Here is a 56,157-nt window from a genome sequence, read left to right as displayed (position 1 = left end):
GTAAAAAAATAAGAAGAAGGTTATGTCAGTACATAAAGAGATTCGAAAAGTGACTACCCATGTTCTTTCAGAAATGAAGTTGAAGGGTGAAAAAATATCGATGTTGACCAGCTATGATTACAGCATGGCTAAATTGGTTGATGAAGCTGGAATTGATGTTATATTAGTCGGTGATTCGGCTTCCAATGTAATGATGGGAAATGAGACAACCTTGCCAATTACTCTTGACCAAATGATTTATATGGGTACTTCTGTTGTTAAAGCTGCCAAACGTGCATTGGTGGTTGTTGACATGCCTTTTGGTACTTATCAGGGAAATAGCAAGGAAGCATTAAATTCTGCTATTCGAATTATGAAAGAAACAGCTGCAGATGCTGTCAAGCTTGAAGGTGGGAAAGAAGTGCTGGAATCAGTTGAGCGAATCCTGTCAGCAGGGATACCAATTATGGGACATTTGGGATTGATGCCACAATCCATTCATAAATATGGTACTTACACGGTGCGTGCAAAACAAGAGGAGGAAGCAGCAAAATTAATTGAAGATGCAAAGTTGCTTGAAGAAGCCGGATGCTTTGGAATCGTTCTGGAAAAAATTCCTGCTTCACTTGGAGAGCAAGTAGCCGAAGCCGTAAAGATCCCGATTATTGGCATTGGAGCTGGTAGCGGAGTTGACGGGCAGGTGCTGGTTATTCACGATATGTTGGGGATCACACAGGAATTTTCACCTCGTTTCCTACGTCGATACCACAATCTGGCTGCAGAAATTAAGGGTGCTGTTGGGACTTACATTGATGATGTCAAGTCATTGAGTTTTCCAAATGAACGGGAACAATATTAATAAGCCTTATATATAACAAGTATGGTTTGACATTTCCGGCAAATTTGTTATTTCAAAATACCGGAGTGTTCAATTCTTAAAATTTTACAAAGAAAAGGGAAATGCAAATAATTTACGAAGACAATCATATAATTGCAGTTAATAAGGCTTGTGGCGAAATCGTGCAAGGGGATAAAACTGGCGACATTACATTAATTGACAAGGTGAAAGCCTACGTCAAGAATAAGTATAATAAACCTGGTGATGTATATCTGGGATCTCCTCATCGCCTGGATCGTCCAACAAGTGGGGTGATTATATTTGCCCGTACAAGTAAAGCACTTACAAGGTTAAATGAAATGTTTCAGGACAAGGATGCTATCAAGAAAACATACTGGGCTGTTGTTGATGTGTTGCCTGAAGATGAAGAAGGTACCCTGGAGCATTATTTGTGGAAGGATGAGGGTAAGAATAAAAGTTTTGCCTCTCCGAAACCCAAAAAAGGTGCTCGTTTTTGCAGTTTGACATATAGACATCGTGCTAGTTTGAATCGTTTTCATTTGCTGGAAGTCGAGTTGCACACAGGCCGTCATCATCAAATAAGGGTTCAGCTTTCCAAGATGGGCTGTCACATCAAAGGTGATTTAAAGTATGGTGCTGCCAGAAGTAATGAAAATGGAGGAATTCACTTGCATGCCAGAAAATTGGAATTCATTCATCCGGTAAAAAAGGAACCAATTAAAATTGTGGCTGCTCCACCAAAGGGCGATCCAATTTGGGATGATCTTATCAAGATAAAGGAACTGAAAGAGTCCTAATCAAATTTTCATTAAATACTTTTTAAATCTAGGGAGCTAAAACTTAAGGGTAGCAGGTCGTTTGTGCTATTTAATACGTGAATTTTGCGCGATCCGTCCAAGATTATTTTGATAGGATGCTGGTAGCGATTTTCAGTTTCCACCAATACTTGTCTGCAGGCACCACAAGGCGAAATTGCTTTTGTTGTTGGTTTGCTTCCATTGATCGCTGATATCGCAATCGTTTTCACTTTGCTATCGGGGAATTGAGAATTTGCGTAAAACAAGGCGACCCGCTCTGCGCATAATCCAGATGGGGAAGCTGCGTTCTCCTGATTATTACCGGAAATGATTTTTCCGTTTTCAAGTAATATGGAAGCACCTACTTTAAACTTTGAATAAGGAGCATAAGCGTCATTGGCAATTTCTCTGGCAGCTTTTACCAAAACTTGATCTTCCGGAGTTAATTCTGAAAGGTTTTCGAATTCTAATATAATAATCTTGATTTCCTTCGTTTTCATGATATGAAGTTTCTGCCTTTTCAAAAGTACGGTTTTTAGTTAAAAATATTTTTGATCGTAAGAATGTTTATTTTGTGTTAGCATAATTTCGCTCAATACTTAATGGATGAAAGAGGCTTTTTTTATTTTTGCTAAAATTTTGATTTTATGTTGAAGAAATTGTGGGCCATTCTGGCTATTTTTATACTTTCCTATAATAGTTTTGCGCAACGGATTATTTCCCGTGAAGATTATATTCAGACATACAGTGGACTGGCTGTTAGTGAGATGCTGAGAAGTGGTGTTCCGGCGAGTATCACCCTGGCTCAGGGATGTTTGGAATCGAATAATGGGAATAGTATGCTGAGTGTAAAATCAAACAATCATTTTGGCATTAAATGCAAAAGTACCTGGAATGGGAAACGGGTTTATCATGATGATGATCGCAAAAATGAGTGTTTTCGTCATTATAATACGGTGGAGGATTCATATATCGATCATTCCAATTTTTTGATGGCCAATCCACGTTATGGTAGTTTGTTTGAACTCGACTTATTGGATTATAAGGGATGGGCTCGTGGCCTTAAAAAAGCTGGATACGCCACAGCTTCCCACTATGCGGATCAATTGATCAAGATTATTGAGGAGCACAAGCTGTATTTGTTTGATCAAGGTATTGATAAGGCGCAGCTAGCGGCTGTTAACAGGATGAGACTGCAGGGAGAAAATGATGGAACTGCTTTAATAAATCCTTATCTGACACGGAAAGTTGTATTAAGAAATGGATTAAAGTCGATTGTTGTAAAGCCGGGTGATACTTTTGAGAAATTAGCTCAGGAGTTTGATCTCAAAACCTGGGAAGTGTACACGTACAATGATTATTCAAAAAACTATCGACCAAAGGAAAATGAGATTTTATATCTCGAACCCAAAATGAGAAAAGCGGATAAAAAGCATTTAACTCATCGATTCGAATCTGATGATACAATGCATTTTATAGCTCAGCGATATGGTATCAAGTTGAGTCCATTGTATAAGCGCAACCGAATGAAGCCAGGAGAAAAACCTCAGGTTGGAACAATCATATATTTGCGCAAGAAAAAGCCACGTAACTAGGCTTTGACCTGGACTAGTAGGAGAACGATTTCCAATCGTGTAACTTTAGATCTTTTATGCTGGTTTTTGCTTGAAATACTCGATGTTTCCGGGTTGTGCTTTTTCCCGAACCTTTTCAACTAGTGCAATTCTTTCAGATTCATTTAGCTTTACAAATCTTTTTGCCATTTCAATCTTTTCTGTCATAAACTCAGCATTTTCAGCACCCGTGATTATTGTGCTTACAGGCAATGACCAAACATAGAATAACGCTTCTTCAATGCTAATGTAGTTTGGAATTATAGGATCATCGGTATTCCAATTTGATCTTTCTTTTTTAGCGAAGAAACGGCCATCAGCTAATGTTTTCATCGCTAGCAGCCCAATGTTTCTATTTAATAATTCAGGCATAACGTTTTGCTGAAAACTAAAATAGGACTGATCCAGCACGTTTACCGGCATTTGAACCGTTTCGATTGGGTCATTCTCTTTGGTTAACTCAAGCATTCTTTTATGCGCAAATGGGTTTTGGTGACCGGTAAACCCAATGTGTTTCACTTTGCCACTCTCTTTTGCTTTGATAAGAACGTCCAATACTTTTTCGTTCATGCGGCTATCCACATCCTCAGGTGTAAATAATGAATGCATTTGCCAAAGATCCAAGTAATCCGTTTTCATTCTGCGTAAAGAGTCGTCCAAATGCTTCTCGGCATCTTTCGCAGTTTTTGCCTGCGTTTTTGTCATCAAAAAGATTAGATCTCTATAGTTTGACGTTAGATACTTGCCATATCTTTCTTCACTGATGGCCGGGCCATATTGCTCTGCAGTATCAAAAAAGCGGACACCTCCGGCAAGTGCTGTTTCAATTACTTGCTGGGCGTCTTTCTCGGTTGTCCATCCAATATGGTAACCTCCGACACCTAACATGGTGACATATTTTCCGGTTTTTCCCAGTTTGCGAAGAGGTAATATTTCCCCTAATCGGTCACGATTTGGATTTTGGGCATTTAGTACGGTAGGAACTGATAAGGCGGCAGTCATAGCTGCCATGGTTTTGATAAAATCTCGTCTGTGTGTCATTGCAGTTGGCTTTTTGTCAATTGTTTATACAATTGTTGCCACACATTTGTTCACAGGTAATGCTTTCCTGTTTCAGGTTATTCAATTCCTATTTATCCCAATGTTTTTAGTGATTGATATATTTTAAGGCTGCTTCAAGATCCTCAGGTGTATCGATACCAATGCTTTCAAATTCAGTTGTCGCCGTTTTTATCTTGTATCCATTTTCTAACCAGCGCAATTGCTCCAACGATTCAGCCAATTCAAGCTTTGATGTGGAAAGTTTTGTAATTTCCTGCAAAACTTCTGATCGATATGCATACATGCCTAAGTGTGAGTAGAAAGTGTGGTGTTTTCTCCATTCTGCATTCTCTTTTCCACGAATAAATGGGATAGTTGACCGGCTAAAAAGCAAGGCATATTCGTTATCATCAATCACTACTTTGGGGCGATTCGGATTGAATAAAACTTCATCTGATTCCACCTTCTTGATCAAGGTTGCAATTTCCGTGTTTTTATCCTCAAAACAGAGTTTCAGACTTTCGATTTGTTCTGATCTCACAAATGGCTCATCTCCTTGAATGTTGACGATCACATCAAAATCTATATTTTGCGAAAGTTCTTTTGCAGCTTCTGCGCAGCGATCCGTCCCACTTTGGTGATTCTTGCCTGTCATGATGACATTTCCTCCAAAGCTTTTTACATGATCATAGATACGGGTATCATCCGTCGCTACCCAAACATCTGAAATTACACTCAAAGTATTTTCGTAAACATGCTGTATGATTGTTTTATTTGCTAGCTGTGCAAGAGGTTTGCCAGGGAACCTGGTGGATGCATATCTGGCTGGTATTATGCCGATGAACTTCATATTCGAGAGTAATTGTTTTGAATGAGAAACCTTGTTAGAATTTTTTAAAATAGTACTTACTATTTATAAATTCCTTATTCTTTTTTACAAAAGAACAAATAATTCATAAAAATTGATTTATTAATTCACAAACAGTTTATACTGATAATTTATTTTTAGCTACTTTAGTGGCTGATTTAGAGAAAAAGAGATGGTTGAATATAAAACGTGCATTTTGTTCAAATATTCTTTGAGAATATTTGAAAATGAGATGCATTAGTGCTAATTTGTATTTGCTTTTGTATTTTAACGATAGATTGATCTTTTTTTGATTGAAGGTGTTTTACTTATTCTATTAAGAATTTAAGATGCTTTGACATAAGAACTGGTTTTATTAAAATGGTTGAGAATAATCAAAAGTTTTTCAGCAATTTTAAAATAATTAATATTCCATGAAAAAGATAATTGTTGCAGAAGATAACAAATTGATCCTTGAAACCATTAATCATAAACTCCAAAAGGATGGATATGATGTAATTAAGGTTTTAAATGGTAAAGATTGTTTGGAATATTTGCAAGATAATGACGTCGATTTGTTGATTACGGATTTGTATATGCCATTTGTTAATGGGCATGAGGTAATCAACACGGTAAGAAATGAATGGAACAAGAATACTCCAATCCTTGTTTTGTCTGCTGATGGTGCTGAGGATACTGTATTGAAGGCGTTTGAACTAGGTGCTGATGATTATGTTGTTAAGCCGTTTAGTTTGAGTGAATTGACAATACGTATCAGAAAATTGTTATCTACATGAAAAAGGGACAAGTATTAAAAAACTTTATACTATTAAGCCTTATTTTTTTTCTGTCCTCTCATCTGTTTGCGCAGGAATATTTAAATGCAGATTCGTTGTTTCTTGCTGCGCATGAGAAAGCAGTTGATGGACAATATCAGGAAGCCATAGAAATGGCTGATCAGGTCCTAGATAAATTCCCAGATTATACCGATGTTATTCTATTTAAAGCTAGAACACTTGCTTGGGACAAACAATATGATTTAGCGATAAAAGAAATATCAGATTTATTGGAGAAAGAACCTGAAAATTTGAATGCCAATATTTCACTGTGTGAGTTTTATCTTTGGGCAAGTGAATATAAACCTGCTGTTGAAGCTGCTAATAAGGCTCTCAATCTTTTCCCATACAACGAAGATCTTTTGGTCAAAAAAGCTCAGGCAGAACTGGAACTTGAGAATTACGAGGAGACTTCAAAAATTACCAATCTTATTAATGAAAGGTATCCCGGAAACCAGCAGGCTTCGGAAATTGAAGAAATGACCAAAATGCGTATGTGGAGGGATGAGTTACGCTTTGAACATTATTTTGATGGTTTTAATAAACCCTATGAACGTCGATGGCATATGAGTTCAGTTGGATATGGCCGAAAAACAAAAATAGGAACCTATTACGGGAAAGTGTATTTTGGTGACTTGGTCAATTCCGGGGAATCTCTTTATGGTTCAGATGTTTCAAAACAATTTTCATTAGAGTTTTATCCCAGGATAAACAGGAATAACTACATGTTTCTAAACTATAGTTATTCACCGGATAATTTATTTCCTAAGAATCGTGTCGGATTGGAATATTATCATGTATTTAAAAACAAGTTTGAAGCTTCAATTGGATACCGATACATGAGATTCGAAGATGACATTTCACCCGCAGTCAATATTAATATTTTCACCGGATCTTTAGCTAAATACATGGGGAATTGGTGGGTGTCTGCAAGACCTTATATAATTGATAACGGAGTTGATATTTCATATAAATATTCACTGGAAGTGCGAAAATATTTTAATCCGGAGGTTAGTTATTTAAAACTGTCCGGTGGGACAGGAACATCTCCAGAGAATCCCGCTTTTTATACTGGAGGTGCCCAGCGAGCCACTTTGGATTCCTGGAATTTATCTCTTGAGTGGAAGCAGCGTGTTGCAAAATCGTTGTCTTTTGAGCTGGAAACTGGATACGAGAATACTGAATACGAAAAAAATAAACGAAGAGATCAACTTATTTTGAGGGCGTCTCTGTCATTTTTATTTTAATGATAATAAGGCCTATATATGCGATTTTTTTCTTGGTAAGTACCTTTGCCGGTAACATTGTAACTTTGGCGAACGGTAGTGGTCCGGACGTCTTTGAAGTAAACTTGTCAGGAGAAAGTTTTGGAGATGAACTTTTTATTGATGACGGTTCTCTGCATATATTTGTTCCTGAACTGCAAAATAATGATGAGTTAAGTGGTCCGAGAAAATATTTAGAACGGAAAGCTCAAAGGTTACCACATAAAAATTTCTGGTTGCAAGCACAAGATTCTACCAAAGACAAGCTTGAAGAAATTGGGCAAAAAATCTTTGGTCCCAAGGCTGAGCCAATTTTTAATTATGTATTGGAAGTTATTTTTGATGTTCCGCTCCTTATTGTTCTTTCCATCCTGATTTTTGCTTTTGTTTTCAATGTGATTATTGTTGTAATTATCGTCTTTGTTTCAAATTTGGTTAAGAATACCAGGGAGAAATATAAAGCTGTTTTACGAGAGCGTTACGAGCAGATAGTTACGAATTATATTTTTGAAGAGATTGATGCTCTGGAGGCTATTGAGAAAATGGAGAAGGTGAAAACATCACTTGGCAGAAAAACATTGATTGAAATCTTGTTCAACTTTCAGAATAATCTGAGTGGCGAGTATAGTGAGCGAATATTGATGTTATATCAGCGTCTTGGATTGCAATATGAATCGATTAGGAAGATTTCTTCGATGTTTTTTCATAAACGAGTTTTGGGAATTCGGGAGCTAGCAAATATGTACCCTTCCGGTGCCAAAAATATTATTGTGCGGTATATTAAAGACAAAAATGATATTGTAAGGGGCGAAGCTCAAATTGCATATGTGTATCTTGATGAGGAAGCTTCGTTTGATTTCTTGGATAAATTGAAGCGACCATTTTCACTTTGGGCTCAACTTAATTCTTTGAATTTTGTAAAGCTACACGAGAAAGAAGTTCCATCGTTTGATCAGTGGATTCATTCCCCCAATAATGACATTCAGGATTTTTCAATTCGAATGATTAATTATTTTCAGCAATCAGAGAATGCTCCACATTTAATAACCTTGTTGGATCATGAGAATGAAAGAACAAGATTATATGCTTATCAGGCTATCAATAGTTTGAGTTATCTGGAGGCAAAAGAAATTGTAAAAGGTAAATTTGAGGTTGAGAATAAACGGAATAAATTGGAAATTATCCGTTTGTTAGCAAATATTGGTGATGATAGTGATTTCGTTTTCTTTGATAATTTGTTGTTGACAGATGATATTGAGATTCGGCTAGCTGTATGTAAAACATTGCATGAATTGGGACCATCTGGTCGGAATCATTTAGAAGAGTTAAAGGAAAACAGCGAATTAGATTTAGAAAAATATATTGAGCATATAAAAGACCCTAGAAATTAATGGAAGTTGTAGGAAAAATAATATCGTTTTGGGTAGAGAATTTTATTCTATACTACGCTCTAAGTATATTTACAGTGTACTTATTTCTTGCCATTGTTTCTGCATTGGTATTGCGTAGATTTTATTTTTCCGGGGCAATTTCAAGTAGTACAGAAGTGCTTTCTTCGCCTTTTGCACCTACTATATCAATTTTAGCACCTGCTTATAATGAATCACTTAATATCGTTGAAAACGTTAAAGCTCTGCTTGCACTTTACTATACGAACTTTGAAGTTATCGTTATTAACGATGGCAGTAAGGATGATAGTTTGTTGAAGGTTGTTGAGGCTTTTGACCTGGAGAAAGTAACCTTTGTATTTAATGAGAAAATTAAATGTCAGGAAATACGGGGGATTTATAAATCAAGAAAGAAAGCGCATAATAATTTAACGATCATTGATAAGGCTAATGGAGGTAAAGCCGATGCCTTAAATGCTGGGTTGAATGTTGCAAAAGGTGAATATTTTATTTCCATTGATGTTGATTCAATCATTGATCCTTATGCTTTGCAGAAAATGGTAAAACCATTTTTGGAGCAGACCAAAGAGAAAGTGGTTGCTACTGGCGGAGTAATCAGAATTGCCAATTCCTGCGAGATTCAAGATGGACACTTGATTGACATCAGGCTTCCAGAAAAATTGTTACCATTGTTTCAGGTCCTTGAATATAACCGCGCGTTTTTACTTGGACGATTGGCGTGGAGTCGACTAAATGGATTGCTCATTATTTCGGGGGCACTTGGATTATTTGACAAGGAAATTGTAATTGCCTGTGGTGGATATCAGCGGTTTACCGTCGGTGAGGATATGGAGCTAGTGGTGAGAATGAGAAAATACATGGCTCAGCAAAAAGTAAAATATAAGGTTGAATACATTCCTGATCCCTTGTGTTGGACAGAAGCACCTGAGAATTTAAATATTCTTGGTCGGCAGCGTAATCGTTGGACACGAGGAACTATTGAAACATTATTTAGTCATTGGGATATTTTTCTACGGCCGAAATATGGCATGATGGGAATGTTGTCTCATCCATTTTGGGTGATTTTTGAATGGCTTGCACCGTTAATTGAAGTATTTGGGATTATTTACTTCATCATTATAGCGATTATGGGATTTGCAAATTGGCCCTACTTTTTTGTAATGCTGCTTTTTGTTTATTTCTTTTCTATTTCGTTTACTACTTATGCGATCTTGTTCGATCATGTTGCATTCCATAGGTATAAGAAGAAAAGAATGGTGCTTAGGCTATTAATGGCAGCATGGGTTGAGCCATTCATGTATCATCCTTTGGTATTATTTTGGTCCATTCGAGGAAATATTGATTATTTTATCCTGAAAAAAAGATCGTGGGGGAATATGTCTCGCGTTGGACTTAATAATTTGAAGAATAAATAGCTGCACAATTTTCCATTTGTACTTCGTGAAAAAGTTATAATTTGTTTGATATTTCATATCAGGCATCTAAAAACACAGTCAAGCTAGTCCGGAAGATATTAAAGAGTGTTAAAAGACACCCGAATACAGGCAGTACCGACGAGTTTATTTGTTTTAGTTCGGATTGATTTTACTTAAAATTATAACTTTGCAAAATTAAATGACGCAATAAGCATATGGATGTTCAGGAAATAAAACAACGCTTTGGTATTATTGGAAACTCTCCCGGTTTAAATCGGGCCATTGAAGTGGCTGTGCAGGTGGCACCAACTGATCTGACAGTGCTAATTACAGGTGAAAGTGGTACTGGTAAAGAATCATTTCCTCAAATTATACATCAGTTTTCGGCTCGTAAGCATGGGAAATATATTGCAGTAAACTGTGGTGCAATTCCTGAAGGAACCATTGATTCGGAGCTTTTTGGGCATGAGAAAGGAGCTTTTACCGGTGCGCTATCTGATCGTAAAGGATATTTTGAAGAGGCAGATGGTGGAACGATTTTTTTAGATGAAATTGGGGAATTACCATTGTCAACTCAAGTTCGTTTATTACGTGTGCTCGAGGCTGGTGAATTTATAAAAGTTGGCTCATCCAAGGTTTTAAAAACGAATGTGAGAGTTGTTACGGCAACGAATGTTGACTTGCCCATTGCTATTCAGGAAGGTAAGTTTCGTGAAGATTTATACTATCGATTAAATACAGTTCCAATTCGGGTTTTGCCTTTACGTGACCGTAAAGAAGATATTTATTTGCTATTCAGGAAGTTTGCAATGGATTTTGCAGAACGATATCGAATGCCTCCGGTACGCTTGGACGAAGAAGCACAGCTTGTATTGATGAATTTTTCATGGCCAGGTAATGTCCGTCAGTTAAAAAATATTACTGAACAAATTTCTGTCATCGAGCAGGAACGAGTTATTGGAGGAGATGTGATGCGTTCATATTTACCTGATTCAGGAAGTACCCATTTACCTGCACTTTACAAAGGAGTTGATCAGGAAACTTTTTCTACCGAACGGGAAATTTTATACAAAGTTTTGTTCGACATGAAGAAGGATATGACAGACCTGAAAAAGTTAGTGTTGGATTTGATGCACGAAGGAAATCAGCACCCAGACTTCCATTCAGAGAATGCTCAAATTATCCGTAAACTCTATCAGAAGGAAGAAGGTCATTATGTGCCAGAACAAGGGAATGTTCAGCCTGTTCAGTATGACCAGGTCGATCGATCGGAAGATATTCAGGATACAGAAGAATTTGTTGAAGAATCACTTTCTTTGGAAGATAAGGAAATAGAATTGATAAAAAAGGCCTTGGAGAAACACAAGGGGAAAAGAAAATATGCGGCGCAGGAACTCGGAATATCTGAGCGTACCTTGTACCGGAAAATCAAGGAGTATGACATACGCTAAATATTTAAGGTTCTTCTTATTAGTGGTACTGCTGACAACAGTAGGTAGTGGGATTTTTACCGCTTGTAAGATTAGTTATTCATTTACGGGAGCTTCAATTTCGCCGGATGTTAAAACGTTTACAGTATATTACATTCCCAATAGGGCGAGATTGGTAAATCCAAATTTGAGTCAACAACTGACAGAAGCGCTTCAAGATAAATTATTAAGACAAACATCTCTTGATCAATTAGAGGAAAGTGGAGATCTTGAATTCGAAGGACAAATTACGAACTATGATACTCGTCCAATGAATATCAAGGAAGGTGATTTGGCTGCTCAAACTCGATTGACTGTTACTGTAAAAGTTAAATACACCAACAATAAAAATCATGATGATGATTGGGAAAAATCATTCTCTGCTTATGAGGATTTTGACAGTAATCAGATTTTGAGTGATGTTGAAGACTCTTTAATGGAAGAAATTTTAGAGAAACTAACCGAAGACATATTTAACGCATCAATTGCAAACTGGTAACGGATGACCATCGAGTTTTCAAAATATCTAGCGTCACCAGACAGGTTAAATGAAGTAAGCTTGCCCGAATTGAAGAAAATGATCGAGCATTACCCATCATTCCAAACCGCTTGGATATTGCTACTGAAGAATTTGAAAAATTTGAATGATCCGGAATTTGACAATTATTTGAAGCAGGGAGCCATCCGGATTTCCGACAGGCGACAACTGTACAATCTATTATTTGAAGAAAAGGCACATGAAGATATGGATGATGTTTTGAATAAGGGATATTTGACATCTGCCACTTACCGTTTTGTTGATGAAAGTCAGAGAGAAGATGAATCATTAACAAGTTTAGTTCAATCTATTCAGGAGAAACGGGAAATAAAAACACAAGAAGATAAAATTGATAATGCTGAAAATAAGTTTGTTACGGAGACTCTTGCTAAAATATATGCAAAACAAGGACTATATAAAGAAGCAATTCTAGCCTATGAAAAATTAAGTTTGAAATATCCGGAAAAAAATACTTACTTTGCCGATCAGATTCAAGAACTCAAACAAATAACAGAAAAAAATAAAATTTAATCATGTATACGCTAATCACTGTTTTAATTTTTATCACCTGTATTCTTTTGGTGCTTATTGTATTGGTACAAAACTCAAAAGGTGGTGGTTTAGCAAGTAACTTTCAGTCGAGCAATCAAATTATGGGTGTTCGTAAAACAACTGATTTTCTAGAAAAGGCAACATGGGTACTGGCTGCTGTTTTATTGTTTTTGTCGGTTGTCGGTAATGCATTTATACCACGTAGTACAGAAGTAAATCAATCAGCTATTCAAGAGCAAATTGAAAGTGCTGTTGATCCTAGTGCTGTGCCAAACTTCCCAACAACAGTCCCAGAGACTGATGAGGACGCAGAGGAAACTCCAGCAGAATAATATTTCCAACATATAATATGAAACCACTCAGAAATGGGTGGTTTTTTTATGCCCAAATGTCATGCTTTTAAAATATATGACATCTATTGTAAGTGTAATGTATTCAGTAGAATAGCTTGTGTTGTTTGTTGTGTAAATTAATCAGGTGTGAAAAAATGTCTTTTTAACTGGCAAATAAACCGATGAATACTGTTTGGCACAAAATTCGATAAAGGAGGAGTGTCAATTTAAAAATTTGTCTAACCTAAAATAATTTAAAAGATGGCAGAATTAAATGGAAAAATCCTTGCCGGTAAAATTCTTGTTCAACCGCAGGAAGCAGAAGCAAAAACAGCAAGTGGAATTATTATTCCCGATTCAGCAAAAGAAAAACCTCAGGTAGGTACTGTTGTATTGGTTGGTGCTGCAAAAAAAGACGAACCAATGGAATTGAAAGCTGGTGATACTGTTTTCTATGGAAAGTACTCAGGTACAGAGTTGAATATTGACGGTGCTGATTACCTGTTGATGTCACAAACTGATGTTTTATACATTGTTTAATCCGAAAACAAAAACAAAATTAAAAGCGAATAAAAATGGCAAAAGAAATTAAATTCGATATCGAAGCAAGAGACTTGCTGAAAAAAGGTGTTGACCAATTGGCCGATGCTGTCAAAGTAACATTGGGACCAAAAGGCCGCAATGTGGTTATCGAGAAAAAATTTGGTGCTCCACAAATCACAAAAGATGGCGTAACAGTTGCAAAAGAAATTGAACTTTCTAATGCATATGAAAATATTGGTGCTCAAATGGTAAAAGAAGTGGCTAGCAAAACTGGTGATGATGCTGGTGATGGAACAACCACTGCTACTGTTTTGGCACAATCAATTGTAAACGTTGGTTTGAAAAACGTTACTGCTGGTGCGAATCCAATGGATTTGAAACGTGGTATCGACAAAGCGGTTGCTAAAGTTGTTGAAAGCATTAAAAATCAGGCTCACAATATTGGTGATGACTTCAATAAGATTAAGCAAGTTGCAAAAGTGTCAGCGAATGGTGACGAAGCAATTGGTAGCTTGATTGCTGAGGCCATGGAAAAAGTAAATAAAGAAGGTGTAATTACAGTTGAAGAAGCAAAAGGTACAGAAACTTACGTAGATGTAGTTGAAGGTATGCAATTCGACCGTGGATACATTTCTCCATACTTTGTAACTGATACTGAAAAAATGGCAGCGGATCTTGAGCATCCTTATATCTTGATCCATGACAAGAAGATCAGTACAATGAAAGACTTGCTTCCTGTTTTGGAACAAACAGCTCAAAGCGGACGTCCATTGATGATTATTGCTGAAGATGTTGATGGTGAAGCATTGGCTACTTTGGTTGTAAACCGTCTTCGTGGTTCATTGAAAGTTTGTGCTGTTAAAGCTCCGGGATTTGGTGATCGTCGTAAAGAAATGTTGGAAGACCTTGCAATCTTAACTGGTGGCACAGTGATTACCGAAGAAAAAGGTATGAAACTGGAAGATGCTAATCTTGAAATGTTGGGTCAAGCTGAAAAAATTACAGTTGACAAAGAAAATACAACTGTTGTTGCAGGTGCTGGTGATCAAGCTGGTATCGATTCTCGTGTTGGACAAATCAAACGTCAGATTGAAGCTACAACTTCTGACTATGACCGCGAAAAATTACAGGAACGTTTGGCTAAATTAGCTGGTGGTGTTGCTGTTCTTTATGTAGGAGCTGCTTCCGAAGTAGAAATGAAAGAGAAGAAAGACCGTGTTGATGATGCATTAAGCGCAACTCGTGCTGCTGTTGAAGAAGGTATTGTTCCTGGAGGTGGTGTTGCTTACATTCGCACGATTGCTTCTTTGGATGGATTGACAGGCGAAAATGAAGATGAAACTACAGGTATTGAAATCGTGAAACGTGCGATCGAAGAGCCACTTCGTCAGATTGTTGCTAACGCTGGTAAAGAAGGTGCTGTTGTTGTTCAGAAAGTACGTGAAGGAGAAGGTGACTTCGGTTATAATGCTCGCGTTGATGAGTATCAAAACTTCTTTGAAACAGGTGTGATTGACCCAGCTAAAGTAACTCGTGTTGCTCTTGAGAATGCTGCTTCAATTGCTGGTATGTTATTGACAACTGAATGTGTTTTAGTTGAAGAAAAAGAAGATCATCCTGCTCCAGCTATGCCTCCAATGGGCGGTGGAATGGGGGGAATGATGTAAAAATCAGAATCTCACAAAATATAGGACCTCTTCCTTTTGGAAGGGGTCTTTTTTTATGCTGCGGAATTTTATTTAAGGGATTGTTGCTTAATCAACCTTGCTTCTAAAATCGAATGGAAGGGTGTAAAAAACAGAATAAGAAAAGTCAAACCTGAAATTCTTATCCGCTTTCCCGTATCCTGGATTAAAATATACAGGAGGCATGTCGAGTTCTTTTTGAGCAGTTTTAATTTTTCCTCGCACGGTCCAGCCTAAGAAAATATTCGGTAATATTTCGCCTTTTATACCTAACAAAATTTCCACCCATTGCGCATTGAAATTTTGTCTGCGAAAATTACTGTTTATCTCTCCCCAATAATTTTCAATTTTGTATGATTTAACTTGCTGGCGCGCAAAATCAAAGCTGTATCTCATTCCTATAAAGATAATATCCTTGTCATCTTTATGATCGGCAGCTAAAAAATTATAGTCAAACCCTATTCGGGTGTATGTTCCTGAGGCATCATAATCGACATAATCATGATTAATCTTCATCTTTTCCCAGCCTGTTTCTAAAACCGGGAAGAAGTTAGGCATTAATTCCATGTCAAAGCTTAGCTCAGTACCATAAACATCACCGGGTTGCCAAATGTGTTGCAGCGGACGGGTTAAATCCAATCCAACCCGGATTCCATCCATCCGAATAAAATTATCTGCCCTTTTAGGACGTTTTTTTAGTTCCTTTTGCTGTGCAAAACTAGTTGATGTTGCTAGCAGGAATAGGGCCAATATAAAGTTTAATATTTTCATGCCAGTTTTTGGTTACAGCACTGTCAACAACTACTACCGAGTCAATGCGGTGAAAAGTATTTTCAATCTCGTTAATCCAATGTTCATTATAAAATCCCGATTCCAGTGAACCGTATTTGAAAATTGTTTCATGATGCACTGTTAGCGTATCTGCAATAGAATCTAACAGCAATACAAAACTCGAATATTCATGAGGTCTCAGTGGTAGTCTGAAATTTTGTGTTTGTTCCTGATAAATCCAAATACTGTCTTGTTCAACTCCGTAAACTGACACTTTGGGTACCCTGGTCGCATTTGGATTCGAATTTTGAACATTTACTTCCAATAATGCTTGCGGTGGAGCCTCGTAAATATCTTCACATGCAACAATGGCTATTATCAGTATGATGAATGATGCTATTCTTTTCATGAGCAATTTAAAAAGCGCTAATTTAACGATATTCCAGTGGAATAATAGTTAATGAAAAGATTTTTTAAGATTCATTAGGATTCTAGTGGCTCTGGATGGATTGTAGTAACCAAATCAAATTTAACTTTAATCAAATCTTCAATTTTGCTGCAAATAGAGTGGGCTTCATTTAATGACATTTGCGCGGGTAATTTAATGTGGCAACTAAGTTCACTGTGGTTCCCATATTGGTGTAAATGAAAATGATGCATATAAACTTCCCGGTCACAATGTCTATCTACTTCCAGTTTTATTCGTTTTATAAGCTCCGGATCAATGCGCTCTCCTAAAAGGCTGGTGATTTCCTTTGAAAGAATCTCGTAACTCGCATAGGCAATCATCAATGCAACAATAATAGCTAAGAACGCATCTATCCACCATAAATATTTACCAGCAAATATTCCAACGAGGATTATTAATGAGGAAAGGGAATCTGTACGATGGTGCCAACCATCTGCTTTTAATATGGAGGAGTTTGTTTTTTTGTATCCCCAAAAAGCAAACTGAGCAAGTCCTTCTTTCGCAACAATTGAAACAATGGTCACTACAATTGCAATAGTTCCAAAATTTCCGCCTTCTCCACTTTTAAATTTTTCAATAGCACTAAGAATGAAATCAAATGCTACGATAGAGAGAAGAACACCTATAATGATGGCTGCTATGTGCTCTGCCCGCCCATGTCCAAATGGATGTTCATCATCAGCTGGCTTATTGGAGATTTTACCACCAATTAAAACAATGGCCGAAGAAACTGAATCGGTGAGGGTGTGCCAGGCATCAGCAATCAGTGCAATTGATCCAGACACAATTCCAGCCCAATATTTCAAACCAAAAAGCAGAGTATTGAGCAGGATCGAGATCCAACCTTCCTGAATGATGTATTTGTGGTTGTTTGTTTTCATTAAATTGTTGTGAAGTAAAAATATAAAAACAGGTTTGAAAAATGGCAGTTTGTAATGATTTTTAAAATATGCTTTATCGAACAAGTTTTTCAACGTTTTGTTTGTAGCTCCTGCCTATTGGAATTTTATATTTCCCAAGCTCAAGCAATCCTGGGAGTAATGCAGTGATTTTTTGAACAGAAACTAGATAGCCCCGGTGAACACGTATAAACTGTTGCCGGGGTAATTGTTCCTCTATGTGGCTAATCCGCTCTTTAACTGTTATTTTTCCTGTTTCTGTGCGAACAATTAGATAGTCGCCAAAGCTTTCAAAATAAATGATTTCATTGAAAAGTACTTTGTGTAGCTTTTTGTCAGCTTTTAGGAAAATATGATTGGCGCTTTCAGATTTATCTTCTTTTTCGGATACTTGTGTGTTTTCTGTTACGCGCTGATAAAACTTGTTGATAGCTTTTGAAAATCGGACCAGTGAAATAGGTTTTAGTAAGTAATCAACAACATCCAGCTCAAAAGCTTCAATTGCATAATCGCGATAGGCAGTTGTGAAAATTACTTTGGGTGCTGGATTTAAGTTCTTTAAAAATTCTACACCGGTTATCTGTGGCATCTGAATGTCAAGGAAAATCAAGTCTACTTTTGTTTTTGAAAGAACTTCGATCGCTTCAATCGCATTTGCACATTCCCCTACCAACTGCATGTTTTTAAATTCTGACAGATGATTTTTGATGACGCGGATTGCAATGGGTTCGTCATCAACGATTATACAATTGTAGCTTAATTTGTCCATTGGTTGGTTGGGTTTTGATGAGTGCTTTTATCCAGGCTAATTTGCAAATCCACTTCAAATTTATTGGTTTCTGGCTTGATATCAAGTCTGTATCTATCAGGATAAATAAGTTGAAGCCGCTTTTGAACATTTTTCAACCCAATTCCTTGTGTGTAATCCTCTTCATTTTTTAAATCAGGGGTTCGTGTATTTACAATGCTCAGGTGAAAATTATTTTCATGAATTTGAATGTTAATGAGTACGAATGGATTTTTAATTGATTTGCTAACTCCGTGTTTAAAGGCATTTTCAAAAAATGCAAGTAATAGCATTGGCGCGATTTCCAATTGATTTGGATCTCCTTCAATATTGAAATGAATTTTTAGTTTTTGGGCATACCTGATTTTTTCAATTTCGATATAATTTTTAAAATGCTCCAGTTCACTACTAAGGCCCACTTTGGGGGCATTGCATTCGTAGAGGATGTAATCCATCAAATCTGAGAGTTTCAATACAAGTTCCGGTGCAAGATCTGATTTTTCGAGGGTCAGACCATATAAATTATTTAGTGTATTGAACAAGAAATGGGGATGAATCTGTGCCCTCAAAAGTTTTAATTCTGCCTCCTTCAGCTTTAACTCTGTTTCCAGTTGATTCTTTTCTAGACGCGTATTTTCCTTTTTCATTTGAAAAGCACGCTTTATTTGCTCAATGGTAATAAATCCAAGAATGATAAAGTAAAGACCAACTAAAAGGAAAACAGTATCAAAAGAAGCCGGATCCATTTTGTAGAATTGAAGATCGATCACAAAAACAAAAATGAACATGGTGATCATCAGCTCGATCCAAAATGAGATAATTAGTGTATATATTAGAAAGAGAACAAATTTCCATATTTCAGAACGGAAAAGGAATCGGGGGATGAGGTAATAGTTCAAAAAGTAGCTGGTAATGATTGCTAGAGGAAAGAGCATGGATGCAAACAGGATTGTGGTTTGATAATCACGATTGGCCCTTCCAAAAAACATGATGAAGAACAAATACGAAATAATCCAAAAAAGCAATTGCTGTCCTGTGCTGACAATCAGGTTTTTGGTCGATTTTTTGGCAGTGGATTTATTAAATACTTGCATCACTAATAATTCAATTCATCAAATTACTGAAAATATTGTTTGCTAACGAAAAAAGTCGCCAAATAACATGGATTAAACTGGATACGGCACGAGAATACCCCCTTTCGAAGCACGTGATGTAAATTGCAGTATCCTTATGCTTTGAGGTAGTTCATCGATAAAATATGCTGAAGAGTTTAGACTGTTGTAATCTTGGTTAAGAATTTTAAACTTAAATTTAAAGATCATGAGACTGTCTGAATTATTTGTAATGGGTGGTTCATTATTTATGACCATCATTACCATTTGGGGAATTTGTATGTTGGTTTTTTCTGTACAGAAAATCATACATTATTTTGTTCAGGGAAAATTTCAAAAGAGCGGATTGGGATTAATCTTACTTTTTGGTAGTCTGGCGATTGTTTCCGGGTTTTTAGGTCAGGCAATTGGTTTAGTTATGGCATTTAATGCCATTGAAGCAGCAGGAGATATTTCTCCAGCAATCGTTGCCGGGGGATTAAAAGTAAGTATGATTACGCCACTTTACGGAACAATCATTTTCATTCTTTCGTTGATTTTTTGGGGTGTTTTGAAGGAAGTTTATATCCGCAAAACTGAAAGCTAAATTGTGAAGTTCAGTGATTGAATAAAATTTAGTTACTGAACTTTTTAATTAACCTCCTTATACCATTTAACAAAATTATTTACCCCTTCTTCAAATGAATATTGGGGATTATATCCAAGAAGAGACTTTGCTTTTTCAATATTCGCAAAGGTAATATCAACATCTCCTGGTTGCATCGGGAGTTGTTTAATGTTTGCTTTAACACCACATGCTTTTTCTATGGCAGCAATCATATCACTTAATTTTACCGGTTGATTGTTTCCTAAATTAAGAGTTTCATAAACCGTTTCGTTATTCTGTAGATAGTTGATTGCTCCTTTTATTCCTGCTACCGTATCTTCATAGTAGGTGTAATCTCTGGAAGTGCTTCCGTCTCCAAACATGGGTATTTCTTCACCATTTAAGATTAGCTTGGTGAATTTGTGAATGGCTAAATCCGGACGTTGGCGTGGTCCAAATACAGTGAAAAATCTCAAATTGATTATATCCAACTGGTGTAAATGATGGTAGGTATAGTTGATTAACTCACAAGCTTTTTTGCTAAACGCATATGGAGAAATTGGATTGCTGACATCCATCTCTTCATTAAATGGAATTTCTTTTGTATTTCCATACACGGATGATGAGGATGCAAAAGCCAGTTTCTTAATCCCCTTATCCTTCATCAAATCCAGAATATTTTGAGTGGCAACAATATTTGCACGAATGTATCCTTGGGGATCTTCTATTGATGGACGAACGCCTGCTTTACCAGCCAAATGAACGATTACATCAATATGATCTTGATCCAATGCTGTATTTAGTGCTGTGATGTCGGCCAAATCAACCTCCTCAAATCTAAAATTAGGGTGATTGATAAAACCAGAAAGATTTCGTTCCTTAACTTTTCTGTCATAAAAAGGATCGAAGTTGTCTATTCCAATAACTTGATTTCCTTCAACAAGAAGTTGCTCACTTAAATGAGAACCAATAAAACCGGCACATCCGGTAACAATAATTGTTGCCATAATTTTGGGGTATTTATTTAATTTTTCCGGAAATAAATGCAATTAGTTTATTAACAACTGGAACATCAATTTTGTCAAAAATACTTTTCTTGTTAAAATGAATTAAAATATTTCTTAAATAAATGAACATTCCCAAACTATGGGCGGCCAGTAAAACCGGGTCAAGCCGGAAAATACCATAAATAAAATTCATGGCTGAGCCGCATATGCTTATAATCCAAAAGCCTAATGGGAGAATGGATTCTTTGCGATTTTCAGAATAAACCCATTGGTAGAAAAAACGGGAAATGAATACCAGTTGTGCGGCAATTCCCCAAACCATCAATACAAACGGATTATTTTCATTTTTAAAGAAATTGGCCAGGGTATACTCAGTTCCGAAGAATAAATAGCTAAGAATGAAAGCTGGCATGAGAAGAATCACAATACGAGCTAAAATATTCATGGGTTTCCATGCCCCTTTTAATTGGAGGTTTCTTACATAAATAAAATACACCAGCAGTTGACCGATTAGAATGGCTGCATCATTTCGCATGATGCCATAGGTGAGCATGAGTATAGAAGCCACCAGGCTTAATTTCCAGAATAAAGAGGGTGACAAAACTTGCCCTTCATGCTCTGATTTAAACCATTGAACAATTGTTCTTCCAAAAAAAAGAATCTGGGCTAAAAACCCGATTCCGAATATTAGTAAGTCTTTCATGAATCATTGTTTACCTGCGGTGCAAAGATAATTTATTTTAAAAAGGGCAATTAATTAAACGGATAAATGATCAAAAAATTATCTAATCAAAAATTAGCATTTCGTTAAAGTTTTCCAACGGTGAGAACAATTTATAATTGTAATCAAAATTTGAATATCTTTGCGGCAACCGGAAAACCGGACTGATTGATTAATAGTTTATTGGAGTAAGATCGATGAAGAATATTCGCAACTTTTGTATCATAGCACATATTGACCACGGAAAAAGCACCTTGGCTGACCGACTTTTAGAAGTGACTAAAACTGTAAGCGAACGCGATATGAAAGCGCAAGTCCTTGATAATATGGACTTGGAGAAGGAGCGGGGAATTACAATTAAAAGTCATGCTATTCAAATGGACTATGAACAGGATGGTGAGAAATATGTCCTTAATTTGATTGATACTCCCGGACACGTTGACTTCTCGTATGAAGTGTCAAGGTCAATAGCCGCGTGTGAAGGTGCACTTCTAATCGTGGATAGTACTCAAGGGATTCAGGCACAAACAATTTCGAACCTATATTTGGCTATTGAACATGATTTGGAAATCATTCCGATACTTAATAAGATGGACTTACCGAATGCGATGCCGGAAGTGGTTGAAGATCAAATTATCGATTTGATTGGCTGTGACCATGAAGATATTATCCGTGCTAGCGGCAAAACCGGAGAAGGGGTTGACGAAATTTTAAGAAGAATTGTTGAGGTTGTACCTTCTCCAAAAGGTGATCCGGAAGCTCCGTTACAAGCATTAATTTTTGATTCTGTCTTCAATTCTTTTAGAGGAGTAATTGCCTATTTTAAAATTGTAAATGGAAGCATTAAGCAGGGCGATAAAGTAAAATTTATCAATACTAAAAAAGAATACGATGCTGATGAAATAGGTGTGCTTCGACTTGGGATGGAAAAGCGGAAGACACTTGGCACTGGAAATGTTGGATATATTATTTCAGGGATTAAAGCAGCCAAAGAAGTTAAGGTTGGTGATACCATTACACATAAAGAGAGACCTTGTCTGAATGTCATTGAGGGTTTTGAAGAAGTGAAACCAATGGTGTTTGCCGGAGTTTATCCAATTGATGCTGAAGATTATGAAGATTTACGTGCTGCCATGGAAAAGTTGCAGCTAAACGATGCTTCATTGACTTATGAACCAGAATCATCAGCAGCTTTAGGTTTTGGTTTTCGATGTGGATTCCTTGGATTACTGCACATGGAAATTATTCAGGAACGACTGGATCGGGAATTTGATATGAATGTTATTACCACCGTTCCAAACGTTTCTTATCAGGTGCATACCACCGGTGGCGAAACTATTACCGTATATAACCCATCTGGATTACCGGCAAGTACTACGATTGACGAAATTGACGAACCATATATACGTGCCCAGATTATTACCAAGTCGGATTTTATTGGACAGGTGATGGGGCTTTGCCTTGATAAGCGGGGAACCTTGACCAAACAAACTTATTTGACTACTGATAGGGCTGAACTTACTTTTGATTTACCATTGGGTGAAATTGTGTTTGATTTCTACGATAAACTGAAATCCATCTCGAAAGGTTATGCGTCTTTTGACTATCATATTACTGGTTATAAACCTGCCAAATTAGTCCGATTAGATATTCTGCTGAACGGAGAAATGGTGGATGCGCTTTCTTCTCTTATTCACTTTGATAACGCATACAACCTCGGTCGTCGTATGTGTGAAAAGTTGAAAGAATTGATACCAAGACAGCAGTTTGATATTGCGATTCAGGCAGCGATTGGCGCGAAAATTATTGCCCGCGAAACCGTGAAAGCCGTTCGTAAAGACGTGACTGCTAAATGTTACGGTGGTGACATTACTCGTAAACGGAAACTGCTGGAAAAACAGAAAAAAGGTAAAAAGCGAATGAAACAAGTTGGTAATGTGGAAGTTCCACAAAAGGCTTTCCTGGCTGTTTTAAAGTTGGATTAGTCTCGTTTTAATACTTGAATCCTAAATTGTGTTTTATTTAGATAGGATTAGTATGTCTGTCAGGGCAAACTATATCTTCCAAAAGCCGTGCTTGATCGTAGAAAAATTTGAAACGAATCATTTTTGAGATAGTTTTAATCTCTTCTACAGTCTGTTTGGCAAGTGCGATCTTATTTTCTGAAATCTGAAATTCAGCCTTAATAAGGTAATAACGTAATTTTACGTAGTACTTATAGTTGACAGGAACATATTTGAATTCAACACTTCTAAAAATCTCCAATGCTTTCTTTTTGTTATTAGAGTTTAAAAGTGCGCGGGCATATATTGCCAAAAACAACTGGCAAGTCCATTCTGAGGAAAGATCGTGAATTAAATACCTGTTCAAGACCAAGTTGGCGAAATCAATAATTGTTGAAAATTGATTTCCAAAGTTTAATGAGAATATAATTAATAATTCAAAGTTCGGAATACTTGTTTTTGGCTGGATACCTTCAAAATAGTAATTATCGCATCTTTGATTGATTTGTGGCAAGATTCTCTTATCTAATTTCTTTTCAAAATATGTTTGGTAGATAATTTGAGTGCCATAAAATAAACCAGCATATATAGGGTTTGAGTGTTGTGGTAACCCGTTGGTGCGTATTAATTGGTAATAGCTTTCGCTCTTTTCTTGATTTCCAGCGAGAAAGTGTTGCATGAATTTCAGGCAGTGGCCGTATAATTTTGCACTGTCAGAATCATTCTCTTCAAGGTAGTATTTTATGTTATCACCAGAATAAATAACTAAAGAGTCCATATCAAAATGATTCTCGAAAAAGCAGAGCTTCCCAATTTTTGACTTGGCAAAAGTAGGGATTAACAAATCCCGGATCTCCTTATTTTTTCTAAGCTCAACACTAATTACCTTGGCGATTTCAGGATCAACAAATTTTTCATGTTTTGGGTCTTCATTGTTTGGATATTCAAGTACTGTATAAATATTTTTTAGAAGATCGGTTTTGCTTTCCTTGAATGCAATTTTGATAATGTATTTGAGCAAGTTTTGTTGTAACTGACGATTATTCCTATAATACCGGATAATTTCTTGGATCAAATTTAAGTCAAGATCATTTTCCTTAATCCATTTATTGGCCAGGATATATTCCATTAAAATGCTGTGTGAGAAATAAACAAAAGTATTAACAGATAAGTAGCTTCCTGGGACTGTGTATTCAAATAATATATTGCTATCTATGAGGTCGTTGTATGCGCTGTGCATGCCGTTTTTAAGATGTAAATCTGTTTTTTTTATTTGTTCAATTTTCTTCATCAAATTTGATTGCTCCAACAGTCGATCAATAATTTCACATTTTTGGGTTGAATATGGTTCTGATAGTATCTTATTATAGGCTACTTGGTCTAAGAGCTCAATATCTGTATGAATATTCTCTTGTCCATTTATGGTACTGAATAAGATCAGAAAATATGGATTATTAATAATATCAATGATTTCTGGATAATGGAAAGTGAGATTCTCATAGCTTATTTCCGGATGGTTTTTTGCCAGGTAATCTTTAATTTCATGTTTTTCGAGGAGTGGTACATTTATCGTATCAGTAAGCAGCGTATCAAATGCAACGTCATACCAAAGCGATTTTAAATGAGACATTCTATTCAATAACTTGCAAAATATATCCCAGATGTATGGTTTGCATGTGATAACCATTTTAAACCATGGAATATCTTCATAGGAAGCAATAATGTCAAGAAGGTTTTCAATGAAATTATTTAATTTTTCGGGCTGGTAGAAAATTTCATTCAATCCATCAATTATCAAAATGAACCGACCCTTTACTTCATGGGGATTTTTGCGGAAGTAATCGCTGAAACTTCTTTTTGGATCAAACTGATATAAATTTTGTACTTGCCCGACCTCCGGATTGTATTGTATTAATTTAGGAAGAATTCTTCCATCAACAAGACAAGCTATGTCATTTGGATATAATGCATTTTCCCCAATAAAAAATTTGTTGGTTAGTTGAAGCGCAATTGTCGATTTCCCATATCCGTCAGGTGCAATAAATGCAGTTGCTATTTTTGAGGAGGCTAAAAACGCTTCCATTTTTTTTTCAGCAAATGCCCGACTTGGAAAATAGAAAGAACGTTTACTAAATTTGGAGTTGTATGATTCGATACTGTGGCTGGTAATCAGCATAATTCTATTTCTTAAATGCTCCCAGGAATCTACCTTTGAATAAGTATGTTTTTGAGCTTCAAAACTATTGAAAAAGTCTTGCCAGTTTTTAAAGTCGAGGAAAATAGCTAAAGTGTCTAAAGTGTATTTAGATGGCTTAAATTGCGAATTGATGATTCCAAAAAATCGTTTTAGGGTGGAAACACTTATTTGTCGATGAGTTTTTTCCAGGACTAGATCAGATAACTCCTGGCAATCTTTGGCATATAAAATCTCTTTACCATATTTCTTATGGATTTCATCCTTGATATTCTCACGTATGAAGTCAATCTCCATGTTCATGATTCAATTGCCTTTAGATTGAAAATTCTATTATGTCATCAGCAAAAAATTATCTGGGTTTATTGTAGATACATTTTACATCTATATCTAATTTACAAAAAAAGCAGCAATAAATCCAGTTCTAAATACAGAATTCAGCAAATAAGACAGTCTTTTTATTTAGCTATATGATAAGTTCACGATTAAATTTCACTATTCATAATGTGAATTTTAATAATATAATTCGACCACTATTTGTCATATGTTCATATCTGCCGCAGATTGATAATGGACTGTTTTATAACTGTTTGAGATTTTTTGTAGTGTATGTGTTTTTGTATTGTATTGACGAGTAGGATTTTGAAAATGATTGAATGAATAAAATGAACAGGAAATGAATAGAAAAAACGCCAATTGTGTAGAAATAAGTGGATAGGTTTGTCTTGCTATAAAAGAAATCGTCTTTAAACCGAGTGATATGAAAAACCAAAACCAATTCAATCAGGAAGATTTTTATTCAGTCGATTGCCACCAAAGTTTGAAAGGAAATGTTTTGCCAATAGCAAATAATCATCCTAGAAGAAAGAGTTTTAGAATCCCATCTAGCAACAGTACTTTTTTTGTCGATTGGCAAATGCAAACGAGTAATTCAGAAGATTGGAGTGATAGGAAATCTAAATCTGCAGTTAAGTGAGTCATTAAACACTCCTCCCAATTAGTTATATCCAGAATGTAAAAGTTTATTTCCTGGCTTATTAGGTCGTTTTGAGATTATAAAGGAGATGAAAAATGTGGAAAGATGAAACACATAGAGTGTTAATTATTAATGATTCAATAAACTCAGTATTAGAGTTGAAAGAGATCTTGAAAGTAGGAGGTTTTGCAGTTTCATCTTGTTGCGGCGAGCAAGCTATTCAGGCGGTTATGGAGGAATCTCCAGATGTTATTCTACTAGAAATTTTGTTGAAGAAAAGGAATGGTTTTGAGGTGTTAACCAAGTTGAAAAGTAACGGTCGTACAAGCCATATTCCGGTGGTGATTATTTCATCTTTGAATCTTCAAATCTATTGGGATGAATCATTCATTTTGGGGGCGAGTGCTTATATGGTAAAAGGGAGACACTATCCATGGTTGAGACGAAAGTTATATTCGATACTTTATAATAGAAAGATTTGTTAAAGGAGTTGTAGGTGAAGGTTTTTCGGGTGGAAATATTCACATTTCGGAAGTTATTGTGGTTTTTGAAAAAGAGGGAATTATTAAAAATCGAGATAAAATGAGCATCAAAAAGCAATTTTTAAAAAGTGAGTCGGTGTGTAAAGTTACATTCCGAGTTGTAAATGGACCGAGCCTTAAAGCCGAAAGTGTTAAGATTGTAGGCGATTTTAATGGATGGAATCGTGATCGAGAACCAATGAAACAATTTAAAAGCGGAGACTTTACGGAAACCTTGAAACTTAAGCCCGGGAAAAAATACCAATTCCGTTATCTGGTTGATGATTGTTTCTGGGATAACGAACCGGAAGCAGACGGTTTGATACCGAATGGAATTGAATCGGGAGATTACAATTCCGTGATTCTCGTATGAAATAATTTAGCGTCAATTATATATTAAGAACAGGTTGTTTAGGCCGTAGCCATTCATAAACAGATATTTCTTATCACTTTCTCTCTCCGCAACCAATTATTAAGAAATATTTGAATGGCTACGGATTTTTTCGATTTATTTTCCCCAAATTCGATTGTTTGAATTGTGGCAACTATTACATTGGCCGCTAGTAACACTAGAGTTCATATGTTGAGTGGAGGTGCTTCCTTCAACTAATGTGTATAGTCCTGTTGCAAAGTCGATCGTTTCGGTTGTATAAAAATTTCCTTTTTTGTCAACTTGTATTGTTGCTATTAGTTCTCCATCTCCGTTTGCTTCGGAGTATAGTTTTATAGTTGCACCTGGCAATATTGAAGTATTGGATTCATTAAATACAGTTCCAGCGATTGAGAACCGACCTTCTCCTGGTCCTCCCGATTTATGACAATTCATGCAGTTTTCGCCAGCTTTGTGACTTTCATCTGAATTGTAGCTGCTAATTTTAGTTTCATTTTCATGTTCACCTTCTTCGTTTTCGCAAGACATCAGCAATGACGCGGCGATTAATGCATTAATCAATAGGAAATGGGCAAATCGTACTCTCATAATCATTCTTCTATTTAGTTTAAAACTTTCTATATTCCAGTTTGGTCTTTATTAAAACTGAAAAAGTCAAGACTTTATTTTTTTAGATCCAGACTTTTTAAAATAAAGACCAGACCATTTTGTGATAAAGTCTGGATGTTTCAGTAGAAATGTTAGGACATCCATGTTGAAAGATCAAGACCTTTTTGAAAACAGATTAAAGCTTGTAATATTTCATAAGTAATTTTTCAAACCAACTAGCTGGCAGTATAGTTTTTGCTTTGGGCATAATCAACTCAATTGTTGAACCAACACGATACTTTGGCTTCAATTTTCTCTTCTTCAGTAGTTGGCTGATTTTAATGGCAACTTTTTCTGGATCTCCTGCAAATTCAACCTTATCAGTAGCTGTTTTATTAATTCGTTCGAACTGATCTTTATAGGGAGAATCAGGGGCAATGTCAGGTATTTTTCGATGTTGTGCAACTTCTGTTTTGAAGTCACCTGGCTGAAGCACGCACGCCTGAATTCCAAATTGCCTGATCTCCATTCGCAAAGATTCCGTAAATATGTCAAGAACTGCTTTACTGGCAGAATACACTCCATTAAAAGGCAATCCGGATTCGGCAGCCAATGAACTAATTAGAATTATTTTTCCATTAGCCTGATTTCTCATTAATGGAATAATTTCCCGATTGACTCGATGGATACCCAAAATATTCAAATTGAAAACGTCCTCAATATCTTCCGGAGTATAAGACTCAATAGGGCCGATGGCTCCTTTTCCCGCACATTGAATCAACACATCAATTCGACCAGCTTCGGAAGTCGCTTTTTTTACTGCAGAATGGACTGATTCCGTTTTGCAAACGTCCATTTTGATCCATGAAATTCCATTATCGTTAATTTCATCATCTACTCTTCTTCCAAATCCAAATATACGGTGTCCTTCAAATTGCAATTTTTCAGCGATTGATTTTCCAATTCCAGAAGTGGCGCCGACAATAAAAATATTCATTCCTAAAATTTTTGGTAAAATAGATAAATTCTTGCTGATTGATAGAATTCATCTCCTAATTAACGAAAATTAGTTGTCGATATGCAATAAAAGTTAGAGTGATAGAAGCATCATTTCTCGGAATATTCCTATATTAAGCGAACAGATAAACTTCATCTCTATTTTATCTGTTACAAATCAAAACCTATTTCAAATGGAGTTAACCCTTTTAAAAGATATTGTTATCATATTCGCCCTGTCAACTCTGGTGAATTATTTATTTACCAAAATTAAAGTGCCAACTATTATTGGGTATCTTTTTACAGGGGTAATTGCTGGCCCTTACTTGCTGGGAATAATCAATTCACCGCATCAGATCGAATTAATTGCTGAGATTGGAGTTGTTTTGCTCATGTTTACCATCGGTATGGAGTTTTCCATCAATCATCTGTTCCGTATTCGGCGAATTGTTTTTCTTGGTGGTTTTATGCAATTAATTTTAACAGCAGGAGTAACAATGTTGTTGGGCCGATTGTATAATATGGATTGGGCAGGAGCTCTATTTGTTGGTTTTCTTACCGCGTTGAGTAGTACAGCAGTTGTATTGAAACTCTTGCAAGAGCGCTCTGAAATTACCTCAAACTACGGTCGTACGGTGGTAGGAATTCTTATTTTTCAGGATATTATATTGATCCCATTACTTTTATTTACCCCTGTTTTGAGTGGAGATGTCAGTGGTCAAGGCGGACAATTACTTTTATTGCTTGGGAAAGCAGTCATCCTGATCGGCTTGGTATATGTTGGAAATAGGTGGTTGATGCCACGCCTGCTAACAATGATTGCTCATACTAAAAGTCAGGAGTTGTTTTTGATGAGTATTTTCCTGATTTGTTTGTCAGTCGCCTTATTGACTTCTGAGATGGGAATATCTCTTGCGTTTGGTGCGTTCCTTGCAGGCTTGATGATCTCTGAATCGGAATACAGTCATAATGCATTTGGACATCTGGTTCCATTTAAGGACACATTTACCAGTTTCTTTTTTGTGTCAATCGGTATGCTTCTAGATCTTGGATTTGTTGTTGATCATCCCATGTTGGTGCTTTCAACTGTGCTGCTTGTATTATTTGTGAAGATGATTATTGCTGGAGGAACAGCTTTTATTTTAGGTCATACTTTCAGAGGAACCATTATGGTTGGTTTTGCTCTGTGTCAAGTGGGAGAATTTTCTTTCATATTGGCGCAATCTGGTTTAGATTATCAAATTATTCCTGAATATTATTATCAACTATTTCTTGCTGTGGCGGTAATTTCCATGTCAGTCACTCCGATTTTAATAATGATGTCAAAACCAGTGGCTAATCGGGCGTTGAAATTTCCATTACCAAAAGTTTGGGTCGAAGGATTATTTCCCCTCACACAAATTGAAGTACCGGAGTATAAAAATCACCTGGTTTTTATCGGAAAGGATAATAGAGCACTTAGTCTTTCCAGGATGGCAAAATACCTGAATCTGAAATATATTTCCATTGTTTTCGATCCGGGAATTGTAAAAAAAATGCAGGAGAAAGGGGAGACTGTTTTATATGGCGATGCCATTAATGAACCGATCCTAGAAAAGGCACATGTTGATACGGCCGATGTTATTGTGGTTTCTGTAGGTAATTTTATTACTTCTATGTCGATTGTTCAAAAAGTAAGGCAAATGAATTCACATGCCTTTTTGTTGGTTCGGGCAAAAGATGTAGCTGAAATAAAAGAACTATATAAGTTAGGAGCCAGCCAGGTTATACCGGAGGAATTTGAAACAGCGATTGATCTATTTGAAAGAGTGCTTAATAATCGGTTAGTTCCGAAGAGGGAAATCAATAGTGTTATTGCAAAAATTCGGGATGATCATTATGGTATTTTTAGGGAAGAAGATGAGAAATCAAGCCTTATCTTCAAGGAACTTCCAAATGTTGAGATCGTAGCTTTAAAAGTTAGGGATGGCTCCAGCGTAATTGGCAAAAGTATTCAGGACATTAAATTCAGAAAAACTTTTGGGGTTACGTTAGTTGCAATTCTTCGTGATGAAGAGTTAATTGAACACCCGGAACCAACGCAAGTTCTGGAGAAAGGAGACATCTGCTACATTATGGGAAAACCAGAACAAATATCCCAATCAGTTGAACTGTTCGGGCATAATAAAGAAACGGTAAAAACGGAAACGTAAAATTCGGGTATTTCTATAGCGAATCAACAATTTTCTAAATAAGCAAATTCGTTAAACCCTTTTGGTGTGGAATTGTTTGTACAGCAAACTTTACGATATGAGGTATTTGCCGCTGTTTGTTTTGCTATTTGTTTTGGTTGCCTGCCAAAATCAACCCAATAAGAAAAGCGAGAAAGTGAGTGTTGAATCAGATACATTGCTGTCTTGCTGCACGTCAATTCCTCCCAGATTTCCGATTCAGTCACTTGCCCAAAAAGATTCAGTTACAGGTCAGAGTTCCAATTTTGAAGATATGGTATTCATTAATGGCGGGGAGTTTGTAATGGGAGGTGATAGTTTGTGGGGAAGACAGGATGAATTTCCGCATCATAAGGTTCAAGTTTCCTCTTTTTATATGGATGTGCATGAAGTTACCAACCGACAGTTTAAAGAGTTTGCAGATGCGACAGGCTACATAACAACAGCGGAACGAAAGCCCGATTGGGAGCAATTAAAGCAGCAGGTGCCACCGGGGACTCCAAAACCTGATGATAGTTTTTTTGTGGCAGCTTCCTTGGTTTTTAATCCACCAAATCATGCTGTCTCTCTTGATAATCCAATGATCTGGTGGAGTTGGGTGGCTGGTGCAGATTGGAAACATCCGGAAGGGCCTGAAGGTTCTATCGCAGGGAAAGATGATTATCCGGTTGTGCATGTTTCGTGGGAAGATGCGGTAGCATATGCAAAATGGGCAGGGAAACGACTACCAACAGAAGCAGAATGGGAATATGCATCACGTGGTGGATTGCCAAATTCGATTTATCCTTGGGGAGATGAACCGATTACTCAGGGAAAAACCAAAGCGAATTCGTGGGACGGACATTTCCCAAATGAGAATACAGAGGAAGATGGATTTGCAAGAGCTGCTCCGGTAAAGCAATTTGATCCCAATGGTTATGGATTATATGATATGGGCGGCAATGTTTGGGAGTGGTGTAGTGATTGGTATCATCCTGACTATTATCGTGAGTGTTTAAATCTGGGAGTGGTCCAGAATCCGGAAGGACCTGAGCAATCATTTGATCCGCAGGAACCGTACGCCCAAAAGAAAGTAACTCGTGGGGGTTCTTTCTTGTGCAACGATCAATATTGTTCTGGTTTTCGAGTGGCTGCACGCATGAAAACAACTTGGGACACTAGTTTAAATCATACAGGTTTTCGATGCGTTGTTTCCGCTAATTGACCTGAAAATGTTCAAAATAATTGAAATGACAATTGATCTTTTTTCGTTTTATAGTTCTGTTTCCAGTTAAGTGAAGGCGATAGGAAACCCTGGAAAACAGTTGGAGATAATTGTGTTCAATAGTTTTCCATAGTTTTGATTGTTTTTTTGAAAAGCTTGGAACGAAATTTACTGAAGAAAGGTGATCTCTCAAAGTTGAAAATACACTCGTAAATTCAAACGATCTCCATGTTTTCCATTGGAATGATTTCTTCTCCTTTGTATCGAAGTACGAGGTTTGCGACAGCAAGCGTGTCTTTTTCGCAATACCTGATGATTCGGTCGATATCTCCTTCATCGTAATAAACACTAGCAACCTGGCTTCCATCAATGTCATCTTTTGGCGTTGGAATATTAAATGCCGCACAAAGCAAACTTAAGGAGGTGTAGTTTTTATAATCGCCAAACTTCCACAGTTGCAGGGTGTCCATCAGTTTGTCTTTTACATCCCAGGGTTTCATCCCGGCAATGTCGAGTATTTTTGGCAACCGTAGTCCGTTGATAAGGGTGCGGCGGGCAATGTATGGATAGTCAAATTCCTGACCGTTATGCGCACATAAACATTTCCCCGGGTTTGCAGTAAATTTATTGAGCATGTCATTAAAGGATGACAACAGTTTTTTCTCATTGTCATCATAGAATGATTTTACTCGGAAAAAACGTTCACCCATCTTTTGTGTGACGAAACCGACTGATATACAGATGATCTTTCCAAATTCAGCATAAATGCCGGCACGCTCATAAACATCAGCAGCTACTTGGTCTTCGGTTCGGAAGAATGTTGATTTTTTATCCCAGAGTTTTTGAAAGTCCTCCGGCATTTCATTAAAAGCAACATGTTGTGGTACTGTTTCAATATCAAGGAAAAGTATATCTTCAATATTTAAATTATAGAGCATTGTTATCCAGATTTTGTTTGATGTAATGAGATAGAATTTGAATAGCTACTTTATTGTTTCCACCCTGAGGAATGATAATATCGGCAAAACGCTTTGTTGGCTCGATAAATTGAATGTGGCTTGGGCGCACGGTTTCTTCATACCTAGCTAAAACCTCGTCTAAATCTCTGCCACGTTCAACAATGTCACGTTTTATCACACGAGATAGTCTCACATCTGAATCACAATCTACAAATACCCGAATATCCATCATTTCCCGTAAAGGTGCATTGGAAAGAACCAGTATTCCTTCAACTATTATTATTGATGTTGGCTTGACCGTCTTGGTTTCCTTTTGCCGGGTGCATGTAAGGTATGAATACTGAGGTTCCTGAATTATCTGCTGGTTTCGAAGCTGGGCGAGATGCCTTGCAAGTAGACCAAATTCAATAGATTCGGGGTGGTCGTAATTTATTTTTCTTCGTTCTTCGATCGGAAGATGACTGTTGTCTTTATAGTAGGAGTCTTGTGAAATTACTGCAACTTCTTCGGAAGCCAGCTGATTCATGATTTTATTAACCACTGTTGTTTTGCCTGCGCCTGTCCCGCCAGCAATACCAATAATTATCATTTTATCGAATTTTAATTCAAATATAAGGAACACGCAGGTATTTTTGTTAATTGGCAGCTCATTTATGAAACAGTAGCGGGAAAATATTAACTTCGCAGCATCAATTTTTAACGATTAAAACTATCGATAATGATCAATCATGTAGTCCTTTTCAAATTGAAAAGTTATCCGGAAGATGAGAAAAAACAAGTACTTACTCAACTTAAAGAAGCACTTGAAGGTTTAAAGGATAAAATCGAACAAGTCAAGTATTTGGAAGTAGGGCTGAACTATGAGCTTGATTCAAAGTCATATGATATCTGTCTTATTTCGCATTTTGAGAATGTTGAGGATCTTGATATTTATCGTGTGCATCCGGATCACATGAAGGTGGTGAAGTTAGTTGGTGAAACTACCGAATCAAGAGCAGCCGTTGATTTTGAATTTTAAAAGCATTGATAAAAATATATTATGAAGCAGTTATATCCTTTGAAATTTAAACCCCAATACATGGATAAAATTTGGGGTGGACAAAAAATTAATACAATCTTAAATAAAGACTTTGGAAATCTTCCTAATTGTGGTGAAAGCTGGGAGATTTCAGGAGTACAGGATCATGTTTCGGTGGTTGCTGATGGTCATTTGGCTGGAAATACCTTGGAAGAACTTATTGAGATTTACATGGGAGAATTGGTTGGAGACCAGGTTTATGAAAAATTTGGTGTTGAATTCCCATTGCTGATTAAATTTATTGATGCAAATGACGATCTATCAATCCAGGTGCACCCAGATGATGAAATGTCAAAACAAAGACATCAAGCCTTCGGAAAAACGGAAATGTGGTATGTAATGCAGGCTGATGCAGGATCAAAATTAAATGCAGGTTTTAATCAGCAGGTGGATAAAGAAAAGTATTTGCAAAAATTGGAATCAAATGAACTAACTGACATTCTAAATTTTGAAGAAGTTCAGGAGGGGGATGTGTTTTTTATTCCTGCAGGTCGCGTTCATGCAATTGGAAAAGGTATTTTATTAGCTGAAATTCAACAAACATCGGATGTTACTTACCGCATTTACGATTATGACCGTAAAGATGACAAAGGAAATACCCGTGAATTACATACAGAATTGGCTCTTGACGCGATTGACTTTACACTTCTCGACGAATATAAATCTAACTATGAAGCAACTACCAACGAAAGTTGTGAGATTGTAAAGTGCAACTATTTTACCACTAGTTTGCTTAAGGTCGATCAAAAAATTGAAAGAGATTTCGTTAAAGTTGATTCATTTATAATATACATTTGTTTAGATGGTGAACTGGATGTTGAGTATGATGATGGAAGTATTTCTGTTAAAAAAGGAGAAACAATTTTAGTTCCTGCTTCAATGGACAGTTTCTTCCTGAATCCGAAAAATTCCGAAGTAAAATTATTGGAAGTACATTTATAAGATATTATGGAGATTAAAAATGCCCGTTTTTTGATGAGTAATTCTGATGTAGGCAAATGTCCTGCACCAGATAAGCCTGAGTTTGCTTTTATTGGCCGTTCAAATGTGGGCAAATCTTCATTAATCAACATGCTGACTGATAATAAGAAATTGGCTAAAACCTCATCACGTCCGGGGAAAACACAGTTAATAAACCATTTTCTTATTGATGACACCTGGTATTTGGTAGATTTACCCGGTTACGGCTTTGCGAAAGTGTCTTTGAAGGCGAAAAACAAATTTCAGGAATATATCGTAAGTTACATCATAAAAAGACAGAACTTATACTGTCTTTTTGTTTTGATTGACTCAAGACATGAACCTCAGAAAATTGATATGGAGTTTATAAATTGGCTGGGAGAAAAAGAGGTTCCTTTTGCATTAATTTTCACAAAGACTGATAAACTTGGCAAAACAATGCTCGATAAGAATATTAATAACTACAAAAAAGAGTTATTAAAACATTGGGCCGAATTGCCAACGATGCTCATAAGTTCTGCTGCTACCGGAAATGGTCGAGAAGAGATTTTAGATTTTATTGAACAATGCAAGTAGTTTTAGCATGGTGCTGTCTTTTAGTGGTTTGCGGAAATGTATTTGGTGCTTAATATGAAAATTAATAACTTGTAGGTATAGTTTTTAAGGATATCTTAAAGATTTTTTTACCTTTGCGCGCGATTCCAAAGCACATAATTAAAATAGTAAATGATGGCAAAAAAGGCCCCTCTTAAGGTTTTTACAGGTACTGCGACAAAGTATTTAACCGAAAAGATTTGTGATAGTATAGGAGTTGACCTGGGAAAATCTTCCTGTCCTATTTTTGCAGACGGTGAGTTTGAACCTTGTTATGAAGAAACAATTCGTGGTTCTCACGTTTTTATCGTACAATCTACTTTTCCTTCTGCAGATAATCTGCTAGAGCTTTTATTGATGATTGATGCTGCCAAAAGAGCCTCAGCTTATAAAATTATAGCTGTGATTCCTTATTTTGGTTACGCCCGACAAGACAGAAAAGACAAACCTCGTGTTTCAATCGGTGCGAAATTAATGGCAGACCTACTTTCTGCTGCAGGAGTTGATCGCATTATAACAATGGATCTTCATGCAGATCAGATTCAGGGATTTTTCAACGTTCCTGTTGACCACCTTTTTGCTTCTGCTCTATTTATTCCGTACATCCAAAAGATGGGATTGCGTGATATCGTAATTGCCTCTCCTGATGTTGGCGGAACAAAACGTGCTAATACGTATGCAAGATTGCTCGGAACGGATATGGTTATTTGTCACAAATCCAGAGCAAAAGCAAATGTTGTAGGTAGCATGACATTAATTGGTGATGTAAGAGATAAAGATGTTATCATTGTAGATGACCTGATTGATACAGCAGGGACCATTACTAAAGCTGCAGGCCTGATGATTAAAGAAGGCGCAAACTCTGTTAGAGCTTTTGCAGCGCATGGTTTATTGTCTGGGCCAGCTTATGAACGTATTGAGGAATCTGCCTTGAAAGAGGTTTATTTTACGAACTCAATTCCACCGAAGAAAGAATCTGACAAAATTAAATACATTTCTGTGGCCGACGCTTTTGGTGAAGCAATTGGCAGAGTCCATAAAAATGAGTCAATTAGTTCGATGTTCTTCAAGTAATTTTATATATTTGCACCGCTTTTTCCATGACGGCAGTTATGTATGCTGTTTGCCCGAAAACGTAAAAATTGATTTTACCAAAGGGAGGACTGAGTACCATAATTAATTATTTAAATTTTCAAAAATGAAATCAATTGCTATTAAAGGCGCATTGCGCGAGAATTTAGGAAAGAAAGAATCTAAAAAACTTCGCGCTGAAGAAAAAGTTCCTTGTGTACTATACGGGGGAGAAGAGCCAATCCATTTTTATGCTGAAGTAGGAGCTTTTAGAAAAGCTATTTATACACCAAATGTATACCTAATTGACTTGGATATTGATGGTACTGCTTATAAAGCTATCATGCAAGATATTCAATTTCACCCGGTAGAAGAACAAATTTTACATGTTGACTTCCTTTTAATCAATGAAGAACAACCTTTGAAAATTGAAGTTCCTATCAAGGTAGTTGGTTTTGCAAAAGGTATGCGTCAAGGGGGTAAATTAAAAACTAACCTTCGTCGATTAAAAGTAAAAGCATTAGCTAAAGATTTGCCAGACAATATTGAAATCAATATTACAAACCTTGAGCTTGGACAAAGTTTTAAAGTTGCTGAATTGAAATCAGATACTCTTGAGTTTTTGAACACTAAATCAGTACCTGTTGTTACTATCATGATTACAAGGGCTGCTCGTGCTGCTGCACAGTCAGGCAAGTCAGAATAATAAAAACTGATTGTTTTGAAATATCTTATAACTGGATTAGGTAATCCGGGAAAAGAATACGAAAACACCCGTCATAATATCGGGTTTAAAATATTGGACGCTCTTGCTGATGCGTCCAATATTGTTTTTAGTGATAAGCGTTATGGGTTTGTTACTGAATACAAATTTAAATCCAGAACATTAATTTTGCTTAAGCCCACAACTTTCATGAATTTAAGTGGGCGAGCGGTGAATTATTGGTTGCAGAAAGAGAAAGTCCCATTTGAGAATTTATTAGTTTTAACTGATGATCTGGCTCTTCCATTTGGCACATTAAGGTTGAGGGCTAAAGGTGGTGATGCAGGCCATAATGGATTAAAGAACATTCAGGAAGCTTTTGGACGTAGTGATTATGCCAGACTGCGTTTTGGGATTGGTGATGATTTCAGACGAGGGCAGCAGGTTGATTACGTATTGAGTGGATGGTCTAAAGATGAGGAGTTAGATTTGCCAGCCAAATTAGATGAATGTATTGAGATAATACATGCTTTTGCGACTGTTGGTGTAGCTCGTGCAATGAATCAATTTAATAAGCGAAAATAAGATGGATAGCCAGGTTCGGGTCGATAAGTGGATTTGGGCTGTCAGGCTTTTTAAAACGAGGAGTCAGGCAACTGAAGCTTGTAAGAAGGGCAGGGTTATGATTGATGATATTTCGGTAAAGCCATCTCGAATACTGAAAGTTGGGGATGTTGTGAAAATTAAGAAACAACCCGTAACTTACAGTTTTAAAGTATTGAAGCTTGCGGAGAAACGGATGGGTGCAAAGTTGGTGTCTGAATTTCTGGAAGATATTACTGCTCCTGAAGAACTTGAAGTGTTGGAAGTTCAAAAAAATATGGGTTGGTTTCAGCGGGATAAAGGAACTGGCCGACCAACCAAGAAAGATCGACGCGATTTGGATAATTTCTTTGAAACAGACTAAAAATGCTTATTGCAAAAGAAAAACGGAGACAAAACATTGCAGAGTATGTGCTCTACATGTGGCAGTTGGAAGACATTTTTCGCGCCCTAAATTATGATTTGGGTGCTATTAGTAACCAATTGGTTGTTCGGTTCGGGGGAGATGAAGATAAGCAGCTGGAAATATACGATTGGTATAAGAATCTGGTGGTGATGATGGAAAAAGAGCAGATCAAGGAGAAAGGTCACCTGCAGTTTATTACCAATCTTATAAACGATATCAATCAATTTCATTTGATTTTGCTTCAAAGTTCTGCAGATAGCCAATATCGCTTACTTTATCAATTAGCTAAACCTGTAATAGAAGAATTTAGGCAAAAAAGTGAGACTGAAAAAGATCACGACATTCAGGTTGCATTGCATGCCTTATATACTATGATGCTTTTGAAATTACAAAAGAAGGAAATCACAGTGGAAACAAAGCAGGCTATGTCTCACATAAGTAAGATGATTGCACATCTTTCTGCGCGATACCTGCAATATGAAAGAGGCGACTTTGATGTCTAAATGAAACGCTCGCTGTCTTCTGGTTTCGGAATTCTACAAGTTTCCCTTTTACCAAACCACTTATATCGTTTTCGAGCTATCCAGTCGTATAGCTTGTCGCGGATTTTCTTTGGTAGAATATATGCGATAAAGCTTAAGTAAAATCCACCTCCAAGCTTTTTTGAAATAGTAAGCACAGCATCCGATTTAGTTAGCCATTTACCGTTATCAATTACCAGAATTGAGTCAAGTTGTTTTGGAATTGAAAGTTTGTTTATCCAATAACTACCGGTTTCGCTGGAGAGTGAACTAAATACAAATTTCCTTTTTCGATCAAAACGAAGTATAATATTTACGGAGTAATTACAAAGGTGGCAGAAACCATCAAATAGGATTAGTATTTTGCCATTGTTGCGCTCCATCAACGATTATTCTTGTAGTCTTTTATCATTGCTTCAGCCATCCAGTTGGCAAGTGCCTGCCGGTTATTTTCTTTAATAAAACGTTGTTGGTCGCGGGTGTGATTGATGTTTCCCAGCTCAATAAAAACAGCAGGCGGATACGAATATTTTAGCACATATAAATTACGGGCAGATATACTTCCATGATAGCCGCGATTGGGTTGGTATTTGTCGTATTTTGCCTTGAAAGTGCTTTGCATATTTACAGCCATTTTCTTTCCTGTTTTGCTCCTTTTGTCGTAGTAGAAAAATACATCAATATTTTCTCCTTTACTTCTGGAATCAACATGTGTGATAATTAAGCGTTGGTGCTTTCCTTTGTTTTGGATGTATAATTTATTTACCGCATCCTTTCGCTGTCTTAATCTGCTCAGTTGATTACGCGGAATCGTTAAGTTTGGATAACATTTCTCGTCTTTATCCGGTTGCAAATAACTGTCATCGCGAATCCCGTCATTATCGTCCCGAGTAATCATATAGACCAATGCACCATGTTCAATTAACTTTCTGGCCAATCTCAGCGTGACATCGTATGCATATTCATCTTCGCAAAGAATGTGATTGTTTAGTTTGCCAACAGCACCGGGGTCTGGGCCTCCATGTCCACTTACAAGGTAGAATACGGCTCCCGAGAGTTGATTATCGATTGGGCTAACCTGCTCATATTTCTTTCCAAATATTGAATAAGTTGTACCTCCCGATGAACTGGCTGCGGTTTTTGAACTTTCAACGATGGGGAGCTTGTAGGTTCTTCCGGAATATAAACTGTTGTTTGAACCGAGATTTGATTTATTTAATTCGATAAAGGTATTTAAATGCTCACCAGGTGACAATCCGTGTCTTTTCAATAGGCTATATATGCCTTCTCCCTTTAACGCTTTTGTCGTTTGATATTCTTGGGCAAAAGCAGCAATGTTAAATAAAATGAAAACGATTGTGAGAAATATATATAATTGCCGATTGAAAAATCCTAACTTTAATTGCTCCATTTATAGAAATATGTTTTTATAAAAACGAAATCCTTTTTTTAATGTTTAAAAATTATTTCATTCATTCTTAAAATTGGAATAAAGCTATTTCTAAATATTGAAAAATAAAAACAGATGAGAAGATCATTATTGGTAATATTTCTTATTCTTTCTATTGTTTCCTGCAGACAACATCTGGTAGTTAGTGAGATACGTTCCGAAAATATCTCAAATTATCCCGTTGATTTTTTGCCTGATTCTGATATCATTTCCTTGATTCAACCATTTAAAGATGTTTTGGTGGAGGATATGTCTGAAGTTATATCATTTTCAACGGAAGAAATATCAAAACATAAGCCAGAAAGTAAGCTTACAAATTATCTGTCTGATTTGTTGTTGGAGGAGGGAAAAGCTTTTTGCAGGTCTTATAATTATACTTTTCGTCCAGATGTGGCTTATATGAATTACGGTGGCATTAGATCATCATTACCCCGGGGAGAGATAACGGTCGGCAATGTTTTTGAGCTTATGCCTTTTGAGAATGAGTTGGTCATTATAGAAATTGCAGGGGAAGACCTTCGAAAGTTTGCAGAGCATATTGCTAAGATTGGAGGGGATGCAATCGCTGGTGTGATGATTGGGATTAAGGATGGTAATATTGCTGATTTTAAGGTGAATGGTGCAGAAGTTGTAATGAGTAAAAGTTACTATTTAGTGACCAATGATTATGTGGCAAATGGTGGTGATGATATAGTTATGTTTAAAAATCGGAAACGTTATATTCCCACCGGCTTCAAAATTCGAGATCTTATTATTCGAAATATGAGAAGGAATTACGCAGCAGGAGTGAAAATTGAAGCGACATTGGATGGGAGGATTTATTATGAATAAAAGTAGACGAAAATTTATACGCAATTTGTTGACTGCTTCGGCAGGGATTTCCTTGCTAAACTATCCCGAAGAACTGCTGGCGAAAGAAGATTTGTTGCAGCTTACGATATTCCATACGAATGATATTCACTGCCATATTGATCCGTTGTCAGAGGATCATAGTTTTTATAAAGGCCGAGGTGGAATGGCTAGCCTTAGTGGCTTGATTAAGAAACTTCGTGAGCAGAATCCCAACTCCCTTTTATTGGATGCCGGGGACTTTTACCAGGGAACTCCCTATTTTAATTATTACAAAGGTGAGTTAATCGTAAAGGTAATGTCGAAAATTGGTTACGATGCGTCCACAATTGGAAACCATGAATTTGATAATGGACTTGAGGGTATGTATGAGCCCTTGTATAATTCAAATTTCCCATATGTTTGTAGTAATTATGATTTTACAAATACCATGCTTTATGGCCGTTTCCCCGACTATGTGATTTATAGACGAGGAGGAGTGAAAGTTGGTCTTTATGGATTGGGAATTGAGTTAAATGGCTTAGTTAGTCCTAAAAATTATTTGGAAACTGTATATAATGATCCTGTTGAAGTTGCTTTGGAAAAGGAAAATTTCCTGAGGAATGAAAAGAAGTGCGATCTGGTTATTTGCCTATCTCATTTGGGACTGGAGTATAAGAATAGTAAAATATCAGATAAGAAACTGGCTGCCTTAACTCGACATACAGATTTAATAATTGGTGGGCATACACATACATTTCTTGATAAACCGTTGGAATTGAAAAATGCGAATGGTGAGCGAATTATCGTCAATCAAGCTGGTTGGGGAGGAATGGTGCTTGGTAAAATTGATTTTTTGTTTGGCCGAAATAAGAAAGAAAAACCGGTTGTTATTGCCCAAAATATGAGTACTTCCTAGTTAATGAAGAAATATCAGCTAGTATTATTGTCGTTATTTAGTGGCTTATTATTGAGCCTTCCCTGGTTGGGTATATTACCCGGTTGGATTCTATTTATTGCTCTATTGCCGCTTCTACTTGTCGAAGAAGAATTGTTCCGAAAGCGCACTTCCAATCATCACATCGAATTCTCTGCTTATGGCTTTTTGGCCTTTTTGTCATGGAATATGCTGACTACCTGGTGGATCATGCATGCCACCATTTTTGGAATGATAATAATTGTTCTTTTGAATTCCGTTTTAATGACTGTGGTTTGGTGGCTATATCATTTATTTAAACGAAATGTAAGTGCTCGATTGGGAGAGTTAGCTCTCGTCGTATTATGGCTGTCGTTTGAATATATTCATTTTAATTGGGAGATAGCATGGCCTTGGCTGACATTAGGGAATGGATTCGCAAACCAGGTGACCTTGGTTCAGTGGTACGAATATACTGGTGTTTTGGGTGGTTCACTTTGGATTCTGATGATCAACCTCATTCTTTTCAAAATATTTAATAGAAGCAGTTTTGAGGTGATAAAAGGGTATTCCTTAAAGTTGTTTATTTTGTTGTTTGTGGTATTTACACCGATTAGCTTTTCCTTCTATCAATATAGAAATTATCAGGAGACAGGAGAAACACGCGAAGTCGTAATATTGCAACCAAATATTGATCCATATAACGAGAAGTTTGGAGGCTTATCAGAAAAAGAACAAGTCGATCGATTGCTGCAGTTAGCTAATTCTTTGGTGACTGATTCGACAAAATTTCTAATTGGTCCGGAAACTGCGATTCCTCCGGTATGGGAAAATGAAGAGATCGGTAATAATCCATATATTTTACCTTTTAAAAGTCTGGTAAGGCAATATCCGAGTTTGCAAATTGTATTTGGAGCAACAACTCAGAAACTTTATTATCCAGGAAAAGAGATGCCTGAAACAGTGCGAAGGATGAAGAATAGTGATTTGTATTTTGATATCTACAACTCCGCCATTCTCATTGATCGTTCTGATGAGATTCAATATTATCACAAAAGTATCTTGGTGAGTGGGGTGGAGAAGATGCCGTTCAGTAAGTATTTTTCGTTCGTTGAAAAGTTTATTATTGATTTGGGAGGTACTACCGGGAGTTTAGGCGTTCAGAATGAGCCGTCCGTCTTTGAAAGTGACGATGGCGTATTGGTAGCTCCGGTTATTTGCTATGAATCAGTTTTTGGGGAATACTTGACTCAGTTTGTAAAAAAAGGAGCCAATTTGATTTTCATCATCACCAATGATGGTTGGTGGTTAGATTCTCCTGGATATAAGCAACATTTTTCTTTTTCCCGGTTGCGGGCTGTTGAAACAAGAAGGAGTATTGTGCGTGCAGCAAATACAGGAATCTCAGCAATAATAAATCAGCGTGGTGATGTAGAGATAAACACAAACTGGTGGGAGATATCAGCAATCAAATGGGATGTGAAAGCAAATGCTGAGGAAACGTTCTATGTTCGCTACGGTGACTATATTGGACGCATCAGTGTTTTAATAGCTTCATTGCTGCTAATTTATTTGTTTGTGCAAGCCAATATTTATAAAAAAGAAAAAATCCGCACTAATCCGTTTGTGCAAAATCCCTGAATTACAGGATTTGAGTGCCGGATCGGTCAGACTTCCATCGGTAGCGAACTACTCACCCCGATTACTCGGGGCTACAAGGCCTGTCTTTGCAATCCAAAAGCTTTCTCGGTTTAATATAAACTGTTGAATTTGCCAAATTTGAATTAATGCGGACAATATCTTTGCTAAAGAACGTTTTCTATGCTTCAAATATAGATGCAAAACCCGATTGGTGCAAGTAAAAAGATTGATTTTAAAACATTGAAATAATATCTGGCTGATTTATAGTTTGTTTGGAGGTTTAAATTTTTGGCAGCTAAACTTTCTTGATTTTTTACCGTAAAAATGGTTCCGAAACCCTTGTCGATATTGTTATACCTCCATTTTCAAGCATTTAAAAAAGTCGATTAAAAAACCAGTAAAAAAAACGCACATTTTTCTGAAAATTATTTTGTGAAAGCGAAAAGTAGTTCTATATTTGCACGCACGTTTTGGGAAGCTAAGCACTGCTTCGTCGTTCTAAAAATGATTTGAAAAAGGAGATGATAATTTAGTCACAATATTTCTGGAGAGATGGGTGAGTGGCTGAAACCACCGGTTTGCTAAACCGGCGTACGGGTCAAACCGTACCGGGGGTTCGAATCCCCCTCTCTCCGCATAAAAATATTATTCGGGATGTAGCGCAGTCCGGTTAGCGCACCTGCTTTGGGAGCAGGGGGTCCCAGGTTCGAATCCTGGTATCCCGACTTGTTGTTAATTAAAGGGGTAGATTGATTTCTAGCCCTTTTTTGTTTTTATTAGGTGAAACATATGTGAAACATTTTGATATTTTTTCACTCTTAGTATCTCACCAGTTTCTATCCCCTAAAATCCCCATTAAAGCCAGTAAAAAGATAATAAATTAAGGGTATTGGGCTTATGGTTATAGAAACTCACAACTTTTTTAAATTTGTGAACTCAAAAGCCATCATTTGCTTTCTTCCACCCATATCAAGAGCAGTCTCTGGAAAATAAAATTGAATAGCAATTTCAGGTTTGTTGACTACTTTGACAATAACTTCTTCTCGTGAATCAGAATTCGTCCTTATGATCAAATTATTTTCTCTTTTTACCTGGCTAACTTTCAACCTCTCTGAGATTTTAAAGCTATTGTGGTTTGATCCACAGTAAAGGACAATAAGACTATCCGGGAAATTCATATAAATAAACCCTTCATCATCTGAATATGGTATGCTATTAAAACTGCTTTCGCCAATTATTTTAGCTTCAAAAGGGATCTCAATCATTCTCAGCTTTTCAGTTTTAAATGCATGATCGCTTATAACTAATTGATCCAAAAATTGAGCTCTGCCAACAAAAACAGTTACAAGCAATATCAAGGTTAAATGAATTTTCATGCTTTAGCTATATAGAATTTTCAAGTTGCCTGATCTTTTCGTTTCTCAGATCAATATTGTCAATCTTTTTTGTCTCAGAAGGACCTGGAATAACGCATAAATTAATCCTGCTAATCTTTTCATCTTTGAATCCAAACAAGATTACTGATTCCCGGTAACTATATTCGAAGCCAGACTTTGTGATGCCTTCTTTGATCAAATTAGGATCATCTCCACTCATTCCATCATCAATGAAAAATTGGGTTAAAACCATACATGGATTATCAATGTAGGTTGCATATTCAGCCAGTACAGGAATATTTTCCCTTTTAATAGCAATAAATTTCTGTTTCAGATAATTAGTTACTGCTGATTTACCTAATAATACTTCAAATACAAATTGACTTTCGTATAAAACTTTATCATGAAGAACTTGATTCAGTAGAGATGAGTCAAGTCTTTTCCAGGCTGATAAATAGTTTTCAATTAGCTCCATTTGTGCCATAATCTCTTATTTAAGTTGTTTGATTTAGTTTGCCAGACTTATTTATCACGATCATTCAATGCCCGGGCTACATAATAGGATATGACGAGTCCCAAAATGGTTATTGGAATTATGCCAAGTGACCTGACGAGATATTCATCCCTAAGAGCAAGCGGAATTCCAGCCGCTATAAATAAAAAAGTCACGATAAAACAACCTAAACTACCTTTCTTGTTATCTTCATTTTCCATTTTTGAATCATTAATGTAAAACTTCACAGGTATTTAAGGTTTAACCTGCTTATGATAAAAAGTGAATGATTTTCTTTAGCCAGATTTGATCAAATCATTTATTATTCCAGATATTTTTGAGTCATTTCAGTAGTAACTTCATCAACGATATTTTCATATTCTGATTCGCTAAAGTCCCCTAATTGCTTTAATGAAGTATCTGCCTTGTAACTCTTATAAAGATTTGCAATTGCAGTTTGAACAATTAAACCATCTAACAGGGGATCGTTCTGGCAATGATCTCGAATCATTTCCTGTATTAACTCTTCAAATGCATCTGTAATTTTCTTTTTAACTATTGCTTTCATAATATCTATAGATGGGTTAGAATGTCAATTTTCAATTAGAAATTTATCAAATAGCAGATTTTTGTGCATTTATATAATGCGCTGATCCACTCCATAATCTAAGAATCATATATTCTTATAGTATTCTGAAAGTATATTCTGATGAGTTAAAGAATATTTCTTTCTTTTACAACTACTTATTGCAACGTTAATTCCTACTGGATCTACTTTAGATAAATACTCAAAACTTTCCTTTTCTCTTCTATTTTCTTCAAAAGCAGATGGAGCTCCAAATTTTCCATGGAATCTTGTTCCAAAATATTTTTGTGCTATAAATTGGAAACCACCGAAAAATACTAAAGCTCCAATTATAAACATAAGGAAGCCGACGATACCTTCACCAACTGATAGAATGATTATTCCATTCATGATTCTTTAATTTTGATTTTTATTTTCCATATTGAACGAATCTGTAATATTGTAAATACATATTTTATACAAGCCCTCATCCTTAACCATAAGATTTAGCTAAGTGATTCTATAAAAACAGGACGAATAGTTAATCGAGTTAGTCTTTTATACATCTTACAGCATAACCCCACCACTTTTGCTCTGTTGTTGTGAAAATTGAACTTGAGGAACTAATACTATACATTCTTGCGGTTTGTTCTGTTTTCGCTGTTGATGACCACCAAATAGCATTTGCTCCAAGGTGATTAAATGATCCTTCTTCATATGATCTATAACCGCTAGGCAATGCAGAAAAACCATGGACATTATTTGTATTCTGTGAATTTTCAATCCAATGTTGGTTTCCTTCTTCTCTCAATTCCTCTCCTGCGATGGTATTTCCTCCAATAAATTCAATCAACTCTTCCCATTCAGATTCAGAAGGAACATGCCATCCAATTGGTGCTAATTTCCCTGATTCAACTGCATACCAATTATATAATGCGCCATATGTTTTCCCAATAGTTTCATCGTTGTCATACCAACAATAACTAGAAGTCCTGCTATTTACCCATTCGGATGATTCAATAACTTGTGGAATTTGATTCCCGCTATCAAAAAGTATGGTTTTCAGGTTTTCAGCCATCCATATTTGTGAGTCAATCCGCACCCATTTATAAGTTTGACCATCACGTTGATCAACAAAAGTCCCACTATCTCCGGTGAAATCTTCAATGGTTTCAGCATTGTCTTTGGAACAGGAAATAATAACAGACATTAGCATTAAAAGAAAAAATACTTTGGTTCTTTTTAATAGTGACATATCAAGTAGTTTATTTTCACCAGTCCCAGAGGTGAAAGTTTTTTTAATAAAACGCAGGACAGATGCACACTCTAAAAAATTAAGTATGCATACGTTTTAAATTTTTTGATAAACAAAGATACGACATTCAGACTATAGTCCGTAGATATCTTTATGATAAAATATCACTTTAGTTCTGACTAAAGTCAGAATTTATGATAGTTGAGATATTTGGTAAGGTTTTACGTGATTTGAGAATTGAAAGAAAAATTTCTCAAGAAAAACTTGCTGAATATTGTGATTTAGATCGTACATATATTTCGCTACTAGAGAGAGGATTAAGACAACCTACAATTTCCACAATTTTCAAATTAGCACAAGCTCTGGATTTATCTCCAACAGATTTTATTCATAGAGTTGAAACAGAATTAGGTACAGTTCAGCCCTAAAAAAGCCACGCTTAATAGCGATATTATTTTCCTTCATATACCCCTATTTAAATATGCATTTTTCAGGCACTTTTCTCTTTGGTTAATCTTTGACACAGCGAACATTATAACCAACAACTTTTGCACCTGAAAGATTTGATATATGTCGATAAAGTTGCTCATTATCATAGCGCAATGCATTTAAAAAAGTATACCCATCATACTCTCCTTTACTCCACCAGCAGCCGTAGGTGCCTGAATCAACTTGATAACTACCGTCGCTCAAGCGCCATCCCCCTGGCAATCCAGAGAAGCCGCTACGGTTATTTTCTGATTGATTATTTCCGATCGATCCAATTATTGTTGAATTTGTCCAATCTGACTCACTTGCTAATGCTTTCCCTATTTTATCATTGCCGCCTCCGATACTTCCATCGTAATTATATCCGTTATCAGCCAAATAATTTTGTAATTCTGACCACTCAGCGTTAGAAGGAACATGCCAGCCCTCTGGTGCTAGTGTGCTTGTATTTGCAGCATACCAATTATAAAGTAGTCCGTATGTTTCTTTATATGTATTTGAACTATATGAATATGCTCCTGTTGTTGAATTTGCCCATTCCGAATTACTCTCTTTATTAGCAATTATAGACCCGTCTCTATATTTAGTTGTTTTTAAGTTTTCAGCCATCCACCATTGATTACCAATTTTTACTGTTTTATATACATTCCCATCTATATCTGTTAGAGTACCTGTTACTATTTGAGCTTCGCTAGTTTTAAATGACTTAATACTTCCAGTAGAAACTCCTTCACTATTCTTTGCAAACATTGTGAAGTAATATGTTGTACTTGGTTCTAATCCCGAAATAATCTTTGAACTCGTTCCTACAGTTCCACTAACTATTTCAATATTGTCATCAATATCTGGGGTGTTGTCCGTTTTGCTCCAATAGAATCCTCGCTGAATTATTGAACTTCCACCATCTGAAGTCACTGCTCCATTTAAATATGCCGATGTTTCAGTAACTGACGTTGCATCATTTGTTTCCACGGTTGGTGGAAACTGAGCCATCGAGGTTTCAAATTGTTTTTGCGATCCGTATGCAGTGCCAACGATATTTGTCGCATATGCTCTTACGTAGTATTCTGTATTAGGCTTCAATCCAACCAAATTGCTAATAAATTGTCCTAATCCACTACCATCGCTTGTTTTAGTGTCATAAATTGTTGGGGAAGATGAAGTACTCCAACAAACTCCCCTTTTTATAATCTGAGACCCACCATCCGAAACGATACTTCCACCACTAGTTGCAACAGAACTACCAATATTTGATATTTCATTCGTCGTTACAGAGGGGAGGGATGCCTTAGATGTTTTGAATTCTAACGCGTCACTATAAATAACTGACGATATCCCATCTCTTTCTATCGACTCTAGACTAGATCTGGCATAGTAAGTTTTATCTGCTTCTAAAAAATCGACCGAATATTCATATTGGTTTTTTTGATCTTCAATTTTCAATTCTCCAATCTTACCTTGCAAATTATCAGCATTATCATATACTCCAATTTTAACCCAGTTAATACAATCACATTCTTCAACTTTACAAATTATTTTTGCTGAATTAGCCTCAACTTCTGAAACGCTCAGTTCCATAAATGGAAGAATATTTCTGGCTTTAATTTCACTCGTCGCTGTACCAAAAGCATTAGTCGCTGTTGCATAAAATATATACTCTTCACATCCAGCAGGATCATTTATTTTTACATTAAAATTAGTCGCTTCAGCATCGAATAATTCATAATTATAATTTGAATCGGATAATCTTCTCCAAACTATTGCTTTTCTTTCTATTGGCGCATCCCCTTGATTTATAACTTCCCCTGTAATATAAAAATAGTTCTCAAACTCAATATCCGCATATTTCACTTTAACAAGGGGTCTCTTGGCAGCACTCCCACCGTACAGGTAATCAATTAAATCAATATCATTGACAGACAAATAACTGTGTTGCGCTCTATACTCAGTTCCGTCTAATTTCAGGATTGTTGGTTCATCATTTTTGCTAAAAGCATGGGAGCCATATAGCATTATTGAATTGAAATCGAAATTACCTTTATTTATACTTGAAGACACTTTCCAGAAGTTTGGCATCTTGAATAATTCTATATTTTCTTTTAATATAGAAACATACGCATCTCGATCTGACCTACAATGCTCATGAATAAGGCCAATTGCATGCCCCATTTCATGAATAATATCGCCAGATTCTAAATTGGATCCAATCTTAATTTCTTGTTTCCCTCCAACCATTCCAAGATTAGAGGACCCAGTATCTTCATTTCTTCCTTTGACAAAACTTACATAGTTTTTCTCATCATACCTTTTTACAAAATCAACGGATGTATTTAGATTCCAATATTCAATCGCCTGATCTATTCTTTTATCTCCTATCAGATCATCACTAATCACATAATATACTATTCCATTTGTCCATAATGGCAAATTACTTCTTGATGCCCCCTTCAATCTGTATGATTCAACTTGATTCTCTGACAAAATAATATCCCCTTGGAAAACATATTCACCATCGATCAAGTTGCAAATTAAGGTGTCTTCATTCCAAATAAATTTTGTCTCTTTCCCTATAGAATCTGGATACGCTTGAACATTGAGATTCGAATAATCAATATCTTCAAACAGAAATCCGATATCTTCAGATTCATGTATCCGCATGTGTTTTGGCCATGCATAGATGCCATTCCTAAATGCCCAAATACGAATGCTATCACCTTTATCATAGGTAAAATCGCCTTCCCCAATTCGTGTAGTGCTTTTTAATGTAGAAGAATAAATAGATTTCCTGTAAAAATTATCATTAATTTCAACCGAGAAATTTGATTGCTCTGCTCGTCCAATAACTTTTAGAGTCTTAGTTTCTTCTGTTGATTCAATTTTCACAAAACATAAGCCCTCTGTACCTAAATTAACCTTCAATGAATTCTGTGGACGAATAGATATATTATTTTTTCGAAAAAGACTCTGCCCATTAATATTTACAATTGAAATTGTAACATCAATTGGCAAAGAACCAGAATAAAGAACAGACAGCTGTCCTGGAATATTCTTTTGCACTACAAAATTCGATATTTCCTGAAGATCAAAAACACTAACCGTACCCCAATAAGCATTCTTTGAGAGGTTGATTTGATAGTAATCATGTTCTGGTAAATCAACAAATGAAATGCTCTCACCATTTGTAACGTTATCAACAATTATAGAATCAAGAGGTATTTTCTCATCATTATAATCTCCGCTCACTGTATAAATTAAATCTTGAGCTACTAAAGAAGTACTCAAGAAAAAGGAGAAAAAAAGTATGTAATATTTCATAAATGGAGTGTAAGGTATTCTAACAAAACTAATATTTTACCTTTTTTAGATCAATGATTTATAAGAATTTAGAATTATTCAAAATTAACATCACTTCAGTATAATTCAAGGATGAAACGTCGCCCAGCGGAAGAGCACGTTACCTTACACTAGAATGACTGATTTAATCAATCTAATATCCTTAGTATTATAACTTCACCAATCCAACAACCTCTTTTCTCCTTCCAGTGCTTTTATTTCTGAGACTTCCTGTGACACCTCAATAACTCCTCGGTATTTTCCATTTTCATCCCGTAAGGCAAAATACTGAATAAGAATAAATTCTCCCTTTACTTCTATCCAGAATGAAGCTTTATCCTTTTCTCCGGATCTGAAAGACTGAACTATTTTTTCAACTACATGCACACTTTCAGGAGGATGACAGTTTTTCACCTCACGTCCAATAATAGCAGTTGTCCTGGGAAATATCCGTTTCTTTGGTGTTGAAAAGTAGCGTACCTTGTCATTCTCGTCCACAAATGTAATGTCAACAGGCAGATGATTGAATATTAACTTTATTTGCTCAACACTCAATTCCCCGGTACCCAAATTGGCAAGACCATTTTGAAATTCATCTCTTTCTTCTTTGGGGTTTGATTCTGGTGGATGGATATACGGATAACCTAGGTCAGCTCCTTCATTTTTCAGTACATCTAACTGATCTTCACTAATAGTAGATAGTATGTATGGAAAAAGAATTCGTTCTTCACGAAACTTAATTGCCAGCATATTAAAGAAAATATCACCTACACACCGGTTAAACTGCTTCAGGTCAATGGAATTATTCGATAGTTGCTCTTTAACTATTCTAATATTCTTCCTGATATCATCATGAAAAGACCACATGATTTGTACACACCGAAAATCCTGCCATGATTTCTCGATTACAGGAAAAAGCAGGTTCTCTTTTATCGTATAGTGTTTTACAAATATTTCCAGTTCGCTTATAAGAGTTAAAAGTTGCTTTTTGATATCGATGCTATTAGGCTCTCTTATGAATGCTTTGAAAACAGGACGGATTTCATTTAATACCTTCGCCATCTCGAGATTGTTTTGCTCCAGAAACCACAAAAAGGACCCAGTTTTGGGCTCTACTCGTTCGTGTCTCTCAATCGGGAGATGGAAGATATTAAGAATCTTATTAGAAAGGGCTTTTAAATTTTCTATTGGATGCTTCTGTTTGATCAACTCATCAAAAAGAGCAATAAAATCAGATGGAATTACTGTATTGATAAATTCTTTATTAGTGACAACAAAGGAACGTGGATTCCCTGTTCCCAAAATAATTTTTGCTAGCTGTAATAGCTTAACCAACCGTTTCTCTTTGGTATTTGTAAACTCAGACATTTTACTTCGCTGACTCGTTTATAAAAAACACCCAAAATTCTTCATCCCCTTTTTTATTGAGCCAATGGCTGTATTTTAAGCTCAGTGATTTGTCGATAAGCGGAGCAGGTATAAAAGGTGCTACAACCTTTAATATTTCCTTGTTTTTAAGCCTTTTTATAGCCGATAAAACTTCGTGGACAGGTTGTTCGCCTGCATGCAACATATCTCTAATATCGATGGTATTTACAACCAAGTCTTCATTAAACCATTCAGGTTGTCCTATTATATAATTTCCCTGACCTGTTTCCTGTATTTCAGTCAGAGATTGACCAACTTCAGACCTCAACCTGTTTACCAACTCTTCTACATTTAATCCACCAATAATAGCGGCCTGGCTCAGATTTGTGATTTTTGTGATCGTCGTTCTAAGGATCGGGTTTTTAAGTTTTTTAAATTGTGGAGCCAGATTTATCAGAATGTCCTCTAGCTGGGGATATGCCTCTAGCAAGTCAAATATTTTTGTTTTTGGAGTTATCAGCAACTTTTCCATGTTATTCCTTATTATCAGTGTATGAAAGAATTCGCTTTTCCCCCTGCAACTCCCTGCTATTAGTAATATCCTGGGATACTTCCAAAGTACCTAGGTACTCACCATCCTCTCCACGAAGTGCAAAATATTCTATTAAAATAAACTTTCCTTTCATCTGTATCCAAAAGGGAGCATGCGAGGCTTTGCCTGATTTAAAATCTTCCAGGATCTTTTCAATGATATGAACGCTCCCTGGGGGATGGCATAACCTGACATCACGATTAATAATAGAACGGCTCCTGGCGAAAATCCGCTCCCTGCCCTGGGTAAAATACTTTACCTTGTCATTTTTGTCAACAAAAGTCATATCAGCTGGGATCGTATTTAGAATAGCCATGATTTCTTTAGCATTAAAACTTCCCGATGGAAGTTGAATCGTACCATCTCCAGACACCAGACTTTCATCCTTTTCTTCAACAATCCCTTCTGGTTTCCAGTCTACTACCGGATCATATAGTGCAAAACCAAATTCAAGTGTTTGCTTATGTACATTCCACCAATCATCGGTCGTCAATACATCCATACACATTGGAAAGAGAATTTCTTCTTCTTTTTTGGTCATGTCAATTAGTGCCCTAAGGACAGGATAGAAAAGCAAATCCAGGGAATCTTTTAAATCGTCTTTTTTTAGACCTGGGGTCTTCAATATTTCGATGCAACCTTTCAACTGGTCCCTGATCTCATCATGCTTTCCCCACATTACCTTTGGAGGCCCCGTAATCTCATTCTTTTCAAGGTAAGGAAATACCAAATATTCTTTTCTCTGGTAATGCTTGTCAACATCCATTAGGTCATTAAAGCAACTTTGGATTGAAAGTATATATTGTCCCCATTCTTCATCGTTGATTTCGTCAATGTTAGAAAGAAACTCCTGAACCTTCACTGCCACACTTTTCAGTTCAACGTTTTCTTGATAAAATACATCAACCGGGTGACCTTCCGGAATCTCTTTTGCAGCGCTTAAGTCAACATTCCCTTCCAGTACCTCACCATGAACATCACAGAGTTTTAGCACTTCTGTTTCAGGTAACCCTTCCTGAATAAGCTCCTGCTCAACTTCTACCACCTCGCCATAAGGTATATTTTTCAATGTTGAAATAAGTTGGATCCTGACTTGTTGTACTGATTCTCCCTGGTGAAGTTTTAATATTAGCTTTTTAAGTAGCTGTTTCCGGTACTTTGAATTATTGATTAGTTCACTCATAATTTTTCATTTTTACAGAATAATTTAACAAGGCTAATACTCCATTTCAACTTTGCTTATCCGTACTTTATAGGACTCGTACCAAAAGGCTTTCCCTTTATGTTTCGCCTCTTGGTGTTTGAGATCTTTTGACCAATTTATAATTGACTCCATGTCTTTCCAATAACAAACAGTAATCCCTATTTCATTCCGGGCTGATTCCATTCCAAGATATCCTGGCTGCTGCTTTACCAAAGCTTCAATTTGGTCAGACATATCATTGTAACCATTATCGTCTTTACTCCTAACTGACGAAAAAATTACAGCGTAATAAGGTGGTTTTGGTGTATTTGCAAACTCCATACTATTTCATTTTAGACATTCTTCAATAATTGCATGAACATGCAGTTGACTTGTATTCAAAAAAGGAAGTCCCAAGTATTCTTTTTCTTTAAACATTAATGGGAACTCTGTACAGCCGAGAATAACCGATTCAACGCCCTCTTTTTCATTTAGATTACTCACTATTCTGAGAATTTCTCGTTTGGTATCCTCCTTAAAAACCCCTAACTCCAGCTCTGAGAACAATTTCTTATGGATCAGCTGTATATCATCTTTCTCTGGTACAGTGATCTCTATTCCATACTTATTAAACGCTTTTTGATAGAAATCGTTCTCCATGGTAAACTTTGTTCCTATTAGTCCACATTTGCGAATATTCCTATTTGCAACTTCTTGCGCACATGTTTCTGTAATGCTGATTAATGGCAGATCAACTTTTGCCTGAATTTCATCAAACAACAAATGAGGGGTATTTGCACTGATCGCAGCAAAATCTGCCCCTGAATTTTTTATATGATTCAAACATTGGGCTAAATAATCAGCCGCCTTGTCATATTTTTTATCTTCGAGCAGACCAATAAATTTTGACATCGTAACGCTATAAATGACTATCTCTGGATAGTTCAAACTATCATTGTCATTTATCTTGTCGAAGCCCTTTATTATCTCTTTGTAATAATCTACGGTAGCCTCTGGCCCTAATCCGCCTAATATTCCAATTGTTTTCATCAGTAGTATAATTAATGCGCAGTTTAAATAATTGCTTGTTCGGATATGACCTGTCTTTTGGTATGTTATTAGTAACAATCGCTATAATAAATAGCATAGCAACACCCG

The 56,157-nt window shown here is 36.3% G+C and carries 61 protein-coding genes and 2 tRNA genes (1 of these 63 only partly in view); 34 read left to right on the top strand and 29 right to left on the bottom strand.

Going from position 1 to position 56,157, the window contains the following annotated elements:
- Positions 1-22 precede the first annotated feature (22 nt).
- Both panB and ACUNWD_RS07365 read left to right on the top strand, forming a co-directional pair.
- Complete coding sequence (gene panB / locus ACUNWD_RS07370; protein WP_445587148.1) at positions 23-838, top strand: 3-methyl-2-oxobutanoate hydroxymethyltransferase; 816 nt, start codon at positions 23-25, stop codon at positions 836-838.
- Between the two features lie 101 nt (positions 839-939).
- A complete protein-coding gene (locus ACUNWD_RS07365; protein ID WP_445587147.1) occupies positions 940-1,635 on the top strand; it encodes an RluA family pseudouridine synthase in 696 nt (231 codons plus the stop codon).
- Positions 1,636-1,646: 11 nt separating this feature from the next.
- On the opposite strand, the gene ACUNWD_RS07360 is transcribed toward ACUNWD_RS07365, so the two are convergent.
- Complete coding sequence (locus ACUNWD_RS07360; RefSeq protein WP_445587146.1) at positions 1,647-2,135, bottom strand: cytidine deaminase; 489 nt, start codon at positions 2,133-2,135, stop codon at positions 1,647-1,649.
- Between the two features lie 147 nt (positions 2,136-2,282).
- Here ACUNWD_RS07360 and ACUNWD_RS07355 point away from each other — a divergent pair, with 147 nt between their 5' ends.
- A complete protein-coding gene (locus tag ACUNWD_RS07355) occupies positions 2,283-3,230 on the top strand; it encodes a glucosaminidase domain-containing protein (RefSeq protein ID WP_445587145.1) in 948 nt (315 codons plus the stop codon).
- A 54-nt stretch (positions 3,231-3,284) separates the two neighbouring features.
- Here ACUNWD_RS07355 and ACUNWD_RS07350 read toward each other — a convergent pair whose 3' ends face one another.
- Together ACUNWD_RS07350 and kdsB are read right to left on the bottom strand one after the other, a co-directional pair.
- Positions 3,285-4,289, bottom strand: a complete 1,005-nt coding sequence (locus tag ACUNWD_RS07350; RefSeq protein WP_445587144.1) for an aldo/keto reductase — start codon at positions 4,287-4,289, stop codon at positions 3,285-3,287.
- 106 nt (positions 4,290-4,395) lie between these two features.
- Entirely contained in the window at positions 4,396-5,139 is a 744-nt protein-coding gene (gene kdsB, locus ACUNWD_RS07345; RefSeq protein ID WP_445587143.1) for a 3-deoxy-manno-octulosonate cytidylyltransferase, read from the bottom strand.
- 431 nt (positions 5,140-5,570) lie between these two features.
- On the opposite strand from kdsB, the gene ACUNWD_RS07340 reads away from it, so the two are divergent.
- The 10 genes from ACUNWD_RS07340 (at position 5,571) to groL (ending at position 15,162) form a co-directional block, all read left to right on the top strand.
- Entirely contained in the window at positions 5,571-5,933 is a 363-nt protein-coding gene (locus ACUNWD_RS07340) for a response regulator transcription factor (protein WP_445587142.1), read from the top strand.
- Positions 5,930-7,219 (top strand): YaiO family outer membrane beta-barrel protein, encoded by a 1,290-nt coding sequence (locus ACUNWD_RS07335; RefSeq protein ID WP_445587141.1) that lies wholly within the window; start codon positions 5,930-5,932, stop codon positions 7,217-7,219. The genes ACUNWD_RS07340 and ACUNWD_RS07335 overlap by 4 nt, the downstream gene beginning before the upstream one ends.
- Positions 7,219-8,628 carry a HEAT repeat domain-containing protein gene (locus ACUNWD_RS07330; RefSeq protein ID WP_445587140.1) on the top strand — a complete coding sequence of 470 codons (1,410 nt, stop codon included), beginning with the start codon at positions 7,219-7,221 and terminating at the stop codon, positions 8,626-8,628. The genes ACUNWD_RS07335 and ACUNWD_RS07330 overlap by 1 nt, the downstream gene beginning before the upstream one ends.
- On the top strand, positions 8,628-10,061 hold the full coding sequence (locus ACUNWD_RS07325; RefSeq protein WP_445587139.1) for a glycosyltransferase family 2 protein: 1,434 nt from the start codon (positions 8,628-8,630) through the stop codon (positions 10,059-10,061). Before ACUNWD_RS07330 ends, ACUNWD_RS07325 begins: the two co-directional genes overlap by 1 nt.
- 215 nt (positions 10,062-10,276) lie before the next feature.
- Entirely contained in the window at positions 10,277-11,512 is a 1,236-nt protein-coding gene (locus ACUNWD_RS07320; RefSeq protein ID WP_445587138.1) for a sigma-54 interaction domain-containing protein, read from the top strand.
- Complete coding sequence (locus tag ACUNWD_RS07315) at positions 11,499-12,029, top strand: LptE family protein (protein WP_445587137.1); 531 nt, start codon at positions 11,499-11,501, stop codon at positions 12,027-12,029. The genes ACUNWD_RS07320 and ACUNWD_RS07315 overlap by 14 nt, the downstream gene beginning before the upstream one ends.
- Positions 12,030-12,032: 3 nt before the next feature.
- Positions 12,033-12,599: a hypothetical protein gene (locus ACUNWD_RS07310; protein WP_445587136.1), complete on the top strand. Its 567-nt coding sequence runs from the start codon at positions 12,033-12,035 to the stop codon at positions 12,597-12,599.
- Between the two features lie 2 nt (positions 12,600-12,601).
- A complete protein-coding gene (secG, locus tag ACUNWD_RS07305) occupies positions 12,602-12,952 on the top strand; it encodes a preprotein translocase subunit SecG (RefSeq protein ID WP_445587135.1) in 351 nt (116 codons plus the stop codon).
- Positions 12,953-13,213: 261 nt separating this feature from the next.
- Positions 13,214-13,492: a co-chaperone GroES gene (locus ACUNWD_RS07300; RefSeq protein ID WP_445587134.1), complete on the top strand. Its 279-nt coding sequence runs from the start codon at positions 13,214-13,216 to the stop codon at positions 13,490-13,492.
- A gap of 35 nt (positions 13,493-13,527) precedes the next feature.
- Entirely contained in the window at positions 13,528-15,162 is a 1,635-nt protein-coding gene (gene groL, locus ACUNWD_RS07295; RefSeq protein WP_445587133.1) for a chaperonin GroEL, read from the top strand.
- Between the two features lie 87 nt (positions 15,163-15,249).
- On the opposite strand, the gene ACUNWD_RS07290 is transcribed toward groL, so the two are convergent.
- The 5 genes from ACUNWD_RS07290 to ACUNWD_RS07270 form a co-directional block, all read right to left on the bottom strand.
- Positions 15,250-15,951, bottom strand: coding sequence for a DUF6048 family protein (locus ACUNWD_RS07290; RefSeq protein WP_445587132.1), 702 nt, complete (start codon positions 15,949-15,951; stop codon positions 15,250-15,252).
- Positions 15,899-16,360: a DUF6452 family protein gene (locus ACUNWD_RS07285; RefSeq protein ID WP_445587131.1), complete on the bottom strand. Its 462-nt coding sequence runs from the start codon at positions 16,358-16,360 to the stop codon at positions 15,899-15,901. Before ACUNWD_RS07285 ends, ACUNWD_RS07290 begins: the two co-directional genes overlap by 53 nt.
- Positions 16,361-16,434: 74 nt before the next feature.
- Positions 16,435-17,301 (bottom strand): cation diffusion facilitator family transporter, encoded by an 867-nt coding sequence (locus ACUNWD_RS07280; protein ID WP_445587130.1) that lies wholly within the window; start codon positions 17,299-17,301, stop codon positions 16,435-16,437.
- A 73-nt stretch (positions 17,302-17,374) separates the two neighbouring features.
- Positions 17,375-18,088: a LytR/AlgR family response regulator transcription factor gene (locus ACUNWD_RS07275; RefSeq protein ID WP_445587129.1), complete on the bottom strand. Its 714-nt coding sequence runs from the start codon at positions 18,086-18,088 to the stop codon at positions 17,375-17,377.
- Positions 18,076-19,200 (bottom strand): sensor histidine kinase, encoded by a 1,125-nt coding sequence (locus tag ACUNWD_RS07270; protein ID WP_445587128.1) that lies wholly within the window; start codon positions 19,198-19,200, stop codon positions 18,076-18,078. Before ACUNWD_RS07270 ends, ACUNWD_RS07275 begins: the two co-directional genes overlap by 13 nt.
- 226 nt (positions 19,201-19,426) lie before the next feature.
- On the opposite strand from ACUNWD_RS07270, the gene ACUNWD_RS07265 reads away from it, so the two are divergent.
- On the top strand, positions 19,427-19,804 hold the full coding sequence (locus ACUNWD_RS07265) for a MotA/TolQ/ExbB proton channel family protein (protein ID WP_445587127.1): 378 nt from the start codon (positions 19,427-19,429) through the stop codon (positions 19,802-19,804).
- Positions 19,805-19,848: 44 nt separating this feature from the next.
- Here ACUNWD_RS07265 and ACUNWD_RS07260 read toward each other — a convergent pair whose 3' ends face one another.
- A complete protein-coding gene (locus ACUNWD_RS07260) occupies positions 19,849-20,811 on the bottom strand; it encodes a GDP-mannose 4,6-dehydratase (protein WP_445587126.1) in 963 nt (320 codons plus the stop codon).
- Positions 20,812-20,824: 13 nt separating this feature from the next.
- Entirely contained in the window at positions 20,825-21,514 is a 690-nt protein-coding gene (locus ACUNWD_RS07255) for a lipid-A-disaccharide synthase N-terminal domain-containing protein (protein WP_445587125.1), read from the bottom strand.
- Between the two features lie 215 nt (positions 21,515-21,729).
- Between ACUNWD_RS07255 and lepA the strand changes: the two genes are divergently transcribed.
- Complete coding sequence (gene lepA, locus ACUNWD_RS07250) at positions 21,730-23,517, top strand: translation elongation factor 4 (RefSeq protein ID WP_445587124.1); 1,788 nt, start codon at positions 21,730-21,732, stop codon at positions 23,515-23,517.
- Between the two features lie 37 nt (positions 23,518-23,554).
- Here the strand turns inward: lepA and ACUNWD_RS07245 are convergent, their stop codons facing one another.
- Positions 23,555-26,032, bottom strand: coding sequence for a hypothetical protein (locus ACUNWD_RS07245; protein ID WP_445587123.1), 2,478 nt, complete (start codon positions 26,030-26,032; stop codon positions 23,555-23,557).
- A gap of 457 nt (positions 26,033-26,489) precedes the next feature.
- On the opposite strand from ACUNWD_RS07245, the gene ACUNWD_RS07240 reads away from it, so the two are divergent.
- The 3 genes from ACUNWD_RS07240 to ACUNWD_RS07230 all read left to right on the top strand — a co-directional run bounded on the left by ACUNWD_RS07240 (position 26,490) and on the right by ACUNWD_RS07230 (position 27,599).
- Positions 26,490-26,705, top strand: coding sequence for a hypothetical protein (locus ACUNWD_RS07240; RefSeq protein WP_445587122.1), 216 nt, complete (start codon positions 26,490-26,492; stop codon positions 26,703-26,705).
- A gap of 95 nt (positions 26,706-26,800) precedes the next feature.
- Positions 26,801-27,190, top strand: coding sequence for a response regulator (locus ACUNWD_RS07235; RefSeq protein WP_445587121.1), 390 nt, complete (start codon positions 26,801-26,803; stop codon positions 27,188-27,190).
- Between the two features lie 97 nt (positions 27,191-27,287).
- Positions 27,288-27,599 carry an isoamylase early set domain-containing protein gene (locus ACUNWD_RS07230; RefSeq protein WP_445587120.1) on the top strand — a complete coding sequence of 104 codons (312 nt, stop codon included), beginning with the start codon at positions 27,288-27,290 and terminating at the stop codon, positions 27,597-27,599.
- 135 nt (positions 27,600-27,734) lie between these two features.
- Here ACUNWD_RS07230 and ACUNWD_RS07225 read toward each other — a convergent pair whose 3' ends face one another.
- Together ACUNWD_RS07225 and ACUNWD_RS07220 are read right to left on the bottom strand one after the other, a co-directional pair.
- On the bottom strand, positions 27,735-28,205 hold the full coding sequence (locus tag ACUNWD_RS07225; protein ID WP_445587119.1) for a hypothetical protein: 471 nt from the start codon (positions 28,203-28,205) through the stop codon (positions 27,735-27,737).
- 196 nt (positions 28,206-28,401) lie between these two features.
- Positions 28,402-29,202 carry an SDR family oxidoreductase gene (locus ACUNWD_RS07220; protein WP_445587118.1) on the bottom strand — a complete coding sequence of 267 codons (801 nt, stop codon included), beginning with the start codon at positions 29,200-29,202 and terminating at the stop codon, positions 28,402-28,404.
- A gap of 193 nt (positions 29,203-29,395) precedes the next feature.
- On the opposite strand from ACUNWD_RS07220, the gene ACUNWD_RS07215 reads away from it, so the two are divergent.
- Both ACUNWD_RS07215 and ACUNWD_RS07210 read left to right on the top strand, forming a co-directional pair.
- Complete coding sequence (locus tag ACUNWD_RS07215; RefSeq protein ID WP_445587117.1) at positions 29,396-31,393, top strand: cation:proton antiporter domain-containing protein; 1,998 nt, start codon at positions 29,396-29,398, stop codon at positions 31,391-31,393.
- Positions 31,394-31,490: 97 nt separating this feature from the next.
- Positions 31,491-32,615, top strand: coding sequence for a formylglycine-generating enzyme family protein (locus tag ACUNWD_RS07210; RefSeq protein ID WP_445587116.1), 1,125 nt, complete (start codon positions 31,491-31,493; stop codon positions 32,613-32,615).
- Positions 32,616-32,830: 215 nt separating this feature from the next.
- On the opposite strand, the gene ACUNWD_RS07205 is transcribed toward ACUNWD_RS07210, so the two are convergent.
- Together ACUNWD_RS07205 and udk are read right to left on the bottom strand one after the other, a co-directional pair.
- Positions 32,831-33,553, bottom strand: coding sequence for a ribonuclease H-like domain-containing protein (locus ACUNWD_RS07205; RefSeq protein ID WP_445587115.1), 723 nt, complete (start codon positions 33,551-33,553; stop codon positions 32,831-32,833).
- On the bottom strand, positions 33,543-34,163 hold the full coding sequence (gene udk, locus ACUNWD_RS07200; protein ID WP_445587114.1) for a uridine kinase: 621 nt from the start codon (positions 34,161-34,163) through the stop codon (positions 33,543-33,545). Before udk ends, ACUNWD_RS07205 begins: the two co-directional genes overlap by 11 nt.
- 129 nt (positions 34,164-34,292) lie before the next feature.
- Here udk and ACUNWD_RS07195 point away from each other — a divergent pair, with 129 nt between their 5' ends.
- From ACUNWD_RS07195 to ACUNWD_RS07160, 8 genes are all read left to right on the top strand, one after another.
- The gene (locus ACUNWD_RS07195) at positions 34,293-34,592 is read left to right on the top strand and encodes a Dabb family protein (RefSeq protein ID WP_445587113.1); all 300 of its coding nucleotides are present in this window, start codon (positions 34,293-34,295) and stop codon (positions 34,590-34,592) included.
- Positions 34,593-34,613: 21 nt separating this feature from the next.
- Positions 34,614-35,594, top strand: coding sequence for a type I phosphomannose isomerase catalytic subunit (locus tag ACUNWD_RS07190; RefSeq protein WP_445587112.1), 981 nt, complete (start codon positions 34,614-34,616; stop codon positions 35,592-35,594).
- Between the two features lie 33 nt (positions 35,595-35,627).
- A complete protein-coding gene (gene yihA / locus ACUNWD_RS07185; RefSeq protein WP_445587111.1) occupies positions 35,628-36,188 on the top strand; it encodes a ribosome biogenesis GTP-binding protein YihA/YsxC in 561 nt (186 codons plus the stop codon).
- A 150-nt stretch (positions 36,189-36,338) separates the two neighbouring features.
- A complete protein-coding gene (locus tag ACUNWD_RS07180; RefSeq protein ID WP_445587110.1) occupies positions 36,339-37,280 on the top strand; it encodes a ribose-phosphate pyrophosphokinase in 942 nt (313 codons plus the stop codon).
- A 124-nt stretch (positions 37,281-37,404) separates the two neighbouring features.
- Positions 37,405-37,983 (top strand): 50S ribosomal protein L25/general stress protein Ctc, encoded by a 579-nt coding sequence (locus ACUNWD_RS07175; RefSeq protein WP_445587109.1) that lies wholly within the window; start codon positions 37,405-37,407, stop codon positions 37,981-37,983.
- 15 nt (positions 37,984-37,998) lie between these two features.
- Positions 37,999-38,565, top strand: a complete 567-nt coding sequence (pth, locus tag ACUNWD_RS07170) for an aminoacyl-tRNA hydrolase (protein ID WP_445587108.1) — start codon at positions 37,999-38,001, stop codon at positions 38,563-38,565.
- Position 38,566: 1 nt separating this feature from the next.
- Positions 38,567-38,947, top strand: a complete 381-nt coding sequence (locus ACUNWD_RS07165; protein ID WP_445587107.1) for an RNA-binding S4 domain-containing protein — start codon at positions 38,567-38,569, stop codon at positions 38,945-38,947.
- 2 nt (positions 38,948-38,949) lie between these two features.
- Positions 38,950-39,492: a DUF4924 family protein gene (locus ACUNWD_RS07160; protein WP_445587106.1), complete on the top strand. Its 543-nt coding sequence runs from the start codon at positions 38,950-38,952 to the stop codon at positions 39,490-39,492.
- Here ACUNWD_RS07160 and ACUNWD_RS07155 read toward each other — a convergent pair.
- Together ACUNWD_RS07155 and ACUNWD_RS07150 are read right to left on the bottom strand one after the other, a co-directional pair.
- Entirely contained in the window at positions 39,489-39,893 is a 405-nt protein-coding gene (locus ACUNWD_RS07155; protein WP_445587105.1) for a thiol-disulfide oxidoreductase DCC family protein, read from the bottom strand. The two genes, ACUNWD_RS07160 and ACUNWD_RS07155, sit on opposite strands and share 4 nt — an antisense overlap.
- Complete coding sequence (locus tag ACUNWD_RS07150; RefSeq protein WP_445587104.1) at positions 39,893-40,921, bottom strand: N-acetylmuramoyl-L-alanine amidase family protein; 1,029 nt, start codon at positions 40,919-40,921, stop codon at positions 39,893-39,895. Before ACUNWD_RS07150 ends, ACUNWD_RS07155 begins: the two co-directional genes overlap by 1 nt.
- A gap of 114 nt (positions 40,922-41,035) precedes the next feature.
- Here ACUNWD_RS07150 and ACUNWD_RS07145 point away from each other — a divergent pair, with 114 nt between their 5' ends.
- The 5 genes from ACUNWD_RS07145 (at position 41,036) to ACUNWD_RS07125 (ending at position 45,070) form a co-directional block, all read left to right on the top strand.
- On the top strand, positions 41,036-41,791 hold the full coding sequence (locus tag ACUNWD_RS07145) for a 5'-nucleotidase C-terminal domain-containing protein (protein ID WP_445587103.1): 756 nt from the start codon (positions 41,036-41,038) through the stop codon (positions 41,789-41,791).
- Positions 41,769-42,707 carry a bifunctional metallophosphatase/5'-nucleotidase gene (locus ACUNWD_RS07140; RefSeq protein ID WP_445587102.1) on the top strand — a complete coding sequence of 313 codons (939 nt, stop codon included), beginning with the start codon at positions 41,769-41,771 and terminating at the stop codon, positions 42,705-42,707. Before ACUNWD_RS07145 ends, ACUNWD_RS07140 begins: the two co-directional genes overlap by 23 nt.
- Before the next feature lie 3 nt (positions 42,708-42,710).
- The gene (lnt, locus tag ACUNWD_RS07135; protein WP_445587101.1) at positions 42,711-44,345 is read left to right on the top strand and encodes an apolipoprotein N-acyltransferase; all 1,635 of its coding nucleotides are present in this window, start codon (positions 42,711-42,713) and stop codon (positions 44,343-44,345) included.
- Between the two features lie 546 nt (positions 44,346-44,891).
- Positions 44,892-44,980, top strand: a tRNA-Ser gene (locus ACUNWD_RS07130).
- A gap of 15 nt (positions 44,981-44,995) precedes the next feature.
- Positions 44,996-45,070, top strand: a tRNA-Pro gene (locus ACUNWD_RS07125).
- A 186-nt stretch (positions 45,071-45,256) separates the two neighbouring features.
- On the opposite strand, the gene ACUNWD_RS07120 is transcribed toward ACUNWD_RS07125, so the two are convergent.
- The 5 genes from ACUNWD_RS07120 to ACUNWD_RS07100 form a co-directional block, all read right to left on the bottom strand.
- Positions 45,257-45,721: a hypothetical protein gene (locus tag ACUNWD_RS07120; RefSeq protein WP_445587100.1), complete on the bottom strand. Its 465-nt coding sequence runs from the start codon at positions 45,719-45,721 to the stop codon at positions 45,257-45,259.
- A gap of 7 nt (positions 45,722-45,728) precedes the next feature.
- Entirely contained in the window at positions 45,729-46,205 is a 477-nt protein-coding gene (locus tag ACUNWD_RS07115; protein ID WP_445587099.1) for a hypothetical protein, read from the bottom strand.
- A 331-nt stretch (positions 46,206-46,536) separates the two neighbouring features.
- A complete protein-coding gene (locus ACUNWD_RS07110) occupies positions 46,537-46,782 on the bottom strand; it encodes a hypothetical protein (RefSeq protein WP_445587098.1) in 246 nt (81 codons plus the stop codon).
- 105 nt (positions 46,783-46,887) lie between these two features.
- Positions 46,888-47,190 carry a hypothetical protein gene (locus tag ACUNWD_RS07105; RefSeq protein ID WP_445587097.1) on the bottom strand — a complete coding sequence of 101 codons (303 nt, stop codon included), beginning with the start codon at positions 47,188-47,190 and terminating at the stop codon, positions 46,888-46,890.
- 139 nt (positions 47,191-47,329) lie between these two features.
- Positions 47,330-48,034 carry a fibrobacter succinogenes major paralogous domain-containing protein gene (locus ACUNWD_RS07100; protein ID WP_445587096.1) on the bottom strand — a complete coding sequence of 235 codons (705 nt, stop codon included), beginning with the start codon at positions 48,032-48,034 and terminating at the stop codon, positions 47,330-47,332.
- Between the two features lie 194 nt (positions 48,035-48,228).
- Here ACUNWD_RS07100 and ACUNWD_RS07095 point away from each other — a divergent pair, with 194 nt between their 5' ends.
- Positions 48,229-48,462, top strand: coding sequence for a helix-turn-helix domain-containing protein (locus ACUNWD_RS07095; RefSeq protein WP_445587095.1), 234 nt, complete (start codon positions 48,229-48,231; stop codon positions 48,460-48,462).
- 82 nt (positions 48,463-48,544) lie between these two features.
- On the opposite strand, the gene ACUNWD_RS07090 is transcribed toward ACUNWD_RS07095, so the two are convergent.
- The 7 genes from ACUNWD_RS07090 to ACUNWD_RS07060 form a co-directional block, all read right to left on the bottom strand.
- The gene (locus ACUNWD_RS07090; protein ID WP_445587094.1) at positions 48,545-51,838 is read right to left on the bottom strand and encodes an FISUMP domain-containing protein; all 3,294 of its coding nucleotides are present in this window, start codon (positions 51,836-51,838) and stop codon (positions 48,545-48,547) included.
- Between the two features lie 195 nt (positions 51,839-52,033).
- Positions 52,034-53,224, bottom strand: coding sequence for a DUF438 domain-containing protein (locus tag ACUNWD_RS07085; protein WP_445587093.1), 1,191 nt, complete (start codon positions 53,222-53,224; stop codon positions 52,034-52,036).
- A 1-nt stretch (position 53,225) separates the two neighbouring features.
- Positions 53,226-53,756 (bottom strand): DUF1858 domain-containing protein, encoded by a 531-nt coding sequence (locus tag ACUNWD_RS07080; protein WP_445587092.1) that lies wholly within the window; start codon positions 53,754-53,756, stop codon positions 53,226-53,228.
- A 1-nt stretch (position 53,757) separates the two neighbouring features.
- Positions 53,758-54,999 carry a DUF438 domain-containing protein gene (locus ACUNWD_RS07075; RefSeq protein ID WP_445587091.1) on the bottom strand — a complete coding sequence of 414 codons (1,242 nt, stop codon included), beginning with the start codon at positions 54,997-54,999 and terminating at the stop codon, positions 53,758-53,760.
- Between the two features lie 33 nt (positions 55,000-55,032).
- Positions 55,033-55,341, bottom strand: coding sequence for an antibiotic biosynthesis monooxygenase family protein (locus ACUNWD_RS07070; RefSeq protein WP_445587090.1), 309 nt, complete (start codon positions 55,339-55,341; stop codon positions 55,033-55,035).
- Between the two features lie 6 nt (positions 55,342-55,347).
- Positions 55,348-56,049, bottom strand: a complete 702-nt coding sequence (locus ACUNWD_RS07065) for an aspartate/glutamate racemase family protein (RefSeq protein ID WP_445587089.1) — start codon at positions 56,047-56,049, stop codon at positions 55,348-55,350.
- Positions 55,958-56,157, bottom strand: partial view of an HPP family protein gene (locus ACUNWD_RS07060; protein ID WP_445587088.1) — the 3' end only. The gene runs 478 nt beyond the window's last position; the window shows 200 of its 678 coding nt (coding positions 479-678); its start codon lies beyond the right edge, outside the window; its stop codon occupies positions 55,958-55,960. The genes ACUNWD_RS07065 and ACUNWD_RS07060 overlap by 92 nt, the downstream gene beginning before the upstream one ends.

It is taken from the genome of Sunxiuqinia sp. A32, assembly GCF_052690465.1.
Note: the sequence above shows the minus strand (reverse complement) of the source record. Positions and strands in the feature narration are given on the sequence as shown.

Excerpts from the sequence above, each read along its gene's own strand:
- panB (WP_445587148.1), top strand. The coding sequence starts at position 23 with ATGTCAGTACATAAAGAGATTCGAAAAGTGACTACCCATGTTCTTTCA.
- ACUNWD_RS07365 (WP_445587147.1), top strand. The coding sequence starts at position 940 with ATGCAAATAATTTACGAAGACAATCATATAATTGCAGTTAATAAGGCT.
- ACUNWD_RS07360 (WP_445587146.1), bottom strand. The coding sequence starts at position 2,135 with ATGAAAACGAAGGAAATCAAGATTATTATATTAGAATTCGAAAACCTT.
- ACUNWD_RS07355 (WP_445587145.1), top strand. The coding sequence starts at position 2,283 with ATGTTGAAGAAATTGTGGGCCATTCTGGCTATTTTTATACTTTCCTAT.
- ACUNWD_RS07350 (WP_445587144.1), bottom strand. The coding sequence starts at position 4,289 with ATGACACACAGACGAGATTTTATCAAAACCATGGCAGCTATGACTGCC.
- kdsB (WP_445587143.1), bottom strand. The coding sequence starts at position 5,139 with ATGAAGTTCATCGGCATAATACCAGCCAGATATGCATCCACCAGGTTC.
- ACUNWD_RS07340 (WP_445587142.1), top strand. The coding sequence starts at position 5,571 with ATGAAAAAGATAATTGTTGCAGAAGATAACAAATTGATCCTTGAAACC.
- ACUNWD_RS07335 (WP_445587141.1), top strand. The coding sequence starts at position 5,930 with ATGAAAAAGGGACAAGTATTAAAAAACTTTATACTATTAAGCCTTATT.
- ACUNWD_RS07330 (WP_445587140.1), top strand. The coding sequence starts at position 7,219 with ATGATAATAAGGCCTATATATGCGATTTTTTTCTTGGTAAGTACCTTT.
- ACUNWD_RS07325 (WP_445587139.1), top strand. The coding sequence starts at position 8,628 with ATGGAAGTTGTAGGAAAAATAATATCGTTTTGGGTAGAGAATTTTATT.
- ACUNWD_RS07320 (WP_445587138.1), top strand. The coding sequence starts at position 10,277 with ATGGATGTTCAGGAAATAAAACAACGCTTTGGTATTATTGGAAACTCT.
- ACUNWD_RS07315 (WP_445587137.1), top strand. The coding sequence starts at position 11,499 with ATGACATACGCTAAATATTTAAGGTTCTTCTTATTAGTGGTACTGCTG.
- ACUNWD_RS07310 (WP_445587136.1), top strand. The coding sequence starts at position 12,033 with ATGACCATCGAGTTTTCAAAATATCTAGCGTCACCAGACAGGTTAAAT.
- secG (WP_445587135.1), top strand. The coding sequence starts at position 12,602 with ATGTATACGCTAATCACTGTTTTAATTTTTATCACCTGTATTCTTTTG.
- ACUNWD_RS07300 (WP_445587134.1), top strand. The coding sequence starts at position 13,214 with ATGGCAGAATTAAATGGAAAAATCCTTGCCGGTAAAATTCTTGTTCAA.
- groL (WP_445587133.1), top strand. The coding sequence starts at position 13,528 with ATGGCAAAAGAAATTAAATTCGATATCGAAGCAAGAGACTTGCTGAAA.
- ACUNWD_RS07290 (WP_445587132.1), bottom strand. The coding sequence starts at position 15,951 with ATGAAAATATTAAACTTTATATTGGCCCTATTCCTGCTAGCAACATCA.
- ACUNWD_RS07285 (WP_445587131.1), bottom strand. The coding sequence starts at position 16,360 with ATGAAAAGAATAGCATCATTCATCATACTGATAATAGCCATTGTTGCA.
- ACUNWD_RS07280 (WP_445587130.1), bottom strand. The coding sequence starts at position 17,301 with ATGAAAACAAACAACCACAAATACATCATTCAGGAAGGTTGGATCTCG.
- ACUNWD_RS07275 (WP_445587129.1), bottom strand. The coding sequence starts at position 18,088 with ATGGACAAATTAAGCTACAATTGTATAATCGTTGATGACGAACCCATT.
- ACUNWD_RS07270 (WP_445587128.1), bottom strand. The coding sequence starts at position 19,200 with ATGCAAGTATTTAATAAATCCACTGCCAAAAAATCGACCAAAAACCTG.
- ACUNWD_RS07265 (WP_445587127.1), top strand. The coding sequence starts at position 19,427 with ATGAGACTGTCTGAATTATTTGTAATGGGTGGTTCATTATTTATGACC.
- ACUNWD_RS07260 (WP_445587126.1), bottom strand. The coding sequence starts at position 20,811 with ATGGCAACAATTATTGTTACCGGATGTGCCGGTTTTATTGGTTCTCAT.
- ACUNWD_RS07255 (WP_445587125.1), bottom strand. The coding sequence starts at position 21,514 with ATGAAAGACTTACTAATATTCGGAATCGGGTTTTTAGCCCAGATTCTT.
- lepA (WP_445587124.1), top strand. The coding sequence starts at position 21,730 with ATGAAGAATATTCGCAACTTTTGTATCATAGCACATATTGACCACGGA.
- ACUNWD_RS07245 (WP_445587123.1), bottom strand. The coding sequence starts at position 26,032 with ATGAACATGGAGATTGACTTCATACGTGAGAATATCAAGGATGAAATC.
- ACUNWD_RS07240 (WP_445587122.1), top strand. The coding sequence starts at position 26,490 with ATGAAAAACCAAAACCAATTCAATCAGGAAGATTTTTATTCAGTCGAT.
- ACUNWD_RS07235 (WP_445587121.1), top strand. The coding sequence starts at position 26,801 with ATGTGGAAAGATGAAACACATAGAGTGTTAATTATTAATGATTCAATA.
- ACUNWD_RS07230 (WP_445587120.1), top strand. The coding sequence starts at position 27,288 with ATGAGCATCAAAAAGCAATTTTTAAAAAGTGAGTCGGTGTGTAAAGTT.
- ACUNWD_RS07225 (WP_445587119.1), bottom strand. The coding sequence starts at position 28,205 with ATGAGAGTACGATTTGCCCATTTCCTATTGATTAATGCATTAATCGCC.
- ACUNWD_RS07220 (WP_445587118.1), bottom strand. The coding sequence starts at position 29,202 with ATGAATATTTTTATTGTCGGCGCCACTTCTGGAATTGGAAAATCAATC.
- ACUNWD_RS07215 (WP_445587117.1), top strand. The coding sequence starts at position 29,396 with ATGGAGTTAACCCTTTTAAAAGATATTGTTATCATATTCGCCCTGTCA.
- ACUNWD_RS07210 (WP_445587116.1), top strand. The coding sequence starts at position 31,491 with ATGAGGTATTTGCCGCTGTTTGTTTTGCTATTTGTTTTGGTTGCCTGC.
- ACUNWD_RS07205 (WP_445587115.1), bottom strand. The coding sequence starts at position 33,553 with ATGCTCTATAATTTAAATATTGAAGATATACTTTTCCTTGATATTGAA.
- udk (WP_445587114.1), bottom strand. The coding sequence starts at position 34,163 with ATGATAATTATTGGTATTGCTGGCGGGACAGGCGCAGGCAAAACAACA.
- ACUNWD_RS07195 (WP_445587113.1), top strand. The coding sequence starts at position 34,293 with ATGATCAATCATGTAGTCCTTTTCAAATTGAAAAGTTATCCGGAAGAT.
- ACUNWD_RS07190 (WP_445587112.1), top strand. The coding sequence starts at position 34,614 with ATGAAGCAGTTATATCCTTTGAAATTTAAACCCCAATACATGGATAAA.
- yihA (WP_445587111.1), top strand. The coding sequence starts at position 35,628 with ATGAGTAATTCTGATGTAGGCAAATGTCCTGCACCAGATAAGCCTGAG.
- ACUNWD_RS07180 (WP_445587110.1), top strand. The coding sequence starts at position 36,339 with ATGATGGCAAAAAAGGCCCCTCTTAAGGTTTTTACAGGTACTGCGACA.
- ACUNWD_RS07175 (WP_445587109.1), top strand. The coding sequence starts at position 37,405 with ATGAAATCAATTGCTATTAAAGGCGCATTGCGCGAGAATTTAGGAAAG.
- ACUNWD_RS07165 (WP_445587107.1), top strand. The coding sequence starts at position 38,567 with ATGGATAGCCAGGTTCGGGTCGATAAGTGGATTTGGGCTGTCAGGCTT.
- ACUNWD_RS07160 (WP_445587106.1), top strand. The coding sequence starts at position 38,950 with ATGCTTATTGCAAAAGAAAAACGGAGACAAAACATTGCAGAGTATGTG.
- ACUNWD_RS07155 (WP_445587105.1), bottom strand. The coding sequence starts at position 39,893 with ATGGAGCGCAACAATGGCAAAATACTAATCCTATTTGATGGTTTCTGC.
- ACUNWD_RS07150 (WP_445587104.1), bottom strand. The coding sequence starts at position 40,921 with ATGGAGCAATTAAAGTTAGGATTTTTCAATCGGCAATTATATATATTT.
- ACUNWD_RS07145 (WP_445587103.1), top strand. The coding sequence starts at position 41,036 with ATGAGAAGATCATTATTGGTAATATTTCTTATTCTTTCTATTGTTTCC.
- ACUNWD_RS07140 (WP_445587102.1), top strand. The coding sequence starts at position 41,769 with ATGGGAGGATTTATTATGAATAAAAGTAGACGAAAATTTATACGCAAT.
- lnt (WP_445587101.1), top strand. The coding sequence starts at position 42,711 with ATGAAGAAATATCAGCTAGTATTATTGTCGTTATTTAGTGGCTTATTA.
- ACUNWD_RS07120 (WP_445587100.1), bottom strand. The coding sequence starts at position 45,721 with ATGAAAATTCATTTAACCTTGATATTGCTTGTAACTGTTTTTGTTGGC.
- ACUNWD_RS07115 (WP_445587099.1), bottom strand. The coding sequence starts at position 46,205 with ATGGCACAAATGGAGCTAATTGAAAACTATTTATCAGCCTGGAAAAGA.
- ACUNWD_RS07110 (WP_445587098.1), bottom strand. The coding sequence starts at position 46,782 with ATGAAAGCAATAGTTAAAAAGAAAATTACAGATGCATTTGAAGAGTTA.
- ACUNWD_RS07105 (WP_445587097.1), bottom strand. The coding sequence starts at position 47,190 with ATGAATGGAATAATCATTCTATCAGTTGGTGAAGGTATCGTCGGCTTC.
- ACUNWD_RS07100 (WP_445587096.1), bottom strand. The coding sequence starts at position 48,034 with ATGTCACTATTAAAAAGAACCAAAGTATTTTTTCTTTTAATGCTAATG.
- ACUNWD_RS07095 (WP_445587095.1), top strand. The coding sequence starts at position 48,229 with ATGATAGTTGAGATATTTGGTAAGGTTTTACGTGATTTGAGAATTGAA.
- ACUNWD_RS07090 (WP_445587094.1), bottom strand. The coding sequence starts at position 51,838 with ATGAAATATTACATACTTTTTTTCTCCTTTTTCTTGAGTACTTCTTTA.
- ACUNWD_RS07085 (WP_445587093.1), bottom strand. The coding sequence starts at position 53,224 with ATGTCTGAGTTTACAAATACCAAAGAGAAACGGTTGGTTAAGCTATTA.
- ACUNWD_RS07080 (WP_445587092.1), bottom strand. The coding sequence starts at position 53,756 with ATGGAAAAGTTGCTGATAACTCCAAAAACAAAAATATTTGACTTGCTA.
- ACUNWD_RS07075 (WP_445587091.1), bottom strand. The coding sequence starts at position 54,999 with ATGAGTGAACTAATCAATAATTCAAAGTACCGGAAACAGCTACTTAAA.
- ACUNWD_RS07070 (WP_445587090.1), bottom strand. The coding sequence starts at position 55,341 with ATGGAGTTTGCAAATACACCAAAACCACCTTATTACGCTGTAATTTTT.
- ACUNWD_RS07065 (WP_445587089.1), bottom strand. The coding sequence starts at position 56,049 with ATGAAAACAATTGGAATATTAGGCGGATTAGGGCCAGAGGCTACCGTA.